This window comes from Ruegeria sp. YKSD163 (genome assembly GCF_059612905.1).
Map to the genome: position 1 here is coordinate 1 of NZ_JBXWRM010000019.1, position 57,671 is coordinate 57,671.

Sequence of the window (57,671 nt, forward strand, 5' to 3'; positions counted from 1 at the left end):
ACGAGGTCGCCATCGAACGGAACCTCAAGATCCTGCGCGACATCTCCGACCGCTCCGGCGCGCATGTGCTGTCGGCGCTCAAGGCGTTTTCCATGTTCGCCCTTGCGCCCCCCGGACGCTCAGCCTCAGGGAGACGCCGGATATGGCAGATGTGATGCAAACCCAGGCCGGTGACGCTGGCGCCTTTCGCCACTTTGACCTCTCCCGTGTGCCCACACCTTGTTTCGTGGTAGACGAGGTCGCCATCGAACGGAACCTCAAGATCCTGCGCGACATCTCCGACCGCTCCGGCGCGCATGTGCTGTCGGCGCTCAAGGCGTTTTCCATGTTCGCCCTTGCGCCCCTCGTGCGCCAATACCTCAGCGGCACCTGCGCCAGCGGCATATACGAGGCGCGGCTGGGGCGCGAGGAATACGGTGGCGAAGTCGCCACCTTCTGCGCCGGGTACAAGGAACAGGATATCGACGAGATCCTGTCGCTCAGCGATCACATCATCTTCAACAGCCCGGCGCAAAAGGATCGTTACCTGACCCGCGCACAGGCGGCGGGCGTTCAGGTGGGTCTCAGGATCAACCCCGAGCATTCCGAAGGCGAGATCCCGAAATACGATCCCTGCGCGCCCTGCTCGCGCCTCGGCACCCCGGTCAGCCAGCTGACGGCTGAGGCCTTAGAAGGGGTCGACGGGCTACACATGCACACGCTCTGCGAACAGGGGTTTGACCCGCTCGCGCGCACCTGGGCGGCGGTAGAGGTGAAGCTCGCCCCCTATCTGCCCGGCCTCAAATGGCTCAATTTCGGTGGCGGCCATCACATCACCCGCGCCGATTACGACCGCGACGCGCTGGTGCGCTTCATCAAGGGTATCCGGGAAAAACACGGGCTCGACGTCTATCTCGAACCCGGCGAGGCGGTGGCGCTGGATGCTGGTATCCTCGTCGGTGAAATCCTCGACCTGCCGACCAATGGCATGGACCTCGCCATCACCGATATCTCGGCCACCTGCCACATGCCCGACGTGATCGAGGCACCCTATCGCCCCGCCCTGATGGACGAGGCCGACAGCGGCCATACCTATCGCCTGGGCGGCCCCTCCTGCCTCGCCGGGGACGTGATCGGCGATTACACCTGGGACCAGCCGCTGACCATCGGCCAGCGCTTCGCCTTTCTCGATCAGGCGCATTATTCGATGGTCAAGACCAACACCTTCAACGGCGTGCCCCTGCCCACCATCGCGCTGTGGAACAGCGACACCGACGCGCTGCGCATCGTGCGCCAATTCGACTATTCCGACTTCAAGGAGCGCCTCTCATGAGCATCTTCCTCGACAGCGAACTCACCGCCGCCGAACGGGGTGAGGACGCCCGTTTCCGCATCATCCCGGTGCCGCTGGAAAGGACCGTCTCTTACGGTTCGGGCACGGCGGGGGGGCCCAGTGCGATCATCGAAGCGTCTAACGAGCTGGAACGCATTACAAACGGCGCCGAGCCCTGCGCGCAGGGCATCTTCACCGAACCGCCGCTCGACTGCGACGGCCCGCTGTCCGAGGTGATGGAGCGCCTCGCCCAGCGGACCGAGGCCGCCATCCGCGCAGGCCAAGTACCGGTCACGCTGGGGGGTGAACATTCGCTCAGCTTCGGCGCGGTGATGGGCGTAGCGCGCGCCCTGGGTCAGCCGCTGGGGCTTGTGCAGGTCGACGCCCATGCCGACCTGCGCATCGCCTATCAGGGCGAGAAACACTCTCATGCATCGGTCATGCATCTGCTCGCCGAGGAGGGCATTCGCCTGGCGCAATTCGGCGTCCGCGCCCTCTGCCAGCAGGAAATGGACGAGCGTGCCAAACACGGCGTGTTCTATAAGGATGCCGAGGAGCTGGTCACCGACAATATCCACGCCATCGACCTGCCCGAGGATTTCCCCGAGTTGGTCTATGTCAGTTTCGATGTCGACGGGCTGGACCCGGCCCAGATGCCCGCAACCGGCACGCCGGTGCCGGGCGGCCTCGGCTATTATCAGGCGCTGCATCTGGTCGAGAACGCGCTCAAGGGCCGCAAATGTGTTGGCCTTGACGTTGTGGAACTGGCGCCCGACGGCAATGCTGCGTGGGATTTCACCGCAGCGCAGATCGTCTATCGGCTGATGGCGGCCTCTACAGCCTGATCCCCGTTATCCGGTAGGGCACGTTCGCGCAGCGCGGCCATCTCGGTCAGGCCCAGCTGCGCCAATGTCAGGCTGACCTCCTGCGCCAGCACGTCCCACAGCTGGTGCAGCCCCGCCTCGCCCCCTGCCGCCATGGCATAAAGGAGCGGGCGGCCAAGGAACACGAAATCGGCCCCCATCGCATAGGCCTTGACCACATCCTCGCCGCTGCGGATGCCACTGTCGTAGAACAGCGGATAGCTGGGGCCGACCGCCTGCCGGATCGCGGCCAGCGCCTCGATCGCCGGGGGTGCTGCGTCCAGCTGACGGCAGCCATGGCTCGATACCTGGATCGCATCGGCGCCCAGCGCCTTGAGGCGCAGCGCATCCCCGGGATGCAGCACGCCCTTGACCACCAGCTTGCCGGGCCAGGCCGCGCGCAGGCGCTCGAAGGTCGTCCAATCGGCGGCGGCGCGGCTCTCGGTACGGTCGAAAACATAATCCCGCCCGTCGAAATTGGCCATCTGCGGCCGCCCCCGGATCAGCGTGGACAGGGACCAGCGCGGATGCAGCGCGAAATCGACGAATTGCCGGGGGCCGATGCGGAACGGCATCTTGAACCCGTGCCGCAGCTCGCGCGGGCGGCGGCCCACCTCGGGCACATCGACGGTCAGCACCAGCGTGCCGTATCCGGCCGCGCGGGCGCGCTCGACCAATTTCATGGTGCCGCTGCCATCGCCGCTGAAATAAAGCTGAAACCAGGCCATGCCGCCCGAGGCCTTGAGCAGGGTTTCCATGTCGGTCGAAGCCACGGTCGAGACGCCATGCGGCACCCGGTCCCGCGCTGCCAGCCGCGCCAGCATCAGATCGGCGCCGGGGGCGGACAGGTTGCACATGCCCATCGGGCTGATGCCAAAGGGGCGTACCGCCAGCTTGTCGAACAGCTGCACCCGCAGCTCGCGTCGGCTGACGTTGCGCAGCACCCGGGGCGTCAGGCGGATGTCCTGAATGGCCCGACGCGACAGCATCGAACCATGCTCCTCGCCGGCCGCGCCGTCGATATAGTCGAACACCATCCAGGGCAGGCGTTTGCGCGCCAGCCTGCGGGCGTCCTCGCTGGAATGAATGCCGGTCTGGCGCAGCATAATCTGAGCTCACTTTGTGGGGCGTCGGGCGGTACCCGCCCTAGCGCAGCACCATCACCGTGCAAGGTGCGTGGCGGACAACACGGGCGGCGGTGGTGCCCAGGAAATAGTCGCTGAGGCCGGGCCGGTGCGATCCCACGATGATCAGGTCGATGCCCATATCGGTGGCGTATTCGGTCAGCGCGCGGCTGGAATGACCGCTGAGCAACACCGGTTCGACCCCCGGCGCATCGGCCACGCGGGCGCGCAACCGCGCCTCGGCATCGGCGCGGGCCTTGGCCACCAGATCGGCGTCCAGATAGGCGCGGACCGCCGGGTTGGGCGGCTCGATCACGTGAACGGCGCGGATGCTGGCGCCCTCGGCGGCCAGCGCGCGGGCGGTTTCCAGCGCCCGCTCGCTGATCCCGTGTTCCAGCGACAGGGCAACAAGGATGCGGTGATACATGGCCTAACTCCTTTACGGTTCGGTGTCGGGAACCAGCAGGACCTTTGGTGCAGCCACCCGACCCGCGCGGATATCGGCAAAGGCCTCGGCGCCCTGTTCCAGAGGGCGCGACTCGGTCCAGTCGAGCGGGCCGAGACGGCCGTCAAAGATCGCCTGCGCGGTCTGGCGGAAATCCTCGGCGGTATAGGTATAGGTCCCAATAAAGGTGATCTCTTGCAGGGTCATCCGCCGGATATCGAGGCCACCGGTATCCTCGCCCAGGCCGATATGGCCGATCGCACCGCCGGGGCGGACATGGGCCGAGGCAGCGGCGCGGGTGGCGGCATAGCCCACCCCGTCGATCACCAGATCGTATTGCGACCCCTCTGGCGCAGCGTCGACCGCATGTTGGCCGCAACGGTCGCTCAGATAGGCGCGGCGGGCGGAGTTCGGTTCGACCACCGTCACCTGCGTCACGCCCTGCGCTGCAAGGCACAAAGCGGCGCCCAGCCCGATGGCCCCGCCACCCAGAACCAGCGCCGTGTCGCGCGCACCGGATAGCGCGGCCAGTGACAAGCGCACCGTGTGCCAGCCACAGGCGATGGGTTCGGCCAGTGCCGCCTTGGCCAGCGGGACGGGGTCAGGAACGGTCACCAGATTGCCCTCGGGCATCGCCACATATTCGGCAAAGCCGCCTTCGCGCGGGGGCATCGAGATGATCTGGCGCGTGGGGCAGAGGTTGTCGCGCCCCTCGCGACAAGCCGGGCAGGTGCCGCAGGTGACCAGCGGGTTCACGGTGACCCGCTCACCATCGCGCGGGCCACCTACGATCACACCGGCCACCTCGTGCCCCAGGATGAGCGGCGCCGGACGGCGCGCGTCATGGCCCAGATAGGCATGCATGTCCGAGCCGCAGATACCCACCTGCGCAATGCGGATCAGCTGTTCGCCCGGCCCCGCCACCGGGTCGGGCATCTCGCGCAGCGCAAGCGCTTCGGGGCCCGTGTAAACCAGCGCCTTCATTTCGCGGTATATCCTCCATCCACCATCAACACCTGACCGGTGACATAGGCCGAGGCCTCGGAGCAAAGGAACAACAGCGGCCCATCCAGGTCCTCGGGTTCACCATTGCGGCCGAGACAAGTCTGCGCGGCGTTACGCGCCGCGCGCTCGGGGTCGGCAAAGACAGGCGCCGTCAGCTCGGTACGGAAAAAACCCGGCCCCAGCGCGTTGGCGGTGATCCCATGCGGAGACCAGGCCTCGGCCATGGCGCGGGTCATCTGCGCCACGCCGCCCTTCGACGCGCCATAGGCGATGCCGCCGGGAAAGGCGCGGGTTGTCTGGAGCGAGGCAAAATTGACGATCCGGCCCCAACCGCGTGCCTTCATCCCCGAGACCAGATACTGGCTGAGGAAAAAGGGCACCGACAGGTTCAGGGTCAGGGTGATGTCCCACCCCTCGGGCGTGACCTCATCGGCGGTTTGCCGGGTGTTGATACCGGCGGCGTGGATCAGAATGTCGGGCGGGCCAAAGGGCGCTGCGACCTGCTGCGCCAGCCCCTCCAACCCGTCGCGGTCCGACAGGTCATAGGGAAGGGCATGGGTTTCGCCCCCCGCCTCGGCTTGCCATTCGGCCAGCGCGTCGGCGCGGCGGGCCACGCCCACCACCCGCGCGCCGGCCTGCGCCAGCACCGTCGCCGCGCGTCGGCCAAGGCCGGAACTGGCGCCGGTGACACAGGCCACCCGGCCCCGCACCGAGAAGAGATAGCCAGAGTCAGCCATTGGCGGTCAGGTCAAAGGTCTCGTCGGGAAAATATTTGGCCAACCGCACATCGGCGGCGCGGGCATGGCCCTCCATCCCCTCCAGCCGGGCGATGCGCGCAGTGGCCTCGGCAACGGGTTTATAGCCCTCGCGGGTGCCGCGCTGCCAGGTGACGATCTTCATGTATTTGTGCACGCTGAGCCCGCCGGTATAGCTGGCGGCGCCACTTGTCGGTAGCACATGGTTTGTGCCCGCCGCCTTGTCGCCATAGCTGACGGTGCTTTCCTCGCCCAGAAACAGCGATCCATAACAGCTGAGCCGGTCGAGCCACCAATCCAGATCCTCGGCCATCACCGTCAGGTGCTCGGGCGCATAGCGGTCCGAGGAGGCGGCCATCTCCTCGCGGTCAGCGCACAGGATCACCTCGGCATAGTCGCGCCATGCGGCGGCGGCATTGTCGCGGTTCACCTCGGGCAGGTCGGCGATATAGGCCGGGATCATCTCGATCACCTTTTCCGCCAGCGCGCGATCATCGGTCACCAGCCAGACCGGCGAGTTGTAGCCATGCTCGGCCTGGCTCACCAGATCGGTGGTCACGATATGCGGATCGGCGGTCTTGTCGGCCAGGATCAGGCTGTCGGTTGGGCCCGCAATCATGTCGATGCCGACGCGCCCGAACAGCATGCGCTTGGCCTCGGCCACGAACTGGTTGCCGGGGCCGACCAGGATTTTCGCCTTGGGCAGGCCAAACAGACCAAAGGCCATGGCCGCCACCCCCTGCACACCGCCGATTGCCATGATCGTGTCGGCGCCACAGATATGGGCGGCATAGACGATGGCAGGCGCCACGCCGACACCGGGACGCGGCGGCGAGCAGGCCATGATATGTTTGCAGCCCGCCACCTTGGCCGTGGTCACCGTCATGATCGCACTGGCGATATGGCTATAGCGCCCGCCGGGCACATAGCAGCCCGCCGCATCCACCGGGATCGCCTTTTGCCCGGTGATCACGCCCGGCACCACCTCGAGTTCGACATCGGTCAGCGTCGCCTTCTGCGTCTCGGCGAAGCGGCGCACATTGTCATGGGCAAAGCGGATATCGGCCTTGAGCTTTTCCGGCACCAGCGCGCAGGCGGCCTCGATCTCTGCGGGCGACAGGATGATGCTGCCCTCGTAGCGGTCGAACTTGGCGGCATAGTCCAGCGCGACCTGATCCCCGCCCGCCTCGATATCGGCGAGGATCGCGCGCACCGTCTCTTGCACATCCGAGGCATCGGATTTCGAGGTGAGCGAAGCTTTCTTGAGGTATTCGATGGTCATACCGGGGGCGTCCTATTTGTAGATATCGGGCAAGAGGGTGGTGGAGATGGCGGGCAGATAGGCGATGAGCAGCACCACCAGCAGCATGAACAAGACGAAGGGCACGGCGCGGGCGGCGATCTTGAGAATTGACTCGCCGGTGATGCCGGAGACCACGAACAGGTTCAGCCCCAGCGGCGGCGTGATGAATCCCACGCCCAGCGCGGTAATCATCATGATGCAGAACTGGATCTCGTTCATGCCGATATTGTCGGCCAGCGGCTTCAGGATCGGGGCAAGGATCACGATATTGGGCGTCGTCTCCATGACGCAGCCCGCCGCGATCAGGATGCCGATCATGAGCAGGATCAACAGCCAGGGTTCGTCGGTCATGCCGGTGACGGCGGCGACAAATCCCTGCGGCACACCCATGATCGCCAGCGCCTCGGCCAGGGGGGCGGAAAAGGCGATGATCGGCAGGATCACCCCGTTCACCTTGGCCGAACTGACCAGCATCGCCGGGAAGTCGGACAGCGACAGGGTACGCAGGATGAAGCCCATCAGGATGGTGACGACAACAGCGGTGGCGCCCGCCTCGGTCGGCGTCAGCCGGCCCGAGAAGATGCCGTAAAAGATGATGCCCGGCACGATAAAGGCATACCAGCCCGATTTCAGCGCCCGGCCCAGATTGCCCAGGTATTCGGAGGCCGAGATATTGCCGCCGCCCTCCCAGCCGTTGATGCGGTTCATCACCACATTGGTGACTAGGATCGAGATCAGGATGCACAGGCCCGGAATGAGCGCGGCCAGAAACAAGGTCGAGGCCGAGATACCCAGTACGAGGCCGATGATGATATAGGCGATCGAAGGCGGAATCAGGATGCCGGTACAGGCCCCTGCCGCCACCAGCGCGCAGGCATAGGGCCGGGGATAGCCCGACTCGACCAGCCGGTCGATGGTCATCCGGCCCACGGCGGCTGCCCCCGCAGCATCCGAACCCGAGATGGCCGCAAACATGCCGCAGACCAGCACCGTGGCCGAGCCGAAACCGCCCTTGGCGAATTGCGTCAGCGCCTCGGCCACGTCCAGGAACTTGCGGGAAAGCCCTGTGCGCACCAGCACGTCGCCGGTCAGGATGAACAGCGGCACCGCTGTCAGGGCAAAGGCGTCGATACCGGTGAACAGGCTCTCGCCAACCGCGCTCAGCGGCATGTCCCCCGACATGATCAACATGGTGATCGCCGCCGCCCCGATGGCGGCCCAGACCGGCACCGCCAACGCGATGAGGCCCACGAACATGATCACCGGCAGGTAGAAATCCCAGCCCAGTTCAACCGTCTGGTTGAGGGTGTTCCAAAGCATGACCGTCCCCTCAATCGAACAGTTTGTCGCCCTCGTAGACGGGCGTGCCGTCACGAAGGCTGCGCAGGTCGCGCAGGAAGGATTGCACCAGTCGCAGGATCATCAGCGAAAAACCGACCGGCACCGCCATCAGGAACCACACCATCGAGATGCGCAGGCCGTGACTGACCGAACCGAACTTGGCCGAGACCAGCACCGTCTCGAACGACCAGTAAAGCGCGATCACCGCCACCACGAACATCACCAGATCGCCAAAGATATAGAGCAGTGCCTTGGCGCGGCGGCCCAGGTAATGCATCAGCACGTCAATGCGGATATGGCCGCGCTCCTTCACCGCCGAGGCGGCGCCGATCCAGGCGAGGTAGATGAAGGAATAGCGCACGATCTCCTCTCCCCAGATCGAGGAATAGGCGAAGATCTCGCGCCGCAGCACCTCGATGGCCATGGTGACGACAAGCATCACGTAGAAGACCAGCAGCGCCCAGCGCTCGGCATTCCGGTTCAGGGCATTCAGGATAGGGGTCACGTGTCCCTCCCTCCGGGCGAGGGGCATCCGTTGCCGGAGGCCCGGTTGATGGCGTCATGCGGGTAAGGAAAGGGCCGGCGCCGTCCCAGGCGCCGGCCGGTGCCGATCAGGCGTCGTGCACGTAGTAGCGGCCCATGGTGCCGGCGGCCTCTTCAAGGCGGGCAAAGGCATCCATCGACCCGGCCAGTTCGGTCTTGAAGCTGTCCCATTCCGAGCGCTGATAGCCGCCGGTCGCCTGCCATTCGGCCAGCTGGTCGGCGGACAGCGAATGGAACTCGACCCCGGATTTGGTCAGTTCCGACATCGCATAGGCGCGTGCCGCGGGCACCTTGGCCAGGTTCTGCTGCGAGGTGACCTCGCCCGCGAACATGATGCCTTCCTGCACGTCTGCCGGAAGCCCGTTGAACCATTCCAGGTTCATCGAGAATACCTGGCTGTCGGGCACCGCCTGGGTAAAGGTCACATGGCTCAGGATATCCTTGAACCCAAAGACGTAAAGCGCGCCGACCGACGGGTCGAGCGCATCGGCAACACCCTGCTTGATCGCCGAGGGCGTCTCGCCCCAGGCCACCGGCGTCGGGTTGGCGCCGACCATCCGGTAATACTGTTGCAGCATCTTCGAGCCGGGCACGCGGAACTTTACGCCTGCCAGATCGCCCGGCGTGATCACCGCGTTGCCACCCTTGCGCACGGCCACGACGCGCGGGTCGATCACGATGTAGAACAGCGCCTTGAAGCCCGCGGCCTCGACCTTGGGATGCACTTCGGACTTCCAGGCATCTGACGACACGAGGTTGGTGAACCGCTGGTTCGAACCACAGAAATACGGCATGTTGATCAGGTCGACGGCGCTTGCAAAGGGGGCAAAATTCGACAGCGAGTGCTGCGCCGCCTGGATGGTGCCGCCCTGCACCTTTTGCACCAGCGCGCCACCGGCGCCCAGCTGGCCGCCCGGCGCCAGTTTCACATAGACCTTGCCGTTGGTGGCGTTCTGGATGTTCTCCTTGAGGTCCAGCTGCATGATCGGATAGCTGCGCGACGCGCCCAGCACATAGGCCGTCGCCACCGTCATCACATGCGATGCGGCGGCTTCACGTTCCTTCTCTTCCTTGGCGGTCTGCGCTGCGGCCTCGGTCGACCACAGGGTCCCCGCCGCACCGGCCACCATGGCGGCGGTAAAGCTGCCGCTGCCGGCCAGTTTCAGAAAGTTGCGGCGTGTCGCGGACGCAAGTCCGGTCCGGTCGTCTTTCATGTATTTCCTCCCATTTGGACAGATCAGGGCCGCTGGTTTGTCTTTCTCTTCGCTGCGGCTTCCCGTTGCAGAATGGCCACCACAAACGCGATTGCGGTGGCGAACAGAACCAGCATTTCACCAACATCCCCCAGCATCGGCCCGACCCCGACAGAGCCAAGTCCCACATTCAGGGCAAACAGGGCAAAGAGTGCGGCCGAGATCAAAAGCATCGGGTCCTCCGGATGGGCAAAAACACGATTCGCCTCCGCAATGTAAGCGCTTACATTTGACGATGCAAGCGCTTACACGCTATGCTGTCCTCGGCGACTGGGGTATCGGAGCATACTGCCCGCCTCTTTCAACCAAACACGGACCTGCACGTCATGACCGCGCCGAGCACACAGCCCACCCCGACCCTGGCCGATGTGGCCCGGCGGGCAGGTGTGTCGACGGCGACGGTCTCGCGCTGTCTGAACACGCCCGACCGGGTGATCGAAGAGACCCGCAACCGGGTGCTGGAGGCGGTGCGAGAGCTTGGCTATTCGCCCAATTTCGGCGCCCGCGCCCTGGCCGCGAAACGCACCAACACGATCGGCGCCGTGATCCCGACCATGGAAAACGCGATCTTTGCCCGCGGTCTGCAGGCCTTTCAGGAGGAACTGCGGCTCAAGGGGATAACGCTGCTGGTGGCCTCCTCCTCGTATCGCGCCGATCTGGAAGAAGAGCAGATCCGCACCCTGGTGGCGCGCGGCGCCGACGGGTTGTTCCTGATCGGCGCCCATCGCGATCCGGCGCTTTACGACTTTCTCAACCGGCGGGGCATCCCGACACTGGCTGCCTGGGTGCATGACTCGGACGCGCCGGTTCCCACGATCGGTTTCGACAATCACGCCGCAATGCTGGACCTGGCCCGCGAGGTCATCGCACGCGGCCACCGCCGGATCGGCGTGATCAGCGCCGAACAGGCCAGCAACGACCGCGCCCGCGCCCGGGTGGCCGCGATCCGCGCCGCCATGGCCGAGGCGGGGCTCGGCGCCGATACGCTCAGCCTGGTGGAAACCGCCTATGGCATCGACGAGGGGGCTGCCGCCTTCGACATCCTGATGCAGCGCACGCCCCGTCCCAGCGTGGTGATGTGCGGCAACGATGTGCTGGCGGTGGGTGCCATGGGTCGGGCCAAGGAAACGGGCTATGACGTGCCCGGCGATGTCTCAATCACCGGGTTCGACGATATCGAACTGGCCAAGGTATGCAGCCCGGGCCTGACCACGGTGCATGTACCGCATCGCCAGATGGGCACCCAAGCCGCACAGGCACTGGTCGCCATGGTGGCCGAAGGCGCGCCGGGCAAAGGGCAGCGCTTGGACACCTATGTGGTGCTGCGCGGTTCGCTGGCGCCGCGGCGCGCCTAGGCCGCAAGATCAGAGGTCGATTTCGACCACCCCGCCCGGCTCTGCCGCGCGGGACTGGCACAGGATGATCGCGCCCTCGCGCTGCTTCCCGGACAGCACGAAATCGCGATGTTCGACCGCGCCCGAGATCAGCCCGCATTTGCAGACGCCGCAGATCCCGTCCGAGCATTTGACGTCGATATGGATCCCGTTCTCGTTCAGTACCTGCGCGGCATCCTTGTCCGCGGGCACGGCGATTTCGCGCCCTGACTGGGTGAGTTTCAGCGTAAAGGGGTGGTTTTCATACGCGGGCTGTTCAGGGACCGAAAAATACTCCAGATGCCGGGCCTCTTCCGGGAAACCCTGCCGTTCGGCCGCCTGCATCACCCCATCCATATAGCGATCGGGACCGCAGGTATAAACGTGCCAGCCGGGCCGATACCCCGCCAGAACCGTATCCAGATCGGCGCGCGACCCCTCATCCGAGACATGCAACTGCACATGATGGGCCCAGGGCATCGCGCCAAGATCCTCGAGATATCCGGCGCTGGCGCGGCTGGGGACGGAATAATGCAGCTCGAACTCGGCCCCCAGCGCGTGCAAGCGGTGGGCAAAGGCGATCATCGGGGTGATGCCGATGCCACCGCCCATCAGGAATGTGCGCGTCGCGCGCTCCTCCAGTTCGAAGTGATTGATCGGTTTCGAGATGAATACCCGCCGGCCCGGCGTAAAGATGCGATGCATCAGCCTTGAGCCGCCCCGCCCCGCATCCTCGCGCAGCACCCCGATCTGATAGGTGGCGCGGTCCTCCGGGTCGCCCGACATCGAATACTGACGCAGGAACTCGGGCGCGACCAGCACATCCAGATGCGCGCCCGCCGTCCATTCGGGCAGCGGCGCGCCGTCTGGGGCGGCAAACTCGTATTTGGTGATCTCAGCCGTCATCTTCTCGGCCCGCGTCACCTCGACCCGGATCACTGGCGCACTGTCCGCATCGGGTACGGTATAACGATGCACCATCGACCGGTCGCCAGATGCCAGCCGCGCCCGGTATTCGTCGGCGCTGATCATCGCCTGATAGGCGGCGATCCCCGCCTCACGGTCCATCGGAAACGGATAGGGCCAGGGGTGCGGCGCCAGCGGCGCGGGATAGACGGCCAGCGTCTGATCCTCGTATTTCAGGTCCAAGTCCCGTTGCAGGCCGCGCCGGTTCACTGGTCCGGCGGTCGGGCGATAGGCGCCATCGGGCTGCAACTCGATATCCCACCACCATCTCTTGACCTCGTTCAGCCCACCATGGCCCAGCGCATCGTCGAGCCGCGCCAGCGCCGGGGCCGCCGCCGGGATCGTCATCGCCGCCCAGCGAAAGGGGCGTTCGGCAAACAACCCTTCGAGGTTCCACGGGCAGGTCTTCATGCAGCGCCCGCACATGGCACCGCCCTGGGTGGTGATGCGATAGGTGGCGCATTTCTGACTGTCAGATTTCCAGATCTCGTAGCCGTTGAACATCCGCTTGGGCCCGGCGGTGATCGCCCCCGAAGGGCATTCGCGGGCGCATTTGTTGCAGGCCTCGCAGAACCGTTGCAGACCAAAGTCGATGGGCTTGTCATGGCTCATCGGCATGTCGGTGGTCACCGCCCCCGATTTCAGGCGCGGACCCAGGAACGGGTTCAGGATCACTTCGCCGATGCGGCTGACCTCGCCCAAACCCGACAGCAGCAGGAGCGGCGGTTGCAATACCTCGCCATCCATCACCGTATGGGCCTTGGCCTTGTAACCCAGATTGCGGATCTGCTGCGCGATCACACCCCCCAACAGCGAAAAGCGCAAGTAAGCGCGCATGGATTGCGCCACCGCGATCCAGTCGTCGCCGCTCGACCCTTCCATCGTCTCATAGCCCTGATCGACGATCATGCTGATCGCCTGATCATGCGGCGGGGTAAGTGCCTCGCCGGTGGCGTCATGGCTGTACCAGGCCCAGGTCGGGCAGCGGCTGAGGCCGACGGCGTCGATGCCCAGGAAATAGCTCGCCGCCTTGAGGTTGGCGGCATTGCGGCGCGGATCGACCGGGCGGGGCACATCGGCGCTGTCGCCATCCTGAAGCAAGACGAACGCCCCCAGCGCCCGCCGCTGGGCAAAGCTGGGCGCCGCCTTGCGCACATAGTGACCGCCCTTGGCCCCCTCTTGCAGGGCCTTGCCCATATCGCCGAACTGGGCGCGGGCAAACATGTCGGCGCGTTTGGGAACACGGGCCACATTAGCCTCGTCGATATAGGTGGTGGGGGTCTCGACCCGGTGCAGCCGCTCGAACGGGTGTGCCCCGTCCACATAGCGCCGCCGGGCATAGGGGTCGCGGTTCAGCCCGCTTTTGGCGAACCCCTTGCCCAGCCACCAGGCCGGGCCGCGTGTGGCGGCCCAGGACTGCGCGGCCAGTGGCGTCAAGGGGCGGTCGTGGGCCAGTTCCATTTCGGTGGTGACGGCGGCCAGGCCAAAACGGCGCCCCAGCCAGGGCGCGGCCAGTTGCCCGCCTTCAAGCGTCACCAGCCCCGCCGCCAGCGCCAGCCGCCCCAGATCGACATCGCTTGACATGGCGGTATGCGCCCGCGCGTCATAGCCCAGAAGGCGGATGTAATTGGCGATCACCACCGCGTTTTCGCTGGCAAGCAGACAGGCGCGATGGTCCTGCGCGTCCCTTATCCACTCTGTTCCCGGTTCGTCCGCCTCGGGGTCGCGGTGATGTTCGTAGAGAAAGACAAGCGCGTGCCGGTGCCCCTCGATCGGGCGTGGCGGCGCCTCCATGCTCTCCTTGAGGTCGGCCATGATCACGTCGATACCCGAGGCCAGCGTCTTGGTCTGCCGGGTCCGCAGCGCCTCGGCCAGCCGGTCGATATCGGGGTTGCGTCGGGGTGCCGGCAACAGCGCCCCGGACGGCAAGGGTCCGCAACCCATCATCGAGGCATCGTTGAAATACCCAAACGCTTTCAGATGGTTGGCGCGCTCCTGTGGATCGGAAGGGATCTCGGCGCGGGCCGGGTTGACCAGCCCGTCGCGGATCGCATCCAGCATCGCCTGAAACTCGCCCATCGCGTTGACGATGCTCTCGGGCCGCTCGGGCCGGTGAAAGCTGAGCACAGGCATTTGCGGAACGCCAGCCAGATCCGCCACGCCATCGCGCCGGGCGAGCCGCTCCAGCGGATAGGGACCCATATGAACGGGCCTATCGCGGTCCGAGAAAAAGCGAATACCCATCCGGCGCCTCCTGAATGCCCGTCCGGCGTAACGTGGAATGGACAGTAAAACCATTCATGTTTAGTCATAAATCTCATGAACAAATTCGATTTCACCGATCTCGATGGCAAGGTGCTGCGCTGCTTTCTGGTCATCCTCGAGGAAAGCTCGGTCTCGCGCGCGGCCGACCGGCTGGGCGTCACCCAATCGGCGGTCAGCCATACGCTGGCCAAGCTGCGCGCGGTGCTGGGTGATCCGCTGTTCGTACGCTCGGGCCAGGGGTTGACGCCCACCGAACGGGCACTGTCCCTGCGCGAACCGGTGCAGCGGGTGCTCGACGGGATCAAGTCGCTGACCGATGCCCGCCCCTTTGACCCGCTGGGCGAAGCGATGCATTTCGACATCGCCGCCAACGACCTGCAACGCGAGCTGATCTTTCCCGAACTGTTGCACCGCGCCCGTTCCGAAGGAGTACGGCTGAGCCTTGGCTTCGTCCCCTCGGGCGTGCCCGATCCGGCCCTGTTGCGCAGCGACCGCTGCCAGCTGGTGCTGACGCCGCTGCCGCCGGATGGGCCCGATATCTATCAGCGGCACCTGTTCACCAGCCCGTTGCAAATCTACTATGACGCCAGTCATCGCAGCCCGCCCGACAGCTGGCAGAGCTATTGTGCCGCCGAACATGTCGAGGTGCGATTCAGCGACGGACGCAGCGCCAATGTGGTGATGCGCGGCGTGGATCAAAGCCAGATACGCCCACCCACGGTGATTTTACCACATTTCGGCGCCATCCCCGCCTTTGTCAAAGGCAGTGACCTGATCTCGACCGATACCACGCTGATGAAACTGGGGCCGCTGGCGGCGCTGGATTGCGCGCCGCTGCCCTTTGCCTGCGATCCGGTGTCGATCTACATGGTCTGGCACGAACGCTCGACCGCGGATCCGGCCCATCGCTGGCTGCGCGCCCGGGTCGAGGCAATCGCCGCCCGGCTGCAACGCGGCGCTCAGTAGCCCACGCGCGCCCGGATCAGGTGCATCAGCGTGGCGCCGGTTTCCACATAGGCCTGTTGCAGGGTGGTCCAGCGCTCGGCATGGTTGTCGATGGCGGGGATCGGCAGGTTGGTCTCGTCACCACTCAGCAGCGCCTCGGCCATGGCCTTGCCGAACAGGGTGCCCGGCCCGATGCCGCGCCCGGAATAGCCATGCGCCGCCAGCGCGCCGGGGCCGGGGCGGGTGATCTTGGGGATGTGATCGCCGGTCATCGCGATGCGCCCATGCCAGCTGGTGACCAGCGGTTGCCCTGACAAGGCGGGATAGAGCTGCGCCAGCTTGCGCCGCACCCAGGCCCGGTGGATGCCGCTGGCCGGATGGTCCAGCGCCCCCATGCCGCCGATGATCATCCGCCCCGCCCGGTCCAGCCGGAACGAGGTCATGATCAACCCGGTATCCCAACACCCCTCGCCGCCCGGCAGGATCGCGGCACGGATCTTCTCCGGCAGCGGATCGGTAGCATATTGGAAATAGTGCACCGGCACATGGGCGGGCTTTCGTCGGGCCAATCCCCGGTGATAGGCGTTGGTGGCCTGGATCAGCTTGCCCGCGCGGATGCTGCCGCCGGGCGTGCGCACCTGCCAGACCCCGTCTTTGTGTTCCACCTCCAACGCCGGGCTTTGCCCATGCAGCTGCGCGCCTGCCGCCTGCGCGGCGCGGGCCAGCCCGCAGGCATAGGCCAGCGGCTGGATGGTGCCCGCGCGCGGATCATAAATCGCGCCACAAAAGGCGCCGGACCCGGTGCGGCGGGCGGCGTCCTCGGCCGAGAGCAGTTCGACAGGCGCCCCGCTGGCGGTCAGTTGCGCGTGACGCCGTTTCAGATCTGCCAGACCCGAGGGGGAATGCGCGCAATGCAGCGTGCCGCCCCGCACCGGCTCGCAGGCGATGCCGTGCCGGTCGATCAGATCGAACACCAGCCCCGGCGCCCCGGCCAGCAGCGCGATCAGCCGGTCGCCCGCCACGTTGCCCAGATGGGCGCGGATCTCGTCGGGTGGCAGCCACAGACCCGCATTGGCCAGCCCGACATTACGGCCCGAGCCGCCATGGCCCGGCGCCTCAGCCTCGACCAGGCGCACATCGGCGCCTTGCTCCGCGGCGTGGAGCGCCGCAGACAGCCCGGTATAGCCGCCGCCGATCACCACCAGATCGGCGGTCACATCCCCCGCCAGCGGCGGCGCGGTGACCTGTTCGGCAGAGGTCAGATGCCAGAGATTGCGGGTTTTGTCCGACATGACCAGGTCTCGTCTGCAAGAGGGATATCTATGTCTTAGGCGCTCAGGCGGCGGTGACAAGCCCGCGTTGATCCTCGCGCCCCATCGCCATCAGCAAGGGCGCCTCGGCCTGCCGTGCCTGAAACGTCGCCTTATCGCTCATGCCACGCCAATTTGCCAGCACCAGGGATTGCGCCACAGCACCGCCAAGCGTGGCGCCGGGGCCGGTGACGATAAAGAGGTCAGGGGCAAACTCGCGCGCGGCGGTCTGCACGGCGCGGGTGAAGTCATAAGGCTCGGTCACCTGATGGCCCAGCGTATAGTCCCATAGCGCCGCAGTGTCGGTGGCGCCCGGCCACCAGATCTTGCCGCGCCCGTCGATCATCGGGTGGGTGGGTTGAGTGAACAGGTCGGCGCCCAGACGTTGCCGCCCCTCAGCGGCAACCGGTGCCTGCAAGCGGGTGTGAAAGGCGGCGTGATTGGCCAGCCGCATCGGGAAGCGTTCCTGCGCTACTGGCTGCGCCGCCTCGAAGGCTGACAGACCGGCCTCATTACCCGCGAGTACCAGCATGCCCCCCAGGTCAATGGACAGCGCCAAGTCATGCCCCGGCATCGAGTCGATCAGGGCCACATCCGCCAACAGCGCCGCCTTGCGCGCGGGATCGTCCGCCCAATCCTCACCAGTGAACGGATAGACCAGTTGACCGCCGATCAGCCGTTCCTGCATCAGCGTACCCATGGTGTTGACCACGCGAAAACCATTCTCAGGACTCAGTGCCCCTGCAGCGGCCAGCGCGATATACCAGCCCATCGAGTTGCCTGTGACGGCGACCACCTCGATATCCTCGGCCAGCGCCTGAGCATCTGCCAGCGCGGCGGCATAGATCAGCGGCGAGGCCACATCGCCGCGCGAGTATTTGCCGACCGTATAGCGCTCGGCCCCGTCCAGCGCGGTCACCGCCTCTTGCCCGGCCTCGGCGCGGATGGCGTCAAAGGCGCGAAACATGTCCATCCGGGCGCCGTGGTGGCGATGCAGATAGCCTAGTTCAGGCTTGTTATAGGTGCCCCGGCCGGGGCAGATCACGACAGCGGTACGGGTCATTTTACAGCTCCGGTCAGGGACAGCGCGGCGGCGACGATGCCGTCCCTGGACGGCAGCGGGGCGGCATAGGCCGGGCCGGTGGCAATGAAGCAATCCTCGGCCACCACGCGGGCGGTCGAGGTGGCGCGACTTTCTTCGCAGAAGAAAGTCATCAGCGCCTCGGATTGGCTGCCGGTGCGGCGGCATTCGTCGACGATCAGCACGTGTTTGCACGCGCGCGTAGCCGCGCGCAGCGCCTCGATGGGCAGCGGCGCCAGCCAACGCAGGTCGATGATCCTTGCCTTGACCCCCGCCGCCTCAATCTCGGGCAGCGCCTGTTGCGACAGGTAATGACCATTGCCATAGGTGACGATGGCCAGGTCGGTGCCGTCCCCATGCACCCCGACCTCGCCCAGCGCGATGCGCCGGTCGGGCGAGGGATAGGGGGTCATCCAGCCGCCATCCTGCACCCCGTGCAGATCGCGCATCGGATAGAGCGCAATGGGTTCCAGGAACACCACCACCCGCTGCTCCTCGCGCGCCAGCCGCACGCTTTCGCGCAGCATCTGTGCCGCATCTTCCCCCGTCGAGGGGCAGGCGATGATCACGCCGGGAATGTCGCGCAGCACCGCCAGCGAGTTGTCATTGTGGAAATGCCCGCCGAACCCCTTCTGATACCCCAGCCCCGCGATGCGCAGCACCATCGGGTTGGTGAACTGCCCGTTCGAGAAGAACGGCAGCGTCGCCGCCTCGCCCCGGATCTGATCCTCGGCATTGTGCAGATAGGCCAAGAACTGGATCTCGGGGATCGGCAGGAACCCGTTATGCCCCATGCCGATGGCCAGCCCCAGGATGGATTGCTCGTCCAGAAGCGTGTCGATCATCCGGTCGGGGCCGAACCGTTGCTGCAATTTCTGGGTCACGCCATAGACGCCCCCCTTGCGGCCCACATCCTCGCCCATGCAGACGATTTCGCCATGTTCCAGCATCAGATCGGTCAGCGCCCAGTTGATCAGGCGGCTCATCGGCTGCGGCTCGTCCATGGCGCGCATGTCACCGCCAAAGGTGGCGGCCCGCGCCTCGGCGCTGGGTCCGTTCGTCGGTTTGCAGTCCCGTTTCGTCGGGATCAGGCTGGCCGCCACCTCAGCCGCACTGGCAAGGTGCGGGCGGGTCGCGGCGTCGGCCGCGATGCGGTCGGTGCGGGCGCAGGTCTGTTCATAGATCGCCAGCGCCTCCTCCTGTGTCAGCGCGCCGTCCTCGGCGAGCAGCCGCACGCTGTGCAGCAGCGGGTCCATGGCCTCTTCCGCCTCGACCTCGGCGCGGGTCAGATAGGTGGTCGGCACATCCGCCCCCGCATGGCCATAAAGCCGCACGGTTTTGAGATGCAGGAACGCAGGCTTGCGCCGGGTACGGACATACTCGGCGGCCTCTTGCGCCACGACATAGGTCTCGTAGATATCCAGCCCGTTGGCCTGGAAATAGCGGATACCGGGCCGATGCTCCATCGAAGCCTGGATCCAGCCCTTGGGCGTCTTGGTCGAGATACCGATCCCGTTATCCTCGCAGACAAAGAGCAGCGGCAGCGGGATCGACTGCACGCTGGTCCAGCCCGCCGTGTTGATCGCGCCCTGCGCCGTGGAATGGTTGGCCGATGCATCCCCGAAGGAACACATGGCAATTCCGTCCTCGGGCAGCATGCGGTGTTCCGGCGGATGCCGCCGCGCCGCGCCCAAGCTATAGGCCGCGCCCACCGCCTTGGGCAGGTGGCTGGCGATGGTCGAGGTCTGCGGCGGGATCATCAGCGCCCTTGATCCCAGCACCTTGTGCCGCCCACCCGAGGTGGGATCTTCCTTCGAACAGGCAAAGCTGAGCAGCATGTCCCAGGCGATCTGCTGACCCGGCACCTGTTCGGCCCGCGCGATCTGAAACGCCGCATCGCGGTAATGCAGAAAGGCGATGTCGGTCGGGCGAAGGGCCTGCGCCACCGCCGCCATCCCCTCGTGCCCGGACGAGCCGATGGTATAGAACCCCTGCCCCGCTTTCTGCATCGCCCGGCTGGTCCGATCGAGCGCGCGGCTGAGCACCTGCGAGCGGAACAGTGACACCGCCTGCGCCTGCGACAGGCCCGGGCGCGGCGGTGCGCCCCGCGGCAGGTCACCCGCAGCCACGCGGCTGAGGAAGTTCTCATGTACGATCTGGGCGCGGTCCATGGCTCGGCCTTCTGTTATGCTTGGGGGCGATCCCCCTGGTTACAACGCTGCGACGGTGCGGGCGATACGGGCAAGCCCCTCTTCCAGACTCTGCCTCGCATAAGCGAAGGAGAGGCGCAAATGCCCCGGCATGCCAAAGGCCCGCCCCGGCACCAGCGCCACCCCGGCCGTGTCGAGCAAATGGTGGCAGAATTCATGATCAACCGGCATCCGCGCTGGTGTCTTGGGGAACACATAGAACGCGCCGTCCGGCAGCGCACACTCAAGCCCCGCCGCGTTCAACCCGGCAACCACCAGATCGCGCCGCGCCAGCATCTCGGCCCGGCGCTCGGCCAGCAGATCCTGTGGCCCGGTCAGCGCTGCCAGCGCCGCCGCCTGTGCGATGGAACAGGCGCCCGAGGTGATCTGCCCCTGCACCGCCACCATCGCCTTGATCAGCGGCGCCGGGCCGATACCCCAGCCGATCCGCCATCCGGTCATCGAATAGGCCTTGGACACCCCGTTCACGATCAGGGTGCGATTGGCCAGCTCCGGCACCGCCTGCACAAAGGGGGTGAAGGGCACATAGGACAAATGTTGGTAAATTTCGTCCGAGATCACCCAGACATGCGGGTGACGCTCCAGCACCGCGCCCAGCGCCTGCAATTCGGCCTCAGAATAGATCGCGCCGGTGGGGTTCGATGGCGTATTGAGCAACAGCCAGCGGGTGCGCTGGGTGATCGCAGCCTCCAGCTGTGCGGGCGTCAGCTTGAACCCCTGCGCGCCGGGACAGTCCAGCACCACCGGCACGCCGCCCGCCAACCGCACCATATCGGCATAGCTGGTCCAGAAGGGCGCGGTCGTGATCACCTCGTCGCCCGGGTCGAGCGTGGCGAGGAAAGCACCCGCCAGCACCTGCTTGGCCCCCGTCGAAACGATCACATTGGCAGGCTCCACCCCGGCCTCGGCGGCAATCGCCGCGCGCAGCGCCGGGGTACCGGCGGTCGCCGGATAGCGGGTCTGCCCCGCCAGCGCCGCCCGATGCGCCGCCTTGATCACATTGGCTGGCGTCGGGAAATCCGGCTCTCCCGTGCTGAGCGCGACGATATCGGCGCCAGCAGCCCGCAACTGCGCCGCACGTTCCGAGATCTGCACGATCTCGGACAGCTCGATCCCGTTAAGACGCCCTGCGCGCCGAAAACCGGTATCGCTGGATATGTTCATCACCTTCCCCAATTTCAGGAGTTTCCCGCATTAGATCGCGCTGGATCATGCAAAAATCCAGTGATATTCCGGTCAAAAGGTATGAGGAAAAATCAAGTGATTGCCCCCCGCCGCTTTCTCCCCTCGATCTCCTCCCTACTTGCGCTGGAGGCCGTCGACCGGCTGGGCAGCGCCTCGGCCGCCGCCGAAGAACTGGCCCTGACCCAAAGCGCGATCAGCCGGCAGCTGAAAACGATGGAAGAGCAGTTGGGCGTCGAGCTGGTCCAACGCGACCGGGTACGGCTGCACCTGACTCCGGCGGCTCAGGAGTATGTCCAGACTGCGCGCGCGGCATTGACCCAGCTGGCACAGGCCTCTCTCAAGCTCAAGGCAAATCCTACCGGCGGCACGCTCAGCCTGTCGATCCTGCCCGCATTTGGCATGCACTGGCTGGCGCCCCGATTACAGGACTTCGCCCGACGCCACCCGGAGGTATCGGTCAATCTCAGCACCCGGCTAATACCCTTCGACTTTGCCAGCGAACCCTTCGATGCCGCCATTCATTTCGGTCGACGCGACTGGGCCGGGGTCGACTATCTCAAGATCATGCGTGAGGAGGTGTTGCCAGTTTGCGCCCCCGAGCTGCGGCAGAAGACGAGCGACCCCACCTGGCTGCGCAGCGCGCCGCTCCTGCATCTCGACACCCGACCGGATGCCTGGGAACGCTGGTTCGCGGTCCATGACCTTGCGGCGCCGGGGCTGCGCGGCATGCTGTTCGACCAGTTCTCGACCATGATCCCGGCAGTTGCAAACGGTCTGGGCGTGGCGCTGCTGCCCAGCTATCTGGTCGCGGATGATCTGGCCCGGGGCCGGCTTGTCACTGCCTGTGACGGGCCCGCCGTAAGCCTGGGGAGCTATTATCTTGTCTGGCCAAAGGAGCGCATGATCGCGCCGCCGCTCGCCTCGTTCCGGGCCTGGCTGCAAGAGGCATTTGCATAAAAGCAGGGGCGCTGCCCCTCTTGCCCTGCGGGCAATTCACCCCGGAGTATTTCCGACCAGAAAGAAGTGCAAATCCGGCTCTGGTTTCTTTCTGGTTACAAATACTCCAGGGAGTTTGAGGGACAGCGTCCCTCAACAAAGAATCGAGCGCGCCGCAGGCGCACGATTTGGTCGCGCCCTGTTCAGACGTCCATCGAGCGGGCGATGAGTTCCTTCATCACCTCGTTGGTGCCGCCATAGATCATCTGCACCCGTGCATCCGCGTAGAGCCGCGCGATCGGGTATTCCATCATGAACCCGTAGCCGCCGAAGAGTTGCAGGCATTCATGCATGATCTCGTTCTGCACCTCGGACCCGTAATATTTCACCATCGAGGCCGTGGTGGCGTCGAGCTGCCCGGCCTCCAGCCGCGCGATGCAATCGTTGACAAAGCTGCGCAGCACCTCGGCCTTGGTCTTGCATTCCGCCAGCTTGAAACGGGTATTCTGGAAATCCATCACCCGCTGGCCGAATGCCTTGCGCTCCTGAACGTATTTCACCGTCTCGGCGAGGGCAAAGTCGATGGCGCCCAGCGCCATGATGCCGATGGTCAACCGTTCCCAGGGCAGCTGTTTCATCAGCTGGTAGAACCCATGCCCTTCTTCGGGGCCGATCAGGTTGGTCATCGGCACCTTGACGTCTTCGAAGAACAGTTCGGCCGTATCGTTGGCCTTCATCCCCAATTTCTTGAGGTTGCGGCCCCGGCGGAACCCTTCGGCGCCCTCGGTTTCGAGTGCGATCAGTGACACGCCCTTGGACCCCAACGTCTTGTCGGTCTTGGCCACCACGATGATCAGATCGGCGGTCTGCCCGTTGGTGATGAATATCTTGGAGCCGTTGATCCGATAGGAATTGCCGTCCTTCTCTGCGGTGGTGCGCACCGCCTGCAGGTCCGAGCCGGTGCCCGGTTCGGTCATCGCGATGGCGCCCACGATCTCGCCCGAGGCCAGCCCGGGCAGCCATTTGGCCTTTTGCTCCTCGCTGCCATAGGCGGTGATGTAATGGGTCACGATCGATTGGATACCATAGCCCCAGCCCGCATCCCCGCGCGAGGTCTGTTCATAGATGGTGACCGCGTCAAAGCCCATGCCGCCGCCGACGCCGCCGAACTCCTCGGGGATGGCGCCCGCCATCAGCCCGGTTTCGCCCGCCTTGCGCCAGAAATCGCGGTCAACCACACCATTGTCGACCCAGGTTTCGATGTTGGGGACCAGTTCGTCATCCAGGAACCGGCCCGCCGCTTCGGCGAACATCCGGTGTTCGTCGGTGACCCAGGCGGCGGTGCTGCTGAAAAGGGACATGACATTCTCCAATTTGCGTTTGTGCCCAAGCTACGCGCGCACCCGATTCCCGCCAATCCGGGTGACGCGGCGTTTCGGCGGCGCTACGCTACGTCCTTTTCCACTCAGCCCGCGACGCGGTGGCGCGCGCCCTTGGCGGGCGGGGTTTCCGGCCCGCCCGCGAAACATTGCGCGATGGCCATCCACTCGGCGGCAAGCGGGCCTTCGACCACCAGCGAGGTGTCGGCGATGTTGCGGGTCTGGGCCACCACTTGCGCGAATTCGACCGCCGGGCCGGCGATCCGGTTCGCGCCCGGTTCGCCGAATTCCCACAGCCCGCCCGAGGGGGCGGTCAGCTCCAGCCGGGGCATCACCTCGGGCTGTGGGCGGCCATGCACCTTGAACGACCAGCCGAAGGTATTCACCCCCAGCACCACGATGTTCTTGATCCTGTCGGTCTCGGTCCGGGTGGCGCCAAGGCAGTCGAACACTTCCTGCCCATGGGCCCAGGTCTCCATCTGCCGCGCGGTGATGGACGAGCGTGCCGACATCTCGGGACCGACCCATTGCAGCCGCTGCTTGGGGTCAAGCCCCGCCCAGCGTTCCGCCATATCCGTGTATTGCGCGGCCCAGGCGGCGCGCAGATCGGCGCCCCGCTCGGTGATCATCGCGTTTTCAGTAGCGCGAAAGCCGTCGCGCCCGATGCCCGCAAGGGTCTCGGCGGCGCGGGCCTGAAAGGCGGCCGGGTCGGTCAGCGACAGATCCGCCATCCGGTTCCAGAAATGCAGGTGCACCAGCACGTCGTTCAGGGTCCAGCCCTTGAACTGGGTGGGGCGGTCCCAATCGGCGCCGCTCACCCCGTCCAGTACCGCGTCCAGCGCCCGGCATTCGGCCAGAAAATCGCCTGCCTGTTCCATCCTTATCCCTCCAGTGTCGCCATCAACCGCTCGGTCGCGGCGAGGTAGTCGCGTTTGAATTCCTGCACCACTTCGGCGGCGGATGTGGACTGGGTCATCAGCCCGACCCCCTGCCCGACCCAATAGGTGGCCAGGTCGGCGGCGCCCGCATGGCCGCGCTGGGCCAGCGCCTCGATCCGGGCCAGCGCCGGTTCGGCCACCAGCGATTGCAGCGGCATCGGCAGCGGCGCGGGGCCATCGGCCTCCCACGCGTCGGTCCAGGCCGATTTCAGCTGGCGCGAGGTCTTGCCCGTGCGCGAGCGCGAGCGCACCGTATCCGAGGATGAGGCTGCCAGCATCTTGTCCTTGACCACCTGGCTTGGCTCGCCCTCGACGGTGGTCAGCCAGACCGAGCCGCACCAGGCCCCTGCCGCGCCCATGGCCATCGCCGCCGCCATCTGTCGGCCGGTCACGATACCGCCTGCCGCCAGAACCGGCGTGTCGCCCGCGACCGAGACCACCTCGGGCACCAGCACCATGGTCGAGACCTCGCCGCAATGGCCGCCCGCCTCACCCCCGGCAGCGACCAGAATGTCGACCCCGGCGGCGACCTGCCGCTGGGCATGCTGCTTCGATCCCACCAGCGCTGCCACCGGAACTCCCGCCGCGCGGGCGCGGTCCAGCATGATCTGCGGCGGCGTGCCCAGCGCGTTGGCAATCAGCCGAATGGGAAAGGAAAAGGCAACATCCAGCATTGCCTCGGCACCCGCACTATCGAGATTGCGCGAGATATGCAGCAGCGCGCGGCGGCGCTCCTCCAGATCATCGGCACCAACGCCCGCCCGCTCCAACACCTGTTCGGCAAAGGCCAGATGTTCGGCGGGCAGCCCCGCGAGCAGTTGATCATCGTTCGGCCCACTTGTCCCCTGCCGCTGGATCGAGGTCGGCACGATCAGGTCCACCCCATAGGGTTTGCCGCCGCAATGGGCGTCGATCCATTCCAACTCGGTCCTGAGCTGTTCCGGCGTATAGAGCACGGCGCCGAACACGCCCATGCCACCCGCCCGACTGACGGCGGCGACCACGTCGCGGCAATGGCTGAAGGCAAAGAGCGGAAACTCGATCCCCAGTTTGCGGCACAGGTCGGAATTCATGCGCTCTCTTCCTCTTCGATCTCGAACATCACATCGCCGGCTGCCAGTTGCGCACCCGGCGCCACATATTGCCGGGCCACCCGACCCGCGACCGGGGCGGTGATCTGATGCTGCATCTTCATCGCCTCCAGCACTGCCAGCGTTTGGCCCTTGGCGACTTCGGCCCCTTCGGACACCGAGACCGACTGTACCAGCCCGGGCATCGGCGCCGTGACGCGGCCACCGCCCAGCACCTCGGCATCGGGGGCGCCGGGACGCTGACGGCGCAGGCTCAATCGTTGCGCGCCAGATGCCATGTGCACCGTGTCACCCGACACATGGGCCAGCAGGTCATGGGTTTCACCACCCAGCCGCGCCCGCAGCCCATCTTCGCGCTGGTCCAGCGCGATTTCGAACTGCGCGTCCGCAACCCCGATCCGCCAGCCACCCGGAACGGCGCCCGCGGTGCAGTCAAAGCCCTGCCCGCCGGTCTCGACCCGCAAGCTGCGCGGCAGGACCGGGGCGCTCGACCAACCCAGAAGCTCGGGCGGGGTCGGCCCGGCAATCGCCAGCGCCGCGTCGCGGTCATGCTGCATCAGCACCGCCACCATCAGCGCCACCGCAAGCGGATCGGGCGCGCCCGGGCCATAGCCCTCGGGATAGCTGCGCGCCAACAGGCCGGTGGTGGCCAGGCCCTCAGCAAACTCGGGCAGTGCCAGCAGATCGGCCAGAAAGGCGCTGTTGGTCGCGGTGCCCAGCAGCACCGTATCGGTCACCGCGCGCGCAAGCCGGGCCAGAGCCACCGCGCGACTGGGGCCATGGGCGATGATCTTGGCCAGCATCGGGTCGTAATGGGGCGCGATCTGCTGCCCCTGAGCGATGCCCGCATCGACGCGCAGGCCCGCCCCGTCCGCCGGGCGCCAGCGCAGCACAGGCCCGATGGCGGGCAGAAAGCCCGCCGCCGGATCCTCGGCATAAAGCCGGACCTCGATTGCGTGGCCGTCGATGCGCAGATCGTCCTGCGTCAGCGGCAGCGGGTCGCCCTGCGCCACTTGCAATTGCAGCGCCACCAGATCGAGGCCCGTGACCATCTCGGTCACCGGATGTTCGACCTGAAGCCGGGTGTTCATCTCGAGGAAATAGAAGCCGCCCGACGCGTCCAGCAGAAACTCGACCGTGCCGGCGCCGCGATAGTCCACCGCGCGGGCGGCGGCCACGGCTGCGGCGCCCATAGCATCGCGCAGGTCAGGTGTCATCACCGGACAGGGCGCCTCTTCGATCACCTTCTGGTGCCGGCGCTGGACCGAGCAGTCCCGCTCGCCCAGATGGATCACTGCGCCATGGGCATCGCCAAAGACCTGAAACTCCACATGCCGGGGTTCGATGATAGCGCGTTCCAGGATAAGTTCGTCCGAGCCGAAAGCGCCCAGTGCCTCGGCCCGGGCGCGGGCCAGCGCCTCGGTCAGGGCTTCCGGCCCCTCCACCTGCCGCATGCCGCGCCCGCCGCCGCCAGCCGCGGCCTTGACCATCAGCGGATAGCCTATCTGTTCGGCCTCGCGCGTCAGCGCGGCATCGGATTGATCGTCACCCTGATAGCCCGGCACGCAGGGCACCCCGGCGGCCAGCATCAACCGCTTGGCCTTGGCCTTGTTGCCCATCGCCTCGATCGCCGCCGCATCCGGCCCGACAAAGACCAGCCCCGCCGCAGCGACAGCGCGGGCAAACCCGGCGTTTTCAGACAGGAAACCATAGCCGGGATGGATGGCCCCGGCGCCGCTTTGCCGGGCGGCATCAAGGATACGGTCGGCATTCAGATAGCTGTCGCCGACCGGGCCTTCGCCGATCCAGACAGCATGATCGGCCAGCGCCACATGCGGCGCACCGGCATCGGCGGTGGTGTAGACCGCCACAGCACGCAGCCCCATCTCGCGGGCGGTGCGGATGATCCGCACCGCGATTTCGCCCCGGTTGGCGATCAGCAGAGTGTCAAATCGCATCATCAGAACCTCGCCACCCCGTAAGAGCCGGGCTTGACCCGGCGTGCCCGCGCCTCGCGGCAGGTGAGCAGGCAGAAGCCCAGCACCCGCCGGGTGTCGCGCGGGTCGATCACCCCGTGATCCAGACAGCGCCCCGAGGTATAGAACGCATCTGACTGGTTATCGAAATGCGCCGCGATCATCGCCGATTGCTTGGCCAGCCGCGCCTCGTCGATTTCCTGCCCCTTACGGGCCGCACCGGCGCGGGCGACCATGGCCATGGTGCCCGCCGCCTGCTCGCCCCCCATCACACCGGTGGTGGCGTTGGGCCAGGAAAACAGGAAATCGGGCTCGTAGGCATAACCGGACATGCCGTAATTGCCCGCCCCGAAGCTGGCGCCGACATAAAGCGTGATGCGCGGCACGTCGACCGACGTCACCGCTTGGATCATCTTGGCGCCATGCTTGATCATGCCGGCCTGCTCATAGGCGGTGCCGACCATGTAACCGGTGGTGTTGTTGAGAAAGATCAGCGGCGTGTCGGATTGCCCGCAGAGCTGGATGAACTGCGCCGCCTTGGTGGCGCCATCGGGGTCGATGGGGCCGTTGTTGCCGATGATGCCCACCGCAATCCCGTGGATCGCCGCCTGCAGGCAGACGGTCGACACACCATAGCGCGGTTTGAAATCCTGGAAGACCCCGCCATCCACCACCCGCGCCGCCAGTTCGCGCATGTCATAGGGCACCCGGTAATCGACCGGCACCAGCCCGGCCAGATCCTCGGGGTCGAGCGGCGGCGCGATCTCGGCGGGCACGGGCCGTACGGGCAATGCCTTGTTCCAGTCAAGCGCGGCAACCACCTGACGCGCGATCTCGATCCCGTGGGCGTCATCCTCGGCCAGGTATTCCACCAGACCGCTGGTCTGGGCATGCATCTCGGACCCGCCCAGATCGCGGTCATTGGCGCGCTCGCCGGTGGCGGCATGCACCAGTGCCGCCCCCGCCAGCGCCGCCATGCCGTTCTTGCGCACGCCCACCACGTAGTCGGCCAGACCGGGCATATAGGCGCCCCCTGCGGTCGAGGGGCCATGCAGCACCGCGATATTGGGGATGCCCGCCGCCGACAGCCGCGCGAGGTTGCGAAACAGCTTGCCGCCATGGGCCCACAGCTCGACCCGGTATTCCATCAGATTGGCGCCCGCGCTCTCGACCAGATGCAGGAAGGGGAGCCGCTGTTTCAGCGCCACCTCCTGCGCGCTGAGAAAGGCGGCGGCGGTCATCTCGGTCATGGCACCGGCCTTGATGCCGCTGTCATCGACCACGACCATGCAGCGCACGCCCGACACAAAGCCGATACCGATGATGACCGAGGCCCCGGGAACAGAGGTTTCGGGATCGGCGCTGTCAACCATGTATCCCGCGAGGCTGTGCAGTTGCACAAAAGGCAGACCCGGGTCCAGCAGCCGCGCCAACCGGTCGCGCGGGGTGATCTGGCCGCGCGCCTCCATCCGGGCGCGCCGCTCCTCGCTGAGCGCCATGGGTCGCGCCTCGAGCGCGCGGAGCTGATCCACCAGCGCCAGCATATCGGTGCGGTTGCGCCGATAGCTGTCGCTGTCCTTATCGAGCTGGCTGATAAAACGCATGGTCCCTCCGCCCTAATCCGTTGTGATCAACCCGACCGGAACGGGCACCGGCAGGGACAGAAGCTCTTGAGCAAAGGCCTTGCCCTGCGCGTCGTTTCTGAGGCTGGCCACCCCGCCACCGCCCAGCGCCCCTGTCAGCACGATATTCATGGCATGACAGCCCGGCAGATAGAAACGTTGGATTTGGGCGGGAGATTTTTCGTCGAAAAATCTCATCACCGCTTGGGGCGAGAGGGCCGCCCAGATATAGGGCATGTAATCCGGGTGCCGGGCCAGCACGCCGATATTGGCGCTGTCGCCCTTGTCGCCGGAGCGCGCCCAGGCCAGCGCTTCAAGCGGCCGCGCCTCCAACTCAAATTCCGTATCCGGCGGCGGCGGACAGACTGCGGGGCTCTCTTCGAGGTCATGCAGCAAAGGCGCAGGGGCCTGAAAGGGCAGTTCACCCCCGTCCAGCACGACGCGGCATCGCACCGCATCCGCCGGGATCAGGCAGGAAAACAGCGCCACCACCGGCGAGGGCCGGGGCCGCCCCGCGCCAGTGAAAAAGTGCAACCCCGGCGGAGTCGCCAAGGCCGCGCCCACCAGTTCCTTGAGGAACAGCCCCACCGCGCGCGCATCGTCATGGCGCACCGCCGCCTTGAACGCGATCTCTTCGGGCGCATCCGGGGTCGGGCGCCCGCCAAAGGCCTCGAACGAGACCTCGCGATAGTCTGGCGTGCCCAGCGCTGCCAGCCGCGCCTTTGCCCGGTCAAGCCCGGCACGGGCAAAGGCCTGCGCCTTGGCCCGTGCGTCGCGCCCGGTCATCTGGAACACCATGCCGCCGCGATAGCCATCGAACCAGGTGACCGAGACCTTGAGCCGCCCGGTCGGCGCCTGCCCGCGCGCACCGCTGACCCGCACCCGGTCCAGCCCCGCCTGCTCCAGCCTCACGCCCGAGAAATCGCAGACCACATCGGGCAACAGGTAGGCGCGTGGATCGCCGATCTCATACAGCATCTGTTCGCCCACCGTGGCCGGGGTCACCAGCCCGCTACTGCCCTCGGGCTTGGTCAGGACAAAACTGCCATCGGCGGCGACCTCGGCGATGGGATAGCCGATCCGCGCCAGATCGCCTGCAGCCTCCCAATCGGTGAAATTGCCCCCGGTCGCCTGTGGGCCACATTCCAGCAGATGCCCGGCCAGCGACCCCGCCGCCAGCCGGTCATGATCGGTCAGGTCCCAGCCAAAGTGGTGCACACAGGCCGCCAGTGTCAGGGCACTGTCAGCACAGCGCCCGGTCAGCACGATATCCGCCCCTGCCCGCAAAGCCGCCACCACCGGCGCCGCACCCAAATAGGCGTTCATGGACGCGATCCGCTCCGGCGGTGGCATGGCGGCGCCGGTGAACATCTCGGTACACCTGGCAAACTCCGAGGCGCGCGCCAGCAGGTCATCGCCAGTGACCACCGCCACCCGCAGCGACAAGCCTGCCGCCGCGATCCGCTCTCTCAGTGCCTCTGCGCAGGCCTCGGGGTTCACACCGCCGGCATTCGACAGCACCCGCACGCCTTGCTTGGCAATGGTCTTCAGGTTCGGTCCCATCGCCTCGGTCACGAAATCACTGGCATAGCCCTGATCCGGATCCTTCAGCCGCGCGCGGGCCATGATCGACATGGTGATCTCGGCCAGGTAGTCATAGACCAGCACATCGACCCCGGCCGCAAGAAGCTGTGCCGTCGCATGCGGCGCCTCACCCCAGAAACCGCAGGCCCCGCCGATCCTCAACGCTGCTGTCACGCGACGTTCTCTCCCATGGCTCCCGGCAGCCACTTTACAGACCGCCCGTTCTGTTTTTAAGCTGCCTCCCGAGGCCCCCGCGGTCAATCGAAATAAGTGTGACGTGACGGCAGATGCCCGAGACCCTGAAACAGACCCAACAAGACCGGCGATCCAGATCGACCCAGGCCAAGGTAATCCGGGCCACCATCACTTGTCTGGACAGGCTGGGCTATGCCGAGACCACCTTTGCCCGCATTCAGGAACGGGCGGGCGTGTCGCGCGGTGCGATCACCCATCACTTTCCCACCCGGCAGGCGCTGGTCGCGGCCACCGCGATGGAATTGCTGGCGCGCGCGCTCGACCCGGTCGAACGCCGCGCCGCGCAGGCCGCCAGCCCCGAACCGGTGCGCGATCTGATCACCCGGGCCTGGGGCCAGGTGGTGAACGCCGCCGGGGGCCGCGCCATGGTCGAGATACTGGTGGCCTGCCGCACCGATGCCGAGCTTTATCGCCTGCTCGAAACCCGCCTGCATGACTGGGACCGGCAAAGCCGCGCCTCGGTCGCGCGCGCCTATGTCGGGGCGGATCAGGCGCCGGACGATGCCGAACTCTTGTGGAGCATGACACGCAACTTCCTGCGCGGTCTGGTCCTGCACGAACGTTTCGTCACCGACCCCGCCTATCTGGCGCGGATGGTGGACCGGTTCGCCGGGATGATGGAAAGCCAGTTGACCCCCCTGCCCGCAAAGGACGCGCCATGACCTGCCCCTCCCCCTTCATGACGCCCGAGCGTCAGGCCTTTCGCGACACGCTTGCCGCGTTTTTCGCCACCGAGGTCACCCCGCATGTGGAGGAGTGGGAGGCCGCGCAGGCCGTGCCTTGGGAACTACACCAGAAACTGGGCGAACTGGGCGTGTTCGGTTTTGGTATCCCCGAGGAATATGGCGGGCTGGGCTTCGACGATGCGTTCATGCGCTGCGACTACGCCGAACTGGCCTTCGGCTGCGGCGCCTCGGGAGTGGCCGCGGCGGTCGGCGGTCGGATGATCTCGCTGGGCCCGATGGTCCGGTTCGCTCCCGAAGCATTCCGGCAAACCGTCCTGCCCCGGATCGTCAGGGGCGAGATGAACTCGGCGCTCGCGATCACCGAGCCTGGGGGCGGGTCTGATGTGGCCAATCTGAACACGCGGGCGGAGCGGGCGGCAGGTGGCTGGGTGCTGAACGGTGCCAAGGCCTATATCACCGGGGGGATGGACGCGCAGTGGTTCGTCGTTGGCGCCCGCACCGGCGGGCCGGGGCTGGCGGGCATCTCGCTGTTCCTGATCGAGGCGGATGCGCCCGGCTTTTCGCGCACCCCGCTGGGCGGCAAGATGGGCTGGCATTGTTCGACGCAGGCCATGCTGCATTTCGACGATTGCCACGTGCCCGAGGAGGCGCTGATCGGCCCCGAAAACAAGGGCTTCCTGGCGATCATGAACAATTTCAACCACGAACGGCTGGCGATGGTGGCCGGCAGCCTCGGCATGATGCGCGTCTGCTATCGTTCCGCGCTTGACTGGGCGCGTGAGCGCCGGACCTTTGGCCAGCGGTTGATCGAACATCAGGTGATCGCTCATAAATTCGCCGAGATGTCGGCGCGGATCGACATGACCGAGGCCTATCTGGAGCGGATTTGCTGGGCGATGAACCAGGGGCTGATGCCCGCGGCCGAGATCGCCAAGGCCAAGGTGCAGGCGACCAAGGCGCTGGAATTCGTGGCTTCGGAAGGAATGCAGATCTTCGGCGGCGCAGGGTATCTGACCGGAAACCCGGTCGAACGGGTCTGGCGCGAGGTCAAGGTGATGGCGATCGGCGGTGGCTCCGAAGAAATCCTGCGCGATCTCGCGGTTCGGCAGATGGGCCTTGCCGGTCAGTAGGGCGCGGAATTTTGCAAAAATTCCGTTCTGGAAAACGAAGTTTTCCAAGCCGTTTTCCGAGCCGGAAAACGGCCCCTGTCGCGCGCGCACCGTATCAGTTCGAAACGTATCCCGCCACCACCTGCAGCAACTTGAATGCGGTTGCTGCATCGTTCTCTACCACTGCCAGGAACTCTTCCTCGCCGATGCGCAGACAGGTGATATCGGTGGCCGCCACCATGCTCAGAGCGCGCGGTTCCTTGCGGATCAAACCCAACTCGCCCACCAGGCGGCCCGGCCCAACAGTCACGATCAACTGATCCTCCTGCCCCTCGCGCGGCAGGTATAGACCGGCCTCGCCTTCGATCATCATATAAGCACCATCGGTGGGCTGGTCGTCCTTCAGGAACACCACCTCGCCCGCCTTGGCCGAGTACCAGCGCGCGCCAAAGGCAAGCAGCCGCAACTGCCGCCGGTCGAGACCGGAAAACAGCGGCGTTTGTTCCAACGTGCGGACCTTTCTGCTGAGATCGGCCGAGGCGACGCTGTCCTCTTCTTCCTGCTTTTTCGGCACTTCTTCGGTCACGATCCGGCCTTGCTGGACCTCGACATAAAAGTCGAAAACGTCCGGATTTTCGAACGCATCGTTAAGATAGATCAGTGTCGTCTCGGGCAGCAACGCGCGCAGATTGCGATACACCGCAATCTGTGTCTGCATGTCATAGCTGGCCAGCGCCCGGTCGAGAAGCAGGATATCGGGTCTCTTGATCGTTGCACGGGTAAAGGCCAGCGGCTCCGCGAAGATCGCTGGCACGTTCTGTCCACCCAGCGTGACCGGCAGATCATAGATAAGCTGGATCACCTGCGGCCGCACGCCGTGTTCGTCCAACACCTCGGTGATCAGCTTTCGCAACTCGTCCGAACGCGCACCGCCAACCTCGCTCACCTTGCCGAACAAAGCGTTTTCCAGCACGTTCAGACCGGGTGCAAAGGCGTCGGGGTCGAGCGGGGCAAAAACATCGTCCAGACTGCGCATCAACTCGGTCGAATGGCTCTTGCGCAGTTCCAGAATGCGCGCCTTGATCTCATCGGAGAAGGCCGGGCCGATCTGGTCTGCCGAGATCCGGAATGGCACTGCGAGCAGGCTGGCCAGTTGCGCATCCTCCAGCGCCCGAGCGCCGTCGTCGCGGGTCTTCTCGACCAGTTCCAATGCGGTCTCGTAGGTGCGCACATCCAGGTTCAGCTTGCGGAACAGCGGGTGGTCGGTGCCGTCCAGCCCGAAGATCTGACGCAACATGTCGATGACGTCCTGCGTCAAACGCACCAACGGTTCGTCCAGCCCGATCTCACGAATCTGGGCCAAGAAATCGGTCTGACCGGCCAGAACCTCAGGGGTGAACGGAGCGCGTGGCGTGGCGAAGAGAAGGTTTTCCGCCACCGGCAGTGCCGGGTTGTATTGGTCTGGATCAAAGAAATGCGCCTGCCCGGCAAGGCCCGAGCGCTCTGCCGCCTCCTGAATGACCGGCCGTAACGCCACCAGCCGCGCCGCCAGTTCGGGGTGATCGGCCTCGGCAAAGACCTGCTCGGCACCGCGACGGTAGAGCGCCGCACCTGAACCCAGCCCCTCGACCAGCTTCAGCCACCAGTCCCTCAGCGCACGGGCATCATCGAAGCCAGCGAGGCCGGGCTCCAGCCAGTCGCTGTGATAGGGATCGGCGCTGTTGCCTGCACGCAAGGTTTCGGCGTGAAAGCCCGGCTCGCCGCTGTCACCCTGAGGGCGCACCCGGACCGGCATCGTCACGTTTTCCCCGAACGTGCCCTGGAACAGCACCGGGCGCGAGGTTGCATGGCCTATCCTTGAGGCCACCACCATCTGGTGCAGATCCGACAGTCCGACCTCGCCGATCCGTACCTGTCCGCTGGCGGGCAATACCTCGCGGGTGAGCAGTTCCGAAAGCGCCCGGCGATCTTCTTCGCTGCTGGCGGCGATACCGATCACCTTGCCGCCCGGCAGTGTCAGGTCAAGATCGTCCAGCACCAGATTGCCATCGGCATCGCGAACCGAAACCTTGTCGAGCACGATATCGCCAGTCAGGCGCGGACGCTCTTCGGGGAAGCCGGTGAACTTGTCCTCATCGATCATACCCGGCGGCGCGAACCGATCCAGGATCACCTCCCAGCGCAGCGACATGTCCTGGGTCTGGTTGTAATAGGTCAGCAGTTCCTTCCAGGGGCTGGACAGATCCTTGTAGGCCGCCAATGCAGCCACCAACGCGCCCAGTGACACGCTGCCCTGCAAGACCAGATAGCCGCCGATCGAATAGAACAGGAACGGCGTCAGCTGTCCGATGAAGTTGTTCACGAACTTCATGAAGAACTTCTTTTGGTAGATATCGAAGCGGATGCTGAACAGCCGCCCCAGCTGATAGCTGATCATCGACATCCGCCACGGCCAGCCGGCATTTGATCGCAACGTCGCCGCGCCGGCCGCGTTTTCGCCGATCTGCGCGGCGAGAACGCGCACCTCCTGGATGCGCTTCTTGTTGAGCAGGTTGATCTGGCGCTGCATGCGCGGGATCAGCCAGGCCTGAAGCGGGATCAGGGCTACGGCGGCCAGTCCGAACCAGGGGCTTTGCAGGAACAGGAAGGACAGGATGGTGATCATCTGCCCGGCCTGCAGCACCGGCTGGCTGATCGCATCTCCCATCAACCCGCCCATCGGCTCGCTTTCGGCGGTGATCATCGACACCAACTCGCCCTGACTGACGCGCTCGAAATAGGGCTGTGGAAACCGCAGCGCCCGAGTGATCAGCAGATAGCGGAACCGGCGCAGCATCCGCTCGGACATCACGCCTTTCATCGTGTTGATCCGCATCTTCATCAGCCCATGCGCGAGCACGGCAACCAGGAAGGCGGTGCACAGGATACCCAGATAGGTTACCTGATCGAAGGAGAAGCCCCAGACCTCGATGGTGGAACTGGCGGCGCCGATGGCGTCGTTGATGATGCGTTTGGGCAACTCCAGCGTAAGATAGAGCAGCGGGAACAGGGTCGATGTCACCATCAACAGGATCAGTTGATCGCGCCTGGAATACTTCCAGATGAAACGGAACAAAGTGCGTTCTATGACTCCGACCCCCAAATCGGCCTTAAACAAATCGGTCGCCACCCGAAGCCCGCGACCCGAACCAAGGCTATCGCGGCCCGATATGGGCTGGCAATCGCATTTACGTCCGGTCAATCGGCTTTCTGTGTGAACGAGTTCATTTTGCAGCCCGCTCCTACTGCGCTAAGGTAATATCGGGAACGCGGATGGAGGAGTGTTCTTGCCTGTGACTATCGGCTCGCTGCTGTTGGTGCTTGGCCTCTTTCAGGTCAAGCACATGTTTGCGGACTTCTTTCTGCAAACTCCCCGGATGTTGTCCGGGCGGTGCGAGTATTGGCATCTGGGCCGGGCCCAGCATGCCGGGGTCCATGCGATAGGTTCGGTCTTGCTTTTTCTTGTTGTGGGCGCGCCGGTAGTGTTTGCCTTGGCGATTGCGGCGCTGGAATGGGTCGTGCATTTCAACATCGACTACGGCAAGGCCAGCTATTCGGACCGGAAGGCGCTGCACCCAAATCAGGCCAAATACTGGCATGCGATGGGGTTCGACCAGTTCCTGCACCAAATGACCTATCTGGCCATGGCATGGGCCTGGGTCGAATTCGCCCATTGAAGCGAAAAGTCGTTTTCCGACGCGGAAAACGGTACGGAAAATCTGTGATTTTCCGAGTCGGAAATCCCTGATTTCCGACGGATCAGCGCCTAGCCTGCCTTGCGGAGCGCTGCAAAAGCGGGCACTGGCGCCGCATAGCCCTTGAGTACGATGGGCTCGAGCGGTTCATAGACGATATCCTCCAGAACCGCCGCATCGCGGGTCTCTCGGTCGATCAGCACCTGATCTGCCGCCGCCTTGGAACACAAACGCGCCGAGAGATTCACCGTTGATCCCAGCACGGTGAAATCCATCCGGTCGCGCGCGCCCATCGCCCCCATCACAACCTCTCCCGAGGCGACGCCGATCCCCACATGCAACCCATGCTCGGGGTTTTCCTCCAGCAGCCGGGCCATGGCCTCGGTGATGTCGACAGCGCAGGCCACGGCCCGCGCTTCCATCCCTTCGCCCTCGAACACCGCCACCAGCGCGTCACCGACGAACTTGTCCACGTCACCCTTGTAATGCTCGACAATATCCGTCTGCGCGTCAAAATAGCTGTTGAGCACCTCGATCACCGTCTCCGGCGGCACCCGTTCCGAAAACTCGGTATAGCCGCGAATATCGGTAAAGATCACCGAGACCCGCCGCCGCTGCCCACCGCGCGCCATGCCGGTGCGGTCGGCGCTCTGGATCGCGGACATTGTGCTGTGCGAGACGAATTTCATCAGTTCCACCCGCTCGCCCAGATGCGCGATCATCCGATTGAACCGCCCCGCCAGGTCACCAATCTCGTCACGTGAACGAACATCCTCGACCCGGGCCGAGAAATCGCCCTCGCCGACCTGTTGCGCCACCTGCCCGATTCTCAGGATGGGCCGGGTCAGCTGCCGCGCGAACAGCAGCGCCGCCGCTGCGGCAACCGCAAAACCCACCAGACCCACCGTCAGGATTTGCCGGGTGATCGCATTGACCACCGCATAGGCATTGTCCTCGCTCAATTCGGTGATCACCGCCCAGGGAAACCAGTCGGGAAAGGCATAGGCCCCAAGCATCGCGGTCCCGTCCGGGCGCACATAGGGTTCCAACGCATCCGCCCGCGCCCCCGCCACGATCAGCGGCAGGGTCGAGGCCACGATGCGGCGCTGGTCCAGCAACTCCTGAGTGCCGGTCAGGACACGGCGGCCGGCCTGATCGACCACGGTGATCTCACCCCGCTGGGCAAAGGGATGCCGACGCACCGTCTCGCCCAGCAATCCCAGGTCGATCCGGGCCGCCATGGTCACCTGCCGCCCGGCAATGCGCGTTTCCAGCGGCAGCGCCAGCGTCGCCAGCCAATCGCCGGTCTCCTCAAGCCGGGTGATCACCGGGCGGCCATATTGCCCGGTACCCGCGATCGCCTTGATCAATTCAGGCGAGGTTGCCAGCACCTCGACCGGGTTCAGCCCGGCCTGGCTCAACCGGGTGGCAAACCCCTCGTTAGTGACGATGATCGGCAGGTCCGAGCCTTCGATCGACAGTTGCAACGCCACCACCTGGCTGAGTTCCTGCAACCCCAGCGTTAGCAGCGAGATCTTCTGCGGCACGCCCAGATCGCCGCTGTCGACCCCGTTGCGGATCACCGTCAGCGGCGTCAGCCAGCGGCCCTGAAAGGTATTGTCGAAGGTTGCGCGCAACTCGGCCGCAACCGTGGTCAGATCCTCGTTGGCGGCGCTTTTCAATTCGTCCCGGGTGAGTTGGGTCAGGTTCTGACCGACCAGTGCCAGCGGACCGACCGCAAGCAGCACGGCAAAGACGAAGAATTTGAGGCGAAGGGGGAATCTCATGGCCAGAACGTAGTACAAAACCTGTTAACCGTCGCGGGAAATCCGCACCCCGCCCAAGGCCATGGCCTCGGGCGGGGAGTGCCTCATTCGCGTGCGACGGCAGTCACGGTCGCGGTATCGCGCCCGATGCCACAGACCAGCCCGGTGCTGTCCTGCGCACGAACGGTCACGGTATAGCTGCCGGGATTGGCAAAGCGGTGACGCGTCACCGCGCCTGTCGCTTCGGTCCCGTCACCAAACGACCAGCTCAGCCGCAGCCCGTGGCCATCGGGATCGCTGGCCGCACCGGCATCGAAACGCACCACGTCATGGGCACCGCCCACGGGTACGGTTAGATCCGGGCCGGCATCGACCTGCGGCGTGCCGTTGACGAGGATGCGGGCGCTGTCCGTGCCGATATCGCACCCCTCGGCACCGCTGTCATCGCGTACGCTCAGCTGCACCGTCAGATCGGCGGGCGCGTCGAACACCCGCTCGACCCGCGGCCCTTCCAGCGTGACTCCATCCGAGAAGGTCCAGAGCCAGCTGGTCAGGTCGCCATCCACATCGCCCGAGCCACCGGCATCGAACACCACCACCTCGCCCGGACAGACCACCTTGTCAGGCCCGGCCAGCGCGGTGGGTTGGGCGTTCACGCGGACATAGATCTCTTCCGTACGGCGGCTGCCCGGCAGATCGCGGCCATCGTCCAGCACCACCCGCACCGGCATAAGGCCGGGGCGGTCAAAGCCGTGCTCGGTTTCTGCCCCCGCGGCCACGGTGCCATCGCCGAATTCCCAGCCAACCGCGGTTTCACCGCCCGGTGTCACCGCCCAGGGCAGGTTCACGCCGGGACAGACCGCGCCGCGCGCGGTCAGGCCCGCCACGGGTGAGGGGGCCACCTCGATCTGCTGGCGACGGGTGATCTGGCTGTTGGCAACGCCCGCATCGTCTGTGACGGTCAGGCTCACCTCGTAGCTGCCCGGCGCCTCGTAACGGTGCACCGCCTGGACCCCTTCGGCCCCGGCGCCATCGCCGAACGCCCAGGCGAAACGCGCAATCGCCCCGTCGCTGTCCGAGGATCCGCCGGCGTCAAAGCGCACCGACTGACCGACCGAAACCCGCAAGGGCGCGTCGATCACCGGTTCGGGCGCGGCGTTGACGATGATGCGGCGCTGCACTTCCAGCTCGCTACAGGCCTCGGTGCCGCCGCTCAGACGACTGCGCAGCGTCACCAGATAGTCGCCCGGCTCGGCAAAGACATGTTCGATGTCACGACCCTCATAGGTGCTGCCGTCCGAGATCGACCAGCTGAAGCCATCGGGGGTGGCCCCGCCCAGCTTGTCCAGCCCGGCCGAGAAGCTGGCCGGCATCCCGGCGGCGGCGCGGCCCTGACCCAACACCTTCATCTCGGGCGCGGCAATCACTGTCACCTCGCTCACATCGGTGTCGAGCGGGCTGCATGCGCCGCGCGCGTCACCGGTGATGGTCAGGGTCACCGAATAAGTGCCTGGCGTGCGGAAGATATGCTGCGGCGTCGCCCCGCTGCCGCTGCCACCATCGCCAAAGGTCCAGGCAAAGGCATTGACCGCGCCATCCGCATCTGTCGAGCCCGAGCCATCGAACCGCACCTGCGCATTGGAACAGACCGTCATGTCGGGACCCGCGTCGGCGATCGGCCCTTCGCGCACCAGCGCGGCGATCCGGTCGACGGCAGTGCCGTGTTCGGTGCCGGTGCCGTTGCGCACCTTGAGCGTCACCGGATAGACGCCGGGCAGTTCATAGGTCTTGGTCGGGTTGATCAGGTCCGAACCGGACCCGTCGCCGAAATCCCATTCATACGCCAGCAGCCCGCCATCGGGATCGGCGCTGGCGGAGGCGTCGAACAGGATCGGTTCACCCGAACAGACATCGCGATTGCCCCCGGCATCGGCCACCGGCCGCGCCTGGATGGTGACGGCAGTGGCGTCGATGGCGCGCGCATTGGACAGGCCGGTGCCATCGTCCACCCTCAGTGTGACCGGATAGATGCCGGCGCGCGGGAACACATGGGTAACCGTCTCACCATAGACCGGGAGTGAACCATCGCCGAAATCCCAGCGGTGGATCAGCGGGTCGCCATCGCCATCCTTCGAGCCGGAGCCGTCAAAGGTGACATGCAGCTGGTCGGTGACCACCGGCGCGCCGGCTTCGGCCACAGGCGGATGGTTGACACGGATCGTCACATCATCGGCGGCGGTGGCGTTCAGCACGCCGCTGTCATCGGCGACGACCAGTTGCGCGCTCCAGACACCCGGCGCGTCGAAGGCGCGCTCGACCCGTTGCGCCTCAAGCGGAGCGCCCAGATCCTCGAATTCCCAGCGAAAAGAGGTGAGCCGCCCGTCCGGGTCAAAGCTCTGACCCGCGTCGAACACAACCGTATCACCCGGCGCGATCAGCAGGTCGCGCCCGGCCACGGCCACAGGGGCGGCGTTGACGGTGATCAGCACCTCGGCCTCGTCCTCGGCGGCGCCGCCGGCGAAATTGTCGGCCACGGTCAGGCGGATGCGGTGCAGGCCCGGCTCGTCCAGCACATGGCTGACACGCTGGCCCTGTTTCACCTGCCCGTCCGGGAAGGTCCACACATAGTCGGATATCGCGCCATCGGGATCGACCGATGCACCACCCGAGAGCAGGAACTCCTCGCCCGGGGCCACCACCTGCGACGGGCCGGCATCGGCGATGGGCGCGGTGTTGATCGTGAGCCACATGGTGTCGCGATCGGTGTTGAGCGGCGCGCCGCTGTCATCGCGCACCGTCAACGCCACCTCGTAACGACCGGGGCGCAGATAAGCATGGCTGACGCTCTGGCCGCTGGCGGTCGCGCCATCGCCGAAATCCCACTGCCAGTCGGTGACCCGACCGTCGGGATCGACCGAACCGCCGCCGTCAAAGCGCACCTCAGTCGCGGTCACGTATTGGTCGGGACCCGCATCCGCCACCGGCGCGGCATCGACCCGCACGATCCGGGTGATGGATTGCAACGCCGAGGCAGTGCCGCTGTCATCCTCGACCGTCAGGGTGACCGAGAACTCTCCGGCGCGGGTCCAAGCATAGCTGGCCACCGGCCCCTCGCCCATGGCGCCATCGCCGAAGTCCCAGATATAGCTGAGGATCTGCCCATCCGCATCGGTCGAGGCCGAGGCGTCGAGCACCGCAACCTCGGACACCGAGACAGGTCGTTCGGGGATGGTGAACCGTGGCTCGGGCGGGGCGTTCACCTCGATCCGGGCACCATCGGTGGCGATCTTGTTCACCACGCCACTGTCATCGGTGACGGTCAACAGCACCTGATAGCTGCCCGACTGTTCATAGCGGTGGGTCACCGTCTCGCCGCTCAGCACGGTGCCGTCGCCCATGCTCCAGCGGTAATCGAGGATGACGCCATCCACATCGTAGCTGGCCGCACCCGACAGGGTCACCGCCTGGCCGACAATCGCGCTCTGGTCGGTGCCCGCCTCGGCCACGGGGGCAAAGTTCACCACGACCCGGCGCACGGCGGTGCCGAAGTTGCAGGGATGCACCGCGTCGTCCTGCACCCGCAGCACGGCGCGATATTGGCCCGGCTGGTCATAGACATGCTGGGCGCGCGGGCCCTGGGCAGCACCGCCATCGCCAAAGGTCCAACGATAGCCGGTGATCGGGCTGTCCGAGGGTTGCGAAGCGGAGCCGTCAAATTCCACAACCTGACCCGGCGCCGCGACGATGTCGCTGCCCGGCACCGCAGCAGGGGCATTGCGTACATGGACCGGAACCTCGATCCGGTCGCCGCGGCCCGGGCGGCTGCCCGGCTCCAACAGGCTGAGCCGCGCGGTATAGCGACCCGGCTCGGAATAGCGGTGCGCGACCACCGGATCCGTGGAGCGGTTGCCATCGCCGAACTCCCACAGGTAGGAGAGCGGGGTGCGCCCTGTCGAGCCACTGGCGTCAAAGGCGACAGAGCGGCAATCGGCCAGCGGCTGGCCGGTGCCCCGCGCCACCGGACGCGGTGGCACGACGGCGCGATAGGGCGGCATGGTCAGGGGCAGCGGATTGCCCTCGGCGTCGAACACCGCAAGCGTCACGTCATTTGGGGTCTCGAACCCGCCAAGCAGGCTGATCGCCAGATTGGTCTCGTCGGTAGTGACCTCATCCGAAGTCCAGAAATCCTGTCCCGAGATGCGCAGACCCAGATCGCGATAATCGGTAATCAGGGCCAGTTGACCATTGGCGCCATCAAAGCTCTGTACCGTGAGCGGGCCGGGCGCGGTCTTGGTGAAATCCACCCGGGTCGCGGGCTTGCCCGCCGACCAGCGCACGGTGGGCCGATAGGAAAACATCTCCAAGCCCTCGGGGACCCGGTCGCGGTCGCGCGCCAGGCTGACACCCAGCGAATAGCCATTGCCGTCATTGCCCCGGCTGCCCTGCACGTCGATGCGAAAATAGGCGCGGTCGCCCACGATCTCGCCCTGGCGGGCCCGCACTGCGGCCAGCGAGACCCAGCGCCCGTCGGTCGACCGGTCGCTGCCCCAGACCTGCTCGCGGATCAGCTTGCCGGGCTGGGTGACGGGGTCGTAGGGTATCAGGCGCGGCTCGCGGGCGCCGTCCGCCACCGGCTCGGGCCGGTCGGCCTCGCTATAGGCGCCAGCACCACCGAACAGGCGGAACGTGGTTTCGGAATCGGCCGGTCCGCCATAGGTGAAATCACCATCACCGCCGGTTTCGGGGTCGAAGACACGCACATAGACCCGGTCCGAAAGATCGGCAGGCACGGAAAAGAACACCTGTTCGCGCCGGTCGGTATCGCCTTCGCGGCTGGGCGCCTGCGGACCATAGACCACCAGCAGACCCTCGTCCGCGACGGTCTGCGCGCCGGTTCCGGAGCCGATTGCCAACAGGGCCACAGCCAGCGTCACCGCTGTCCAGTTCCGTGCCAAACCCATATTCCGTCCCTCCATAGCCGATCCGGCGCCCCCAAACCGGCTGTTCACTCATTCAAACGCAGCGTTGCCCGCGTAATCCTCGATCATCAGTTCCACCAGTTCGAGCTCCCCTGCCTGTGGCGGCAGCGAGACCCGGCAGATTCCGCTGGTGCTGTCGCAACGCAGAAAGCCTTCGACTTCTTCCGCGCCGATCCTGATCAGGAAAGGAGCCGCCTGCCGAAGGCCCGACGCGTCGCTTGCGAGGGCCTCGATCACGATCGGCCCGGCGTCTCCCTGCGGCCGGTCCAGCACCACCGAGGTGATTTCGGGCGGGTCGATATCCAGCAGGGTTTCCAGCCGCTTGGCCGTGACGTTTCCGACCGCATCGGTCGCCACCAGGTCAAAGGTGTTGATCCCCGGCGACAGGGTGACCGACAGGTCGAACCGGCCCTCGCTCAGCGGCAGGTCCGAGCCATTCAGCTCCAGCCTTACGGCGTCTCCGGCCAGCCCCGAGAGGACCAGCGACGCCTCTGCGGTGGCTCGCGGCGGCGGTAGGTCCAGTGTCAGTTCGGGTGCCAGCTCGTCGCGCAGCGCGTCAAAGTCCAGCGCACCCTCGACCGATCCGTCGGGCGCCAGCACCTCAACCCGGAAACGGCGCGGCGCCGCATCCACCGGTACGGTGAAGCTGATCGCGCCGCCCGGCGCTACCTCTGTCCGCAAAACCGCTGTCCCGGCCTCGTCGCGAACCACAACGGGCGCGCCCGGTTCGGCGGTGCTGTTGGCGGTGACAGAAAGCTGCTCCGAGCGCGTGGCCAGCGCCTCGTCCACGCGCGGCATGCCCTCAGACAGGGAAATCTCGATCGCCGCCGCCGGGCGATAGATCACGTTCTGGTCCCGGCGGCTGATGTTTCCGGCGGGATCGGTGGCCAGAACGCTGATCGTGTTGCGCCCCGGCACCAGCGCCACCCGGGTGACAAAACTGCCATCCTCACCCTGTTCCAGCGCCGCTCCGTTCAGGGTCAGCGCCGCGTCCAGTTCGGTGGCGCCCAGGACCTCGATCTCGGATGTGGTCACGATACTGTCGGGCGCGGGTGACAGCAGCGTCAGGAAGGGCGGCGTGTCATCCAGCCGGATGGTGAATTCCTGCGCCGTGCTCCAGGCGCCGGGCAGGCCCAAGCGGTCAAGCGCGGCGACCCGCCAGTGATAGCGCGCAGGCGGCAGTTCCACCTGCAACCCGGTGTCGCGGATGCCCCATTCGGACACCTGCATCTGATTGAAGCCGGGATCGGCGGCAACCTCAAGCCAATAGGCCTCCGCACCCTCGAACGCGTCCCAGGCCAGATCGGCGGTACGGGTATAAAGGATCTCGCCCAGCGCCGGAGCGCTGAGCCGGGGGCTGCTGAGCACGGTGACACGCTGCGCGCCCGCCCCGGTGATCACCACGCCCTCGCCCTGGCCCACGTCGATCTTGCGGCCGTTTTCCTCGATCTCCAGTCCGGGCTGGTCGTAGTTCACGAACCGCGCGCCGGTGGGATCGTTCTTGATCCAGAAATCGGCCGAATTGGTGGTCGTCTCAATGCCAGGCACCTCGATTTCGAACGTGGTCTTTTCCGACAACTGATTGAGCAACGCATAGAAATCGCCTTCGGCAAGGCTGACCTTGGTCACCTCGCCCCCTGTCAGCGGGTCCGAGCGCATCCGCTGGATGGTGGCGTTGGAATTGGGGTTGAGCCGAAGACGGCTGAGATCGCGAAAAGTGATTTGGGTGGTGCTGGCCGTCAAGGTTCGCACCCGTTCGAATTCGACCAGGATATCGTTCAATTGCCGGTCCGACCAGCTGGGTTCGACCGGAGCGCGCCCCTCGACATTGCCCTGCACATCCGAGACCACAGCCTCGGCCGAACGGTCGCGCTGGGTCAGCGAGATGTCGAGCGCCTCGTGCGCGATATCGGTGGCAACCCCGGCGAACCCGACAACTTGACGCCATTCGCCGATTTCGCGCTTCTGCACCGCCTCGTCGCGGTTGCGAATTGCCTCGCCGATCTGCACCGGGGCAAAGATACGGGCGCCTTCGGCGTTGGCTTTCTGGATCGCCGTCAGCGATGAAACCAGCGCGGCATCGGCGGCAAAGACCTGTTGCACCGGCAGGCGCAGAACGGTTCCGGGCCGGAGGGCCGCAGGTGAGGAAATGTTGTTCAGAGCAAGGATCGCGGGCCAGAGATCGGGATCACGCAGGTATTGACCGACGACGCCGCGGATCGTGTCGTCCGGACCCAGGGTAATCTCCTGCATCGGCGCGTCCAGCGGATCGGTCTCTGCCAGCGCCGAACCGAAGAAATATGTGGTCATGAGCAGCACACCGGCACATGCCGAGCGGACACACAAAAACAATCGGGCCTTCACCATGACAGCCTCCGCCCCCCCCCAACGGGTGTCGCTTACACGACATAATTAATTATAGTCGCGCCCAAGCCAGGTACCCCTCAAGAAAAATCAATGATCTGGCCAGGTTCGGGTTCTAAAACGCGTTAATCATAATCCAATTTTGAATATTTCCCAAATCTGTTCTCGTACCGGAAACACCGCGCGGTCAGATCGTGACGGGCCGGTTGCGTTTGATCGTGCGCAGAACAACATTGGTTTGTGCGCTGGCCACCGCTGGCAAACGGAAAAGGAAACGTTCCAGAAAGACATTGTAGGCCGCCAGATCCGGACAAAGCACGCGCAGGTGATAATCCGCCTGCCCGGTGGTGGCATAACATTCCTGTACCTCCGGCGCGGTCTCGATGGCGCGGATAAAGGCGACGATCCCGTCCGGGTCGTGGCGGGTCAGATGCACATGCACGATGGCCTCGAAATCGAGGCCCATGGCGCCCGGATCAACCACCGCGCCATAGCGGGTGATCACCCCCCCTTCCTCGAGCGCGCGCACCCGTCGCCACAGCGCCGAGGCCGACATGCCAACCGCCTCGGCCAGGTCGGCGTTCGAGATGCGGCTGTCCTGCTGCAACAACATGAGGATTCGGCGGTCGCGATCGTCCAGCTGCATGGAAACGGTTAATCCTGTCAAATTATTGCAGCTTTCTGGATAAACAGTCCCCAGACCTCTGGCAATGCCGGAGTTTCTGGCACGGATTTCCACTCTGTCCGGATTATCCTTCCGCTCGAACCCTCTGCCACCGCGATCAGGAAGCCCAGATGACCCATCCCGCCCCCGCCCTGCGCAGCTATGCGCTGGAGGACCGTTACGACCAGACCACCGGCCGCGTGTTCCTGACCGGAACCCAGGCGCTGGTGCGGATCATGATGGATCAGGCCCGCCGCGACCGCGCCGCCGGGCTGAACACCGCAGGCTTCGTCTCAGGTTATCGCGGCTCGCCGCTGGGCGGGCTGGACCTGGAGATGTGGCGGGCCAAGGCACGGCTGGAGCAGGACCGCATCACCTTCATGCCCGCCGTGAACGAGGATCTGGGCGCCACCGCCGTTCTTGGCGCGCAGCAGGCGGTGCTGGACCCCGATTGCCAGCACGAGGGCATCTTTTCGATGTGGTACGGCAAGGGGCCGGGGGTTGATCGTTCGGGCGATGCGCTGAAACACGGCAACGCCTATGGTAGCGCGCCCAAGGGCGGCGTGCTAGTGGTGGCGGGCGACGATCACGGCTGTGTCTCCAGCTCGATGCCGCACCAGTCGGACGTCGCCTTCATGGCCTGGTTCATGCCGACGCTGAACCCCGCCTCGGTCGAGGAATATCTGGAATACGGCGAATACGGTCTGGCGCTGTCGCGCTTTTCGGGCACCTGGGTCGGGTTCAAGGCGATCAGCGAAACGGTGGAAAGCGGCCGCTCGGTCGAGCTGCGCCCGGATCGTCAGTTCACCCTGCCACAGATCGACCTGCCCGCCGGTGGCCTGCACGTCCGCCGCGCCGACCTGCCCAGCCCCGAGATCGAGATCCGCATCCAGGCCAAGCTGCGCGCCGTGCGTGCCTTTGCCGAGGAAAACCCGATCGACCGGCGCATCTATGACCTGCCCAACGCGCGCTTTGGCTTTGTCACCACCGGCAAGGGGCATCTGGACCTGATGGAGGCGCTGCGGCTCCTGGGTCTGGACGAAGCCAAGTGCCGCGCGCTTGGCATCGACATCTACAAGGTCGGCATGGTCTGGCCGCTGGCCCGCCGCAATGCCCTGCGCTTTGTGCGCGGCAAGCAAGAGGTGCTGGTCGTCGAGGAAAAGCGCGGCATCATCGAGAGCCAATTCAAGGAGTATTTCTATGACTGGCCCGGTGACAAGCCACACCGGATGGTCGGCAAATACGACGAACAGGGCGAACCGCTGATCCCATGGACCGGCGAGTTGAGCCCGCTGATGCTGGCCCCCGTAGTGGCCGCGCGTCTGGATGCGTTTTTTCCCGACGAAAACCTGCGCGCCCGTGCACGCGCGCTGACCGAAACGCCGCCGCCCGTGATCGCGGTGCCCGGCGCCACCCGCACCCCCTATTTCTGCTCGGGCTGCCCACATAACACATCGACCAAGGTGCCCGAAGGCTCGCGCGCCAACAGCGGCATCGGCTGTCATGTCATGGCCAGCTGGATGAACCGCGACACCGACGGATACGCCCAGATGGGCGGCGAAGGCGTGCCGCATGTGGTCGCCAGCAAGTTCAACGGCGGCAAGCATATCTTCCAGAACCTGGGCGAAGGCACCTGGTATCACTCCGGGTCTCTCGCGATCAGGCAGGCGGTCGCGGCAGGCACCAATATCACCTACAAGATCCTCTATAACGACGCGGTGGCGATGACCGGCGGCCAGCCGGTCGACGGGCCGGTCAGCGTCTCGGGCATCGCCCAGACATGCCGCGCCGAGGGCGTCGAACGCATTGCGCTTGTCTCGGACGACATCGAAAAATTCGCGCGCGCCGATTTCCCCGCTGGCACCACGTTCCACGACAGGGCCGAGCTGATGCCGGTGCAAAAGGAGTTGCGCGAGATCAAGGGCGTTTCCGTTCTGATCTATGAACAGACTTGCGCCACCGAAAAACGCCGCCGCCGCAAGCGCGGCAAGATCGAAGACCCCAAGCGGTTCGCCTGGATCAACGATCTTGTCTGCGAAGGCTGCGGCGACTGCTCGGTTGCCTCCAACTGCCTGAGCGTCGAGCCGCGCGAAACCCCGCTCGGGCGCAAGCGCAAGATCAACCTCAGTTCGTGCAACAAGGACTTCTCCTGCCTGAACGGGTTCTGCCCCAGCTTCGTCACCGTCGAGGGCGCCACCCGGCGCAAGCGCGCGGTCAAACTGGATCTCGAGCAGCTGGAAAGCGGACTGCCCGAACCTCAGCTGCCCGCGCTGTCGGATCCCTTTGACCTGCTGGTCACCGGGGTCGGCGGTACTGGCGTCGTCACCGTAGGCGCGCTGATCACCATGGCCGCCCATCTCGAGGGGCTGGGGGCCTCGGTCCTGGACTTCACCGGGTTCGCGCAGAAATTTGGCACCGTGCTCAGCTATATCCGCCTTGGCGCCCGCCCGGACGTGCTGCACCAGGTGCGTATCGACACAGGTGGCGCCAATGCGGTGATCGGTTGTGACATGGTGGTCAGTTCCGCGCCCAAAGCCTCCGGTCACTACCGCAACGGCACAAAGGTGGTGCTGAACCGGGCCGAGATGCCCACCGGCGATCTGGTGCTGCATCGCGACGCGCAGTTGAAAATCGACACGCGCGAGGCCGCCATCCGCGCCGTGGTCGGCACCGAGAACGTCAGCGGTTTCGACGCCAACCAGACCGCCGAACAGCTGCTGGGCGACGCGGTCTTCGCCAATGTGATGATGCTGGGCTATGCCTGGCAACAGGGGCTGGTGCCAGTGAGCCGCAGCGCGCTGGCGCAAGCGATCCTGCTCAACGGCGTGGCGGTGGAAAAGAACCGCCTCGCTTTTGCAGCGGGCCGGGCGCTTGCCGCCGATCCCGCGCGGCTCGATGTCGAAAGCGCCTCCCCGGAGGCAGATGAAACCCTCGACCAGATGCTCGCTCGCCGGGCAGCGTTCCTGACCGACTACCAGAATGCCGCCTATGCCGCACGCTTCACCAACCGCATCGCCGCGCTGCGTCAGGCTCTGCCGCAAGCCTCTGCAGCGCTGATCGGTGAGGCCGCGCGCAACCTCTTCCGCTTCATGGCGAGCAAGGACGAATACGAAGTCGCCCGGCTGCTGACCGCAGACCACTTCCGGCAGGATCTGCAAGAGCAGTTCGAGGGTAACGTCAAACTCACCTACCACCTCGCCCCACCCTTGCTGGCGCACCGCAAGGACGCGCGCGGACGGCCCCTGAAACAAGGCTTCGGTCCATGGCTGCGCCCTGTCCTCAGCCTACTTGCCCGCGCCAAACCGCTGCGCGGCACCGCGCTCAACCCGTTCGGCTACCATTCCGAGGCGCGTCTGCACCGTGAAACGCTTGCCTGGTATCTCTCCCTGCTCGACCGGATGCAGCGGGAATGCACGAAAGATAACGAGGCCAATTGGCAGGTCATCCTGACCCTGGCAGGCGAGATTCGCGGTTATGGCCCGGTTCGGGTTGAAGCGGTCAGACGCGTACAAACAGACATAGCCAGCCGCCTCGATCAGGCCTGATCCTCTACACCTGCATTTGCCGCGACCGCGGATTGAGCATTTGTGACCAGAAAGAAGCAACACCGTTCCCGCTTCTTTCTGGTCGTATATACTCCCGCCGGAGGCATCTGCCCTCTCATCCCCACCGAACCAGCGCGGGATCATCACCTCTCCCCGCGCGCCGAGGAGGAGGAACGACGACGAGACATCGTCTTGCGCCGCAGGCGCGCCGGTTTGCAGCGCTATCCCAGGACCGAGAAGCTGCTCTCCTGGTTGACCGGTCGCTTGCGTGAGTAGAAACCCACGTCGATCCGGCGCCCGATATACGGCAGTTCGAACTGGAGCGGCGCGATGTCGTGGTCGCCGCCCTCCTCGCAATAACTCACCAGCGCGGCCATCATCTTGCCCGCGATCGGGGCGTTCTTGTACTGGTTGCCGCTGGTACCGCAGGCCATGTAGAACCCCGGCAGCGACGACTTGTCGTAGATAGGGATCCAATCGGTCGAGGCATCGTAAAGATCTACCACGCCCCGCATCCGCGAGGGAATGCCCAGGCTGGGCACCCGCTGGGCATAGCGCATCGCCTGTGTGGTCCACTGATCGGTGAAGTTGCGGTCATAGTCCAGATCGTCCGCGCACCATTGATGCGGGTCGCAGGCGGGGTCCTCTGACCCGATCAGGATGTGATTGCCCTGTTCCGGCCGACAATAGCAGGCGATATCGCTGTCCGAGACGATAGTACCCTGCGTCTCGAAATCGAACCCTTCGGGCGCGGGCAGATGCACCACCTCCTGCCGCAGCGGGCGGGTCTGGATGGTCATGTCACCAGTCACCCCCGCCATGCGGTTGACAATGGCCGAGCCCGGCCCCGCCACGTTGATCACGACCGGGGCGTGGATTTCCTCGCCCGTCGACAATCGCACCCCGGCCACCCGCCCGCCCGATTGCAGGATTTCCGCCACCTCGGAACGGTTACGCACCGCCGCCCCATGCAGACGCGCCGCATCCATCAGGTTCTGCGCACTCAGCGCAGGATCGGTGACATAGCCGCCATTGGGCCAGAACACCGCACCGCCCATTTGCCCGCCATTGGGTTTGCCGAACTCCGGATCATCCAAGCGCCGGGCAGGCGCATAGCTGTCCATCGCATAGATCGGCAGACGGTCCTGAACCTCTTCGGCGCTCCATTCCTCGAACGGGATGCCCAGTTCGGCCGAACAGCGGATATGCTTGACCATCTGATCATTGGCCTCGGTCTTCATCACGAGGCAACCGGTCTGCCGAAACCGCGCCAGATCCGCCCCCTCGGGCAGGCCCAGATAGTCGGCCCAGTCGCGCCAATAGTGATAACCCTCCCAGGCAAGGGCCGTGCCTTCGAAGGTGGAATAATGCATGCGGATGATGGCACAGGAACCGGCTGTCGAGCCGTGGCCAACCTGCGCATTGCGATCCAGCGACAGGGTCTTCCAGCCTGCCTTGGCCATCTCGAATGCGATCGCAGCGCCGATCACGCCTGTGCCGATGATGATTGCGTCGGGGCTGTTCATGGTCGTCGTCCCTCCCAGAAACTGCGAGCGAATGCACTGAAGGCGGCGACCTCTTCGTCACGGGCCTGCACGCCGGTAAAGACAAACAGATAGTGCCGCACAAAGGACAGCCGCTGGTCGATCGGCTCGTTCATCTGCGCCAGGTCATAGCCAATCTGCATGTAATAGAGCACGCGGGCACGGGTCTCGGCCTCGACCTGGCTGTAACCATAGCGCAGGAACATGGCTGTCAGAGCCTCGAGCCGCCGACTGTCGGACAGGTCCAGCAACCGGCGCACCTTGCCCGACCGACGTGCCCAGTCGCGCACCGCGAAATCCAGCGCGGTGTCAAACAGCGCCGGATCGACGACACAGTGAAACAGGTTGCAGACAGCCCCGGTGATGGTCTGGGCCGGCAACTCGGTCTGCGCAATCAGGCCGGCGGTATTGGTGGCCTGCCATTTCGCCAGCAGCGCGTCCAGCAGATCCTGGCGCGACTTGAAATACCAGTAGAAAGACGAGCGCGAGACCGCCATCCGCTCGGCCAGGTTCAGGACCTTGACCTGCTCGACCCCGTCCGAGACCAGCACATCCATCGCCACGTTCAGCCAGTCGTCACGCGTCACCTTGATGTTGCCCACCAGTGGCTCGGCGCTGGGATCGTCGCGATGCAGGATCGGTTTGCTGCCCATGGCGGGTCTCCTCAGCTTTCGGGCGGGGCGCCCCCTTCGGCGGTTCGACGCGCGATGAAGTCTTGCAGCGCCGCGACCCGGTCGGGGTCAATGGGCGGTGGTTCGAAGTTATCCACGATCCCGCGCCAGATGCCAGTGGCGCGATGATTGGCATCGACCGCCCCGCGTTCGGTCCAGGCGCCGAAATTCGACCAATCGCCCACCAGCGGCTCATAGAACTGGGTCTGATAGCGGGCCATCGTATGCGCGGCGCCAAAGAAATGGCCCATCGGCTGCACCTCGCGCAGCGCATCGAGCGCGATATCGGCATCGGTGGCGGGTGTGCCTGCGCACAATTCAGCCACCATTTGCAGCACTTCCAGATCGGTGATGATCTTTTCATAGGACACGGTCAGCCCTCCCTCGAGCCAGCCTGCGGCGTGGATCGTCACCGTGGCCCCGGCCAAGAGACAGCCCCAGAGACCGAACTGTGTCTCGTTGGCGGCCTGGGCGTCGTTGATATTGGCGGCACTTCCCCCGGCGCAGCGCCAGGGCAGACCGATGCGCCGCGCCAGTTGCCCGGCCACCAGCGAGGCGGTGAAATGCTCGGGCGTGCCAAAGGCGGGCGCGCCCGATTTCATGTCCACATTGCTGGTGAAGGTGCCATAGCAGACCGGCGCGCCGGGCTGCGCCAACTGGCTGAGCGTGATGGCCGCCAGCGCCTCGGCATGGCTGAGCGTCATGGCGCCCGCCACCGTCACCGGCGCCATCGCGCCCATCAGGGTAAAGGGGGTGACAATCGCCAACTGGCCATGGCGGGCAAAGTCGATCAGCCCCTGCGCCATCGGCAGGTCCAGCGTGCGTGGAGAATTGGTGTTGATGATCGTGTAACTCCACGGCTCGGAGCGGAACTCCGCATCCGACAGGCCTCGGAAATCGCGGATCATCTCAAACCCGTCCATCACCTGCGGCGTGCCGCGTGAATAGAGGAACGGCACCTTGTCGGACTGGGTCAGCTCGACCTCGGTCATTGCCATGTGTCGCAGATGCATCGGCACGTCCTGCGCCTCGACCAGCGGCGGGACCATGTGGAGGACATCGAAACTCTGTGTGATCTGTACCAGTTCGCGAAAATCGGCCAGGCTGCCGGGACGGCGACCGCGCACAAGGTCGGTGGCATGCGGGCAACCGGCACCGGGTTGAAACGCCATCCTTCCCAGTTCCAGCACCACGTCGCGGTCGGGCACGGCGCCGCGCATGTGGATGGATTTCGGAGCGCTGGCCAGCGCCGCCTTGACAATCTCGCGCCCGATATGAACCATGTCGCCATCAATGCGGGCGCCACCCTGCCGGTAGAGATCTCGTGCGCCGGGATGCAGCACCATGATCCCCAGATCTTCAAGCACGCTCAGCGCCGCCTCGTGCAGCGCCTCGATCCGGTCGTCGGAAAAAGCCGCCATCGGCGGGAACGGGTTACGCAGGTTGCGGTAATCGACCTGGCGGGCCGGCGCCGGGGCGTCGGTCCGTGCCCGCCTGCCCCGCCGCCCGCCGCTCATCCGCGCATCGCCTTGCCGTCGGGATCATAGGGCGAGGGTGCGATCACCCGCGCCGGACGTTCCGCCCCCACCACATGCACCGTCAGCTCTGTGCCCGGCGTCGCGTTGTCGCGATTGACCAGCGCCATGGCCAGCGATTTGCCGACATAATGGCCATAGCCGCCCGAGGTCACGAAACCGACCTTGTCGCCCCCCGACCAGACCGGCTCGTACCCGCTGGCATCGGCATCGGTAGCGTCGATTTCGAGCGTGACCTGCACTTGGGCCGGGCCGTTGCCATCGCGTTCGGCCAGCGCCGCCTCCTTTCCGACGAAGTCCTTGGACCAGTCGATCCAGCGGTCCATCCCGGTCATGCCGGGGGTATAGCCTTGGGTGAATTCGCGCGACCAGATGCCAAAGCTCTTTTCCAGACGGGTCGACAGGAGCGCATTGAACCCGACCTCGCGGATACCTTCGCTGGCACCCCCCTCGAGCAGCATCCGGCGAAGCGTCACGTGATCGCCCATCCTGCAGTTAATCTCATACCCCTTTTCGCCGGTCACCGACATGCGCGCAACACGGGCGCGCACCAAACCGATATCGAAATCGCCACACCCCATGAAGCCCAGGCCCGAGATATCCTGTTCGGCCAGTTTCTCGATCACCGCCTGCGATTTCGGCCCGGCCAGGCCAAAGCCGCAAACCTCTTCACCCAGATCGCGAACCGTGACCCCGTCGATCATGTGATCATCGAACCAGCGCATATGCCATTGCCGCAGATAGTAGCTGCCCATGATCCACCAGGTGCCGTCGCCCCAGTTCAGCACTGTCAGATCGCCCTTGAGCCGCCCGGTCTCACCCAGCATCGGCGCCAGCCGGGCCCGCCCCGGCGCAGGCAGTTTCGAGGCCATCAGCCGATCAAGCCAGACCTGCGCATTCGGGCCCGAGACCTCGTAACGAGAGAAACCGGTGATATCGAGAAGGCCGACACCTTCGCGGATCGCACGGCATTCTTCGGCCACGATGTCATGCGCGTTCGAGCGTTTGAGTGTCGGGGTTTCCTCGAACCCCCGGGGCGCAAAGTAAAGCGGCACTTCGAGGTCCCAGCTGACACCCCATTTGCAGCCCGCTTGTGTCATCGCATCATGGGCGGGTGCCATTTTCAACGGACGTCCGGCGGGCAGCTGCTCGTTCGGATAGGTCATCACGAAACGGCGCGAATAGAACTGACCTGTCGTTTCGCGGATGTAGCGCTTGTTCTGGGCAAAGTCGCCATAGCGCGCCACGTCCATGCACCAGGCATCGGCCTCGGGCTCGCCATGGATCATCCATTCGGCCAGTGTCTTGCCGACGCCGCCGCCCTGGAGAAAGCCCGCCATAACCGCACAAGCGGTCCAGTATCCGCGCTTGCCCGGCACCGGCCCCACCAGCGGGTTGCCATCGGGCGAGAACGTGAAGGCCCCGTTGACCCAGGTCTTGACGCCGACCTCCTGCAAGGCGGGATAGCGTTCGAACCCGCAAACCAGTTCGTGCTCGATCCGGTCGGTCTGTTCCTGAAACAGCTCCATCCCGTAATCCCAGGGCGCCCCATCCATCGCCCAGTGTTCGTGGTCGATCTCATAAATCCCCAGCAGCACGCCCTTTTGATCCTGCCGCAGATAGGTGAACCCTTCGAGGTCGACGGTCATCGGCACCTCGAAATCCAGCTTTTCCAGCGCCGGAATGGTGTCTGAAATCAGATAATGATGCTTGAGCGGGCTGACCGGCAGCTCGACCCCGGCCATGCGGCCCACCTGTTTGGCCCAAAGACCGGCGGCATTGACCACATGTTCGCAGCGGATGGTGCCCTTGTCGGTGACCACCTCCCAGCCCTCGGCGGTCTGGTTGAGCGCCTCGACCCTGGTATGTTCGAAATACTGCGCCCCCCGCTTGCGGGCGGCGACCGCATAGGCATGAACCGTGCCGGTGGTGTCGACATAACCTTCGCGATCGGCCCACATGCCGCCCAGCAATCCGTCGGGCGACATGATCGGGTTCAGAGCACAGGCTTCCTCGGGGGTGACAAGGCGGCAATCCTCGATCCCGATCGACTGGAACACGCGATAGGCCGATTGCAGCCATTCCCAGCGGTCGGGTGTACCCGCCATGGTCAGGCCACCGGTCATGTGCAGGCCGATATTCTGGCCGCTTTCGGCCTCGATCTGGCTGAGCAGGTCGATCGTATAGGCCTGAAGCGCGGCCATGTTGGGATCGGCATTCAAAGCATGGATGCCACCCGCGGCATGCCAGCTTGATCCGGCGGTCAGGACGCTGCGCTCGATCAGGCAGACATCGGTCCAGCCAAGCTTTGCCAGGTGATAGAGAACCGAGGCGCCAACAACACCGCCCCCGATGACGACAACACGGTAATGGGAATTCATGCCACCCTCCCTTGCTCCTCGATACAGGCTAGTGCGGCCTCGACCCCCTGTCTAGACATTTATGTACAGTGCTCGATGCACGGGGTCGGATGTCCACCGGACCGTTCGGCGGACGCCGTTTTCCGCGGCGGAAAACGGCCCGGAAAACATATGTTTTCCGGCTCCTGCCAAACGGGCGTTCTCAGATCTGGGCGCTGGGGCGGGCCTTGATTGCTTCGTACCAGGCCTGGGTTGCGCTGTTGCCCTCGGGCACGCGCATCTTGATGACCCGGGCAAAGTCCACGAACACAAAGGTCGAGATGTCGGCCAGCGTGAAATGATCACAGGCCACGAACGGGCTTTCGCTCAATCGAGCTTCAAGCACATCAAAGAACTGCGCCACCCGTGCGATCCCGCGCTGCGCCAGTTCGGGGATCTGGGCATGGTTGGCGGGGCCCGGGATGGCACGGTCCTTGAACGCCGGATGCCCGTTGCGCAGCGCCTCGGCGACAGGCGCGCCGCCCTGCTGTTCGGCGATGGCGTTCCACATCATCACCAGACCCTTTTCATCGGGCGTGCGCCCCATCAGCGGCGGTTCCGGAAAGCGCGCCTCGAGATAGGCCGCGATGCCCAGATTCTCTGTCAAAGCCGTGCCCTCGTCGGTCACCAGCACCGGGATCGTGGCGCGCGGGTTCACCGCCCGAAAAGCCGGTTGCAACTGTTCGCCCGCCGCGATCGAGATATCGCGGCTTTCGATCTCCAGCCCCTTCTCGGCGATGAACATGCGGGCGCGGCGCGGATTGGGCGCGGTGGAACAGTCGTAAAATAGCATGACGGGATCCTCTGGTGCAGCGTGCACCAAGCTTAGGCATCAACCGCGCCGCGCGCCTAGCCGTTCGCGGGCGTGACCCTGCGGCACATCACCCGGACGTCATCCGCGCCGATAGATGAAACACCGCCCCTCAACCGCACCGGGGGGCAGCGGCAGCTCTGCGAGACCGTCGAAATACATCCGGTCGCTCGACACCATCAGCCCGCCTTGCGCCAGATGCGGTTCGATCAGAGGGGAGATTATGCGGGCGAAGCGGTCGTTCTTTTCCCGGTTGTGCCCCCCCAGATCGGCATGGATCAGGCTGGCCGTGGCGCCGAACCGCGCCAGCGTGGCGGGCAGGGTCTCGCGGATATCCCCCAGAATCAGCTGGGCCTGAGGCGGAGTCGAATCCGGATGTGAGGCGACAGCGCGTTCGAACACGTAGATCTCGCGCCCCCGCACATGCTGTCGCAGGTGGTGATAGGTGCGGCCGTTGCCCAATCCCAGTTCATAGACCGGGCCGGGCAATTCGGCGGTCAATGCGATGGCATGGTCGAGACAGGCCCGTTGCGACACCATCCGGTCGATGAAAAGGTCAAGGCGGCTCTGCTCTGGTTGGCTCATGTTCTGAAATTCCCTTGTCCGCGCGGCGCCGCTTAGGGTTCCGCTTTTGCTCCTCATGCCAAATTCCGTCCCGCTTTGACAGCCATCAGACCGGCAATATCTCGATTTCCCGGCCATCTTTGCGAAATTGAGGTTTGACGAACCGGCGCCCGGCGCGCGAAAGTGCAGGCAAAACAATAAAGACCGTTGGGGGTATTGATAGCATCATGTCGTTTTCTG

General features: G+C 65.4%; 40 protein-coding genes. 9 read left to right on the top strand and 31 right to left on the bottom strand.

The features are described from left to right. Positions 1-142: 142 nt before the first annotated feature. Positions 143-1,312, top strand: a complete 1,170-nt coding sequence (nspC, locus tag AC2FNA_RS19705; RefSeq protein WP_496829461.1) for a carboxynorspermidine decarboxylase — start codon at positions 143-145, stop codon at positions 1,310-1,312. Next, positions 1,309-2,157 (top strand): agmatinase, encoded by an 849-nt coding sequence (speB, locus tag AC2FNA_RS19710; RefSeq protein ID WP_496829463.1) that lies wholly within the window; start codon positions 1,309-1,311, stop codon positions 2,155-2,157. Before nspC ends, speB begins: the two co-directional genes overlap by 4 nt. Here speB and AC2FNA_RS19715 read toward each other — a convergent pair. From AC2FNA_RS19715 to AC2FNA_RS19755, 9 genes are all read right to left on the bottom strand, one after another. After that, positions 2,127-3,281 carry an alpha-hydroxy acid oxidase gene (locus AC2FNA_RS19715; protein ID WP_496829465.1) on the bottom strand — a complete coding sequence of 385 codons (1,155 nt, stop codon included), beginning with the start codon at positions 3,279-3,281 and terminating at the stop codon, positions 2,127-2,129. The genes speB and AC2FNA_RS19715 overlap by 31 nt on opposite strands. Before the next feature lie 40 nt (positions 3,282-3,321). Then, positions 3,322-3,726: a universal stress protein gene (locus AC2FNA_RS19720; RefSeq protein ID WP_011046353.1), complete on the bottom strand. Its 405-nt coding sequence runs from the start codon at positions 3,724-3,726 to the stop codon at positions 3,322-3,324. 12 nt (positions 3,727-3,738) lie between these two features. After that, positions 3,739-4,728 carry a zinc-dependent alcohol dehydrogenase gene (locus tag AC2FNA_RS19725; RefSeq protein WP_496829467.1) on the bottom strand — a complete coding sequence of 330 codons (990 nt, stop codon included), beginning with the start codon at positions 4,726-4,728 and terminating at the stop codon, positions 3,739-3,741. Next, a complete protein-coding gene (locus AC2FNA_RS19730; RefSeq protein WP_496829469.1) occupies positions 4,725-5,486 on the bottom strand; it encodes an SDR family NAD(P)-dependent oxidoreductase in 762 nt (253 codons plus the stop codon). Before AC2FNA_RS19730 ends, AC2FNA_RS19725 begins: the two co-directional genes overlap by 4 nt. Further along, positions 5,479-6,786, bottom strand: a complete 1,308-nt coding sequence (gene hisD, locus AC2FNA_RS19735; RefSeq protein WP_496829470.1) for a histidinol dehydrogenase — start codon at positions 6,784-6,786, stop codon at positions 5,479-5,481. The genes AC2FNA_RS19730 and hisD overlap by 8 nt, the downstream gene beginning before the upstream one ends. Before the next feature lie 12 nt (positions 6,787-6,798). Beyond that, positions 6,799-8,127 (bottom strand): TRAP transporter large permease, encoded by a 1,329-nt coding sequence (locus tag AC2FNA_RS19740; protein ID WP_496829472.1) that lies wholly within the window; start codon positions 8,125-8,127, stop codon positions 6,799-6,801. 10 nt (positions 8,128-8,137) lie between these two features. Continuing rightward, on the bottom strand, positions 8,138-8,680 hold the full coding sequence (locus AC2FNA_RS19745; RefSeq protein ID WP_496829474.1) for a TRAP transporter small permease: 543 nt from the start codon (positions 8,678-8,680) through the stop codon (positions 8,138-8,140). A 79-nt stretch (positions 8,681-8,759) separates the two neighbouring features. Continuing rightward, positions 8,760-9,905 (bottom strand): TRAP transporter substrate-binding protein, encoded by a 1,146-nt coding sequence (locus tag AC2FNA_RS19750; RefSeq protein WP_234142823.1) that lies wholly within the window; start codon positions 9,903-9,905, stop codon positions 8,760-8,762. A 23-nt stretch (positions 9,906-9,928) separates the two neighbouring features. Further along, positions 9,929-10,117, bottom strand: a complete 189-nt coding sequence (locus tag AC2FNA_RS19755; RefSeq protein WP_496829476.1) for a hypothetical protein — start codon at positions 10,115-10,117, stop codon at positions 9,929-9,931. Between the two features lie 153 nt (positions 10,118-10,270). Between AC2FNA_RS19755 and AC2FNA_RS19760 the strand changes: the two genes are divergently transcribed. After that, entirely contained in the window at positions 10,271-11,299 is a 1,029-nt protein-coding gene (locus AC2FNA_RS19760) for a LacI family DNA-binding transcriptional regulator (protein WP_496829478.1), read from the top strand. 9 nt (positions 11,300-11,308) lie between these two features. Here the strand turns inward: AC2FNA_RS19760 and AC2FNA_RS19765 are convergent, their stop codons facing one another. Next, on the bottom strand, positions 11,309-14,527 hold the full coding sequence (locus AC2FNA_RS19765; protein WP_496829480.1) for a reductive dehalogenase: 3,219 nt from the start codon (positions 14,525-14,527) through the stop codon (positions 11,309-11,311). Positions 14,528-14,602: 75 nt separating this feature from the next. Here AC2FNA_RS19765 and AC2FNA_RS19770 point away from each other — a divergent pair, with 75 nt between their 5' ends. Beyond that, complete coding sequence (locus tag AC2FNA_RS19770; protein WP_234142820.1) at positions 14,603-15,514, top strand: LysR family transcriptional regulator; 912 nt, start codon at positions 14,603-14,605, stop codon at positions 15,512-15,514. On the opposite strand, the gene AC2FNA_RS19775 is transcribed toward AC2FNA_RS19770, so the two are convergent. Genes AC2FNA_RS19775 through AC2FNA_RS19790 form a run of 4 tightly spaced genes read right to left on the bottom strand, consistent with a single transcriptional unit; the run spans position 15,508 to position 21,258 of the window. Further along, positions 15,508-16,785 carry an NAD(P)/FAD-dependent oxidoreductase gene (locus tag AC2FNA_RS19775; protein ID WP_496829482.1) on the bottom strand — a complete coding sequence of 426 codons (1,278 nt, stop codon included), beginning with the start codon at positions 16,783-16,785 and terminating at the stop codon, positions 15,508-15,510. The two genes, AC2FNA_RS19770 and AC2FNA_RS19775, sit on opposite strands and share 7 nt — an antisense overlap. Positions 16,786-16,828: 43 nt before the next feature. Then, positions 16,829-17,866 (bottom strand): ACP S-malonyltransferase, encoded by a 1,038-nt coding sequence (locus AC2FNA_RS19780; protein WP_496829484.1) that lies wholly within the window; start codon positions 17,864-17,866, stop codon positions 16,829-16,831. After that, positions 17,863-20,055, bottom strand: a complete 2,193-nt coding sequence (locus AC2FNA_RS19785) for a dehydrogenase E1 component subunit alpha/beta (RefSeq protein WP_496829486.1) — start codon at positions 20,053-20,055, stop codon at positions 17,863-17,865. Before AC2FNA_RS19785 ends, AC2FNA_RS19780 begins: the two co-directional genes overlap by 4 nt. 39 nt (positions 20,056-20,094) lie before the next feature. After that, positions 20,095-21,258 (bottom strand): pyridoxal phosphate-dependent aminotransferase, encoded by a 1,164-nt coding sequence (locus AC2FNA_RS19790; RefSeq protein WP_496829488.1) that lies wholly within the window; start codon positions 21,256-21,258, stop codon positions 20,095-20,097. Between the two features lie 96 nt (positions 21,259-21,354). Here AC2FNA_RS19790 and AC2FNA_RS19795 point away from each other — a divergent pair, with 96 nt between their 5' ends. Further along, positions 21,355-22,236, top strand: coding sequence for a LysR substrate-binding domain-containing protein (locus AC2FNA_RS19795; protein WP_496829557.1), 882 nt, complete (start codon positions 21,355-21,357; stop codon positions 22,234-22,236). Between the two features lie 182 nt (positions 22,237-22,418). Here AC2FNA_RS19795 and AC2FNA_RS19800 read toward each other — a convergent pair whose 3' ends face one another. From AC2FNA_RS19800 to AC2FNA_RS19825, 6 genes are all read right to left on the bottom strand, one after another. Beyond that, entirely contained in the window at positions 22,419-23,576 is a 1,158-nt protein-coding gene (locus AC2FNA_RS19800) for an acyl-CoA dehydrogenase family protein (protein WP_496829490.1), read from the bottom strand. 104 nt (positions 23,577-23,680) lie between these two features. Beyond that, positions 23,681-24,472, bottom strand: coding sequence for a TIGR03084 family metal-binding protein (locus AC2FNA_RS19805; RefSeq protein WP_496829492.1), 792 nt, complete (start codon positions 24,470-24,472; stop codon positions 23,681-23,683). 2 nt (positions 24,473-24,474) lie between these two features. Then, a complete protein-coding gene (locus AC2FNA_RS19810; RefSeq protein ID WP_496829494.1) occupies positions 24,475-25,605 on the bottom strand; it encodes an NAD(P)H-dependent flavin oxidoreductase in 1,131 nt (376 codons plus the stop codon). Next, positions 25,602-27,584: an acetyl/propionyl/methylcrotonyl-CoA carboxylase subunit alpha gene (locus tag AC2FNA_RS19815; protein WP_496829496.1), complete on the bottom strand. Its 1,983-nt coding sequence runs from the start codon at positions 27,582-27,584 to the stop codon at positions 25,602-25,604. The genes AC2FNA_RS19810 and AC2FNA_RS19815 overlap by 4 nt, the downstream gene beginning before the upstream one ends. Then, positions 27,584-29,203, bottom strand: a complete 1,620-nt coding sequence (locus AC2FNA_RS19820; RefSeq protein ID WP_496829498.1) for an acyl-CoA carboxylase subunit beta — start codon at positions 29,201-29,203, stop codon at positions 27,584-27,586. Before AC2FNA_RS19820 ends, AC2FNA_RS19815 begins: the two co-directional genes overlap by 1 nt. Before the next feature lie 12 nt (positions 29,204-29,215). Further along, complete coding sequence (locus AC2FNA_RS19825; protein WP_496829500.1) at positions 29,216-30,979, bottom strand: acyclic terpene utilization AtuA family protein; 1,764 nt, start codon at positions 30,977-30,979, stop codon at positions 29,216-29,218. A 113-nt stretch (positions 30,980-31,092) separates the two neighbouring features. Here AC2FNA_RS19825 and AC2FNA_RS19830 point away from each other — a divergent pair, with 113 nt between their 5' ends. Continuing rightward, positions 31,093-31,722, top strand: coding sequence for a TetR/AcrR family transcriptional regulator (locus AC2FNA_RS19830; protein WP_496829502.1), 630 nt, complete (start codon positions 31,093-31,095; stop codon positions 31,720-31,722). Continuing rightward, entirely contained in the window at positions 31,719-32,876 is a 1,158-nt protein-coding gene (locus AC2FNA_RS19835) for an acyl-CoA dehydrogenase family protein (protein ID WP_496829504.1), read from the top strand. The genes AC2FNA_RS19830 and AC2FNA_RS19835 overlap by 4 nt, the downstream gene beginning before the upstream one ends. 94 nt (positions 32,877-32,970) lie before the next feature. Here AC2FNA_RS19835 and AC2FNA_RS19840 read toward each other — a convergent pair whose 3' ends face one another. Further along, on the bottom strand, positions 32,971-35,919 hold the full coding sequence (locus AC2FNA_RS19840) for a cyclic nucleotide-binding domain-containing protein (RefSeq protein ID WP_496829506.1): 2,949 nt from the start codon (positions 35,917-35,919) through the stop codon (positions 32,971-32,973). Positions 35,920-36,181: 262 nt separating this feature from the next. Between AC2FNA_RS19840 and AC2FNA_RS19845 the strand changes: the two genes are divergently transcribed. After that, entirely contained in the window at positions 36,182-36,571 is a 390-nt protein-coding gene (locus tag AC2FNA_RS19845) for a DUF3307 domain-containing protein (protein ID WP_496829508.1), read from the top strand. Between the two features lie 89 nt (positions 36,572-36,660). Here the strand turns inward: AC2FNA_RS19845 and AC2FNA_RS19850 are convergent, their stop codons facing one another. From AC2FNA_RS19850 to AC2FNA_RS19865, 4 genes are all read right to left on the bottom strand, one after another. Then, the gene (locus AC2FNA_RS19850) at positions 36,661-38,376 is read right to left on the bottom strand and encodes an adenylate/guanylate cyclase domain-containing protein (protein WP_496829509.1); all 1,716 of its coding nucleotides are present in this window, start codon (positions 38,374-38,376) and stop codon (positions 36,661-36,663) included. An 83-nt stretch (positions 38,377-38,459) separates the two neighbouring features. Beyond that, positions 38,460-43,316 carry a PKD domain-containing protein gene (locus tag AC2FNA_RS19855; protein ID WP_496829511.1) on the bottom strand — a complete coding sequence of 1,619 codons (4,857 nt, stop codon included), beginning with the start codon at positions 43,314-43,316 and terminating at the stop codon, positions 38,460-38,462. 48 nt (positions 43,317-43,364) lie between these two features. Continuing rightward, entirely contained in the window at positions 43,365-45,644 is a 2,280-nt protein-coding gene (locus AC2FNA_RS19860) for a FecR domain-containing protein (RefSeq protein WP_496829513.1), read from the bottom strand. A 241-nt stretch (positions 45,645-45,885) separates the two neighbouring features. Next, positions 45,886-46,344, bottom strand: coding sequence for an Lrp/AsnC family transcriptional regulator (locus AC2FNA_RS19865; protein ID WP_234142802.1), 459 nt, complete (start codon positions 46,342-46,344; stop codon positions 45,886-45,888). A 149-nt stretch (positions 46,345-46,493) separates the two neighbouring features. Between AC2FNA_RS19865 and AC2FNA_RS19870 the strand changes: the two genes are divergently transcribed. Continuing rightward, a complete protein-coding gene (locus AC2FNA_RS19870) occupies positions 46,494-49,907 on the top strand; it encodes an indolepyruvate ferredoxin oxidoreductase family protein (protein ID WP_496829515.1) in 3,414 nt (1,137 codons plus the stop codon). Positions 49,908-50,128: 221 nt separating this feature from the next. Here the strand turns inward: AC2FNA_RS19870 and AC2FNA_RS19875 are convergent, their stop codons facing one another. The 6 genes from AC2FNA_RS19875 to AC2FNA_RS19900 form a co-directional block, all read right to left on the bottom strand. Next, complete coding sequence (locus AC2FNA_RS19875; RefSeq protein WP_496829517.1) at positions 50,129-51,433, bottom strand: NAD(P)/FAD-dependent oxidoreductase; 1,305 nt, start codon at positions 51,431-51,433, stop codon at positions 50,129-50,131. Continuing rightward, the gene (locus AC2FNA_RS19880; protein ID WP_496829519.1) at positions 51,430-52,104 is read right to left on the bottom strand and encodes a TetR/AcrR family transcriptional regulator; all 675 of its coding nucleotides are present in this window, start codon (positions 52,102-52,104) and stop codon (positions 51,430-51,432) included. Before AC2FNA_RS19880 ends, AC2FNA_RS19875 begins: the two co-directional genes overlap by 4 nt. A gap of 11 nt (positions 52,105-52,115) precedes the next feature. Continuing rightward, a complete protein-coding gene (locus AC2FNA_RS19885; protein ID WP_496829521.1) occupies positions 52,116-53,639 on the bottom strand; it encodes a trimethylamine methyltransferase family protein in 1,524 nt (507 codons plus the stop codon). Next, positions 53,636-56,038, bottom strand: a complete 2,403-nt coding sequence (locus AC2FNA_RS19890; protein WP_496829523.1) for a GcvT family protein — start codon at positions 56,036-56,038, stop codon at positions 53,636-53,638. Before AC2FNA_RS19890 ends, AC2FNA_RS19885 begins: the two co-directional genes overlap by 4 nt. A gap of 181 nt (positions 56,039-56,219) precedes the next feature. Beyond that, on the bottom strand, positions 56,220-56,849 hold the full coding sequence (locus tag AC2FNA_RS19895) for a glutathione S-transferase family protein (protein WP_496829525.1): 630 nt from the start codon (positions 56,847-56,849) through the stop codon (positions 56,220-56,222). A 99-nt stretch (positions 56,850-56,948) separates the two neighbouring features. Beyond that, positions 56,949-57,452 carry a class I SAM-dependent methyltransferase gene (locus AC2FNA_RS19900; protein ID WP_496829527.1) on the bottom strand — a complete coding sequence of 168 codons (504 nt, stop codon included), beginning with the start codon at positions 57,450-57,452 and terminating at the stop codon, positions 56,949-56,951. Between the last annotated feature and the right edge of the window lie 219 nt (positions 57,453-57,671).

What these genes read in the sequence shown, in the direction of transcription:
- nspC (WP_496829461.1), top strand. Translation starts at nt 143, where the DNA reads ATGGCAGATGTGATGCAAACCCAGGCCGGTGACGCTGGCGCCTTTCGC.
- speB (WP_496829463.1), top strand. Translation starts at nt 1,309, where the DNA reads ATGAGCATCTTCCTCGACAGCGAACTCACCGCCGCCGAACGGGGTGAG.
- AC2FNA_RS19715 (WP_496829465.1), bottom strand. Translation starts at nt 3,281, where the DNA reads ATGCTGCGCCAGACCGGCATTCATTCCAGCGAGGACGCCCGCAGGCTG.
- AC2FNA_RS19720 (WP_011046353.1), bottom strand. Translation starts at nt 3,726, where the DNA reads ATGTATCACCGCATCCTTGTTGCCCTGTCGCTGGAACACGGGATCAGC.
- AC2FNA_RS19725 (WP_496829467.1), bottom strand. Translation starts at nt 4,728, where the DNA reads ATGAAGGCGCTGGTTTACACGGGCCCCGAAGCGCTTGCGCTGCGCGAG.
- AC2FNA_RS19730 (WP_496829469.1), bottom strand. Translation starts at nt 5,486, where the DNA reads ATGGCTGACTCTGGCTATCTCTTCTCGGTGCGGGGCCGGGTGGCCTGT.
- hisD (WP_496829470.1), bottom strand. Translation starts at nt 6,786, where the DNA reads ATGACCATCGAATACCTCAAGAAAGCTTCGCTCACCTCGAAATCCGAT.
- AC2FNA_RS19740 (WP_496829472.1), bottom strand. Translation starts at nt 8,127, where the DNA reads ATGCTTTGGAACACCCTCAACCAGACGGTTGAACTGGGCTGGGATTTC.
- AC2FNA_RS19745 (WP_496829474.1), bottom strand. Translation starts at nt 8,680, where the DNA reads ATGCCCCTCGCCCGGAGGGAGGGACACGTGACCCCTATCCTGAATGCC.
- AC2FNA_RS19750 (WP_234142823.1), bottom strand. Translation starts at nt 9,905, where the DNA reads ATGAAAGACGACCGGACCGGACTTGCGTCCGCGACACGCCGCAACTTT.
- AC2FNA_RS19755 (WP_496829476.1), bottom strand. Translation starts at nt 10,117, where the DNA reads ATGCTTTTGATCTCGGCCGCACTCTTTGCCCTGTTTGCCCTGAATGTG.
- AC2FNA_RS19760 (WP_496829478.1), top strand. Translation starts at nt 10,271, where the DNA reads ATGACCGCGCCGAGCACACAGCCCACCCCGACCCTGGCCGATGTGGCC.
- AC2FNA_RS19765 (WP_496829480.1), bottom strand. Translation starts at nt 14,527, where the DNA reads ATGGGTATTCGCTTTTTCTCGGACCGCGATAGGCCCGTTCATATGGGT.
- AC2FNA_RS19770 (WP_234142820.1), top strand. Translation starts at nt 14,603, where the DNA reads ATGAACAAATTCGATTTCACCGATCTCGATGGCAAGGTGCTGCGCTGC.
- AC2FNA_RS19775 (WP_496829482.1), bottom strand. Translation starts at nt 16,785, where the DNA reads ATGTCGGACAAAACCCGCAATCTCTGGCATCTGACCTCTGCCGAACAG.
- AC2FNA_RS19780 (WP_496829484.1), bottom strand. Translation starts at nt 17,866, where the DNA reads ATGACCCGTACCGCTGTCGTGATCTGCCCCGGCCGGGGCACCTATAAC.
- AC2FNA_RS19785 (WP_496829486.1), bottom strand. Translation starts at nt 20,055, where the DNA reads ATGGACCGCGCCCAGATCGTACATGAGAACTTCCTCAGCCGCGTGGCT.
- AC2FNA_RS19790 (WP_496829488.1), bottom strand. Translation starts at nt 21,258, where the DNA reads ATGAACATATCCAGCGATACCGGTTTTCGGCGCGCAGGGCGTCTTAAC.
- AC2FNA_RS19800 (WP_496829490.1), bottom strand. Translation starts at nt 23,576, where the DNA reads ATGTCCCTTTTCAGCAGCACCGCCGCCTGGGTCACCGACGAACACCGG.
- AC2FNA_RS19805 (WP_496829492.1), bottom strand. Translation starts at nt 24,472, where the DNA reads ATGGAACAGGCAGGCGATTTTCTGGCCGAATGCCGGGCGCTGGACGCG.
- AC2FNA_RS19810 (WP_496829494.1), bottom strand. Translation starts at nt 25,605, where the DNA reads ATGAATTCCGACCTGTGCCGCAAACTGGGGATCGAGTTTCCGCTCTTT.
- AC2FNA_RS19815 (WP_496829496.1), bottom strand. Translation starts at nt 27,584, where the DNA reads ATGATGCGATTTGACACTCTGCTGATCGCCAACCGGGGCGAAATCGCG.
- AC2FNA_RS19820 (WP_496829498.1), bottom strand. Translation starts at nt 29,203, where the DNA reads ATGCGTTTTATCAGCCAGCTCGATAAGGACAGCGACAGCTATCGGCGC.
- AC2FNA_RS19830 (WP_496829502.1), top strand. Translation starts at nt 31,093, where the DNA reads ATGCCCGAGACCCTGAAACAGACCCAACAAGACCGGCGATCCAGATCG.
- AC2FNA_RS19835 (WP_496829504.1), top strand. Translation starts at nt 31,719, where the DNA reads ATGACCTGCCCCTCCCCCTTCATGACGCCCGAGCGTCAGGCCTTTCGC.
- AC2FNA_RS19840 (WP_496829506.1), bottom strand. Translation starts at nt 35,919, where the DNA reads ATGGTGACATCGACCCTGTTCCCGCTGCTCTATCTTACGCTGGAGTTG.
- AC2FNA_RS19850 (WP_496829509.1), bottom strand. Translation starts at nt 38,376, where the DNA reads ATGAGATTCCCCCTTCGCCTCAAATTCTTCGTCTTTGCCGTGCTGCTT.
- AC2FNA_RS19855 (WP_496829511.1), bottom strand. Translation starts at nt 43,316, where the DNA reads ATGGGTTTGGCACGGAACTGGACAGCGGTGACGCTGGCTGTGGCCCTG.
- AC2FNA_RS19860 (WP_496829513.1), bottom strand. Translation starts at nt 45,644, where the DNA reads ATGACCACATATTTCTTCGGTTCGGCGCTGGCAGAGACCGATCCGCTG.
- AC2FNA_RS19865 (WP_234142802.1), bottom strand. Translation starts at nt 46,344, where the DNA reads ATGCAGCTGGACGATCGCGACCGCCGAATCCTCATGTTGTTGCAGCAG.
- AC2FNA_RS19870 (WP_496829515.1), top strand. Translation starts at nt 46,494, where the DNA reads ATGACCCATCCCGCCCCCGCCCTGCGCAGCTATGCGCTGGAGGACCGT.
- AC2FNA_RS19875 (WP_496829517.1), bottom strand. Translation starts at nt 51,433, where the DNA reads ATGAACAGCCCCGACGCAATCATCATCGGCACAGGCGTGATCGGCGCT.
- AC2FNA_RS19880 (WP_496829519.1), bottom strand. Translation starts at nt 52,104, where the DNA reads ATGGGCAGCAAACCGATCCTGCATCGCGACGATCCCAGCGCCGAGCCA.
- AC2FNA_RS19885 (WP_496829521.1), bottom strand. Translation starts at nt 53,639, where the DNA reads ATGAGCGGCGGGCGGCGGGGCAGGCGGGCACGGACCGACGCCCCGGCG.
- AC2FNA_RS19890 (WP_496829523.1), bottom strand. Translation starts at nt 56,038, where the DNA reads ATGAATTCCCATTACCGTGTTGTCGTCATCGGGGGCGGTGTTGTTGGC.
- AC2FNA_RS19895 (WP_496829525.1), bottom strand. Translation starts at nt 56,849, where the DNA reads ATGCTATTTTACGACTGTTCCACCGCGCCCAATCCGCGCCGCGCCCGC.
- AC2FNA_RS19900 (WP_496829527.1), bottom strand. Translation starts at nt 57,452, where the DNA reads ATGAGCCAACCAGAGCAGAGCCGCCTTGACCTTTTCATCGACCGGATG.